The organism is Hoeflea sp. YIM 152468, assembly GCF_029210485.1.
Classification (GTDB): Bacteria; Pseudomonadota; Alphaproteobacteria; order Rhizobiales; family Rhizobiaceae; genus Hoeflea.
The window spans coordinates 1-42,175 of record NZ_JARGET010000032.1 but is presented as its reverse complement, the minus strand read 5'-3'; the positions used below and the strand labels follow the sequence as shown (position 1 = coordinate 42,175).

Here is a 42,175-nt window from a genome sequence, read left to right as displayed (position 1 = left end):
CTTGTGTGGAGAGCCGATTTTCAGATGCGACTGCGCCTTCTTGTGTGGAGAGCCGATTTTCAGATGCGACTGCGCCTTCTTGTGCGGTGACCCGACCTTCAGATGCGACTGCGCCTTCTTGTGCGGAGAGCCGATCTTCAGATGCGATTGCGCCTTCTTGTGCGGAGAGCCGATCTTCAGATGCGACTGCGCCTTCTTGTGCGGCGACCCGATTTTCAGATGCGATTGCACCTTCTTGTGCGGAGAGCCGATTTTCAGATGCGATTGCACCTTCTTGTGCGGCGAGCCGATCTTCAGATGCGACTGCACCTTCTTGTGCGGTGAACCGATCTTCAGATGCGACTGCGCCTTCTTGTGCGGAGAGCCGATCTTCAGATGCGACTGCGCCTTCTTGTGCGGTGAGCCGATCTTCAGGTGCGACTGTGCCTTCTTGTGCGGTGAGCCGATCTTCAGATGCGACTGCACCTTCTTGTGCGGAGAGCCGATTTTCAGATGCGACTGTGCCTTCTTGTGCGGTGAGCCGGCTTTCAGGTGCGAGTTCCACTTCGAATGCACCGGATCGGGGTCTCGTGTTCCCACATCGTGGCAGTCAAAATCGTTGGTTTCATCGAGATCGCCGGCGATACCGACATGGTCGGGATAGAGCAGCGACGCGGTCGCAAGGTCGATTTCGCCAGTGACGTCGAGACCGTTGTCGGACTGGAACTGGGACAGCGCATTCGCGGTTCTGCCACCCATGATGCCGTCAATCGGGCCTGCATCGTAGCCGAGCAGTGCCAGGGCTATCTGGACTGCGCGGATATCGAAGCCACCGGCCTCGTTGTAAAGCCATTGGATGCCGACGCAGTTGGTCAGGATGTCGGAATTGTAGCCCGACGGGATCGCCAGCGACAGGACGAACTGTGTACTCAGGCCGGCCCCGAGCTCGAGGCCCGGATTGACGCAGTGAATGCCGGTATCGAAATCGAAGCAGGACCATCCGTCGCCGTCCGCGCCGACCAGCGGCACCGTCAACGGCTGGACCACATCCCACAGATAAAGCGGGCCGGTGAAGGCGGCAGGACCGTTGTTGGTGAGCTTGATGGTGAAATCGCACTGGGTCCCTGGCAGGCATTCCACAGCACCGCTCTTGTCGATATCGAGGTCATAGCCTGTCGGCTGCGGCACTGCGCCCGGTCCGGCATCGCCGGCCCTGTAGACCTCGACATCGCCAATTTTGGTCGCGTCGTTTTTCAGCGATTCAATAAACAGCGGAGCACCCGACTCGTCGATATTGGCATCGAGATCAATCAGGTAAGACGCCAAAACCGCGTCCGCGGGATAAGGCGTGCCGTCATCGGGATAGGCTGCGGTTGCACCGGCCGGCAGCAAGTCGTCGATTGCCTCAAAGGGTGTCCCCTGCAGACCATGCACCTCATCGGTATCCGTTTGTTGCCCGGTTGCGGGATCGACACAGGGGCCTTGTGACGAACACAGCGAGTCGCCTGAAATCCAGACAGAGCCAAGCGGGCGCGCGGCGTCGATGGCACCTGCCTGATCGTATCCGTAGCCGAAATCGACGCCGCCTGCGGCATTGGCCCGGATGAAGGGCTGGCCGAGCGTCCGGCGATCGTTGAAACCGACATCATAGCGCCCGTCTGGCGTCCACAGGCCGGTATCGCTCTCGAAATAGCGCAGAACCCGCGCCGCATGCGGTGCCGCAAACGGCTCCGGTTGGTCAAGGCCAAGATTGCGCACACTGCCGCGTTCGGCGATCAGCAGCACCCCTTCTGGCGAAATGGCAAGGTCAGGCACGGCCCGCGCGGTCGTGTCGCCGCCGCCCAGAGCAGGCAGGATGATCTCGCGGCGGACGTCGGCGGCGTTGAAGCCGCCATCTGCGCCAAATCCGATCGACCAGACGCTGTTGTTTGCATCGTCGCCCGCCGTTTCCCAGCCGGCGGCACCGAGGCCGTCAGCGCCGGAGACCGAGTAATAGAGCCGGGTGTCAGCCGTGACCGGATCCGTGTGGAGCGCCAGGCCCCAGACCCGGCGGCGGAAATCGGCATAGTTCCAGCAGCTTGGTGTCGAGGTGAAATCTGAACCGGCCCCGGAATTATCCGCACAGTCGTCGAACTGAGCCTGTGACGCGGGATCGAAGGCGATGGCTGCGAGTTCCACGATCGCACCGGTCGCCGCCTCGGTAAAGTTGATGCGGCCGTCGACGCCATGGTCGAAACGGTCAATCTCGGTTCCGTCAAGTGTCAGGCGGTGGATCATACCGGTCTCGAGGTCGGAGACGAACACTTGGCCGGAGCTGCGGTCGAATGCAACATTGCCGAGTCCCGCGCCGGTGTTCTGGCGTCCGTCGAGCGTGATGATGGTCAACAGTTCCGGTGCGTAGCCGTTCTGGGCGTCAAGCCTGTAAAGCCCCCCCGGTCCGCCCTCGCCCCACTGGCCGGGAAGCCAGCCGGAGCCGTCGTCGAAGCGGTGCAGCCCGTAGGCCGAACTGGCCGTGAGGTAGACATTTGGCGCCGTCGCGTCGTCAAGCGCGATGCCGAAAACCTGACCGATCTCGGCGGCCGTCACCGCCAGGTGCTGCGGCTCATTGGACCAGTGACGGCCGTCTGCAGCAAAGCCCGGATTGCGAAGGTCGACCGCACTGGCGACAACGCCATCCTCGTTGATCAGCGGCAAACGCGTGCCGTCGCCGAGCGTAATCTCGATGGTGCCGGAAAAGCGGGTCGAGATCGCCTCTCCCGGGGAAAGCGCTTCCTGCGCCAGCGACGGCGCCACCAGCGCCGATGTTGCAAATATGGCTGCGGACGCCAGACCAAGCCGCTTGCGCTGGCTGCCCCTTGCCGGGATTTTGGCTGTCGGGATCATCGGTATTCCTCCCCTTTTGCGGAGTTGCGCCCCGCCAGGCCACGCCGATGCCAGTGAACGCAGGGCGGCGAGCCAATAAAACATCTTTGGTATTGCCTGAGGCGTAAACACAACAGTACTTCCGCTGTCTTGTCTACATCTACTTAGAATTAACGGGATTTAATCCGCCACGCTCTATTTTGCCCGACCTCACCTCATTGCAAATGACGCTGGGGAAGGTATGAAATTGTACATGAACGGCGCATGAATAGGCGATTCAAGTCCCGTTCCGATGCGCGCCGCGCGCGATCAGCACGAGCCATTCTGGTGGCGTTGTGGTCCGGATCTGAACCGGCGCTCGAGCCTGGCAAAGATGGGCCTGCCTTGTTTTTGCGGCATTGTCGGCGCAGGAGCCGGTACCAGCTCATTTTGCGAGGTTTTCATGCAAACCGCCTTCATCATCATGTCGATCCTCGGCTGCGACGACACCGCCACCCAGTGCCATTTCGTCGAGATGCTGGACGAGCGCTGGGTTTCGATTCAGGCGTGCGATGCAGGGTCGGAAGCGCGGCTGAGACGCTATTCCAATCTCAACTATCCGGTGGTGGTGGCTGTCTGCCAGACCCCCGACGACGCCGGCCTTGCCGACGTGGGCGACGAACCTGCGGAAGACGCCGTTGTGTCCATCCAGCCGGACCAGGCCAAGGCGTCCGAGGAGATGCCGCTGCCGAAGGCCGACATCCCTGTGGCAGCGCCGGACACCGCTGCAGGCGAGACTCTGGCCATGGAGCAGCATCCGGGCATGACCAGCCGCGTGTTCACCCTGGTCAGGGAGGCCTTGCCGGAGGCTGTGAGCCTGAAGGCGCTGGTCAGCAAGCCCGCGCATGTGGTCACTGACAGCTATTCCTGGGTGGCGCAGCGGTTCGAAAAATAGGCCCGTCTGGTTGAAATCGCTTCACCGCCGCGCCCGATGCGGCTCAGCCGAGCAGGAACTGACCGCCAACCAGCAGCCCGACAGCCACCACGATGCCGATCCAGATGCGCTTGCCGCCAGCCAGGAAGGCGGCAAAGCCCGCGGACGCGGCAAACAGGCGCAAGGACAGCGGGACATTGTTCAACTCTCCAGTCGGGTACAGGATGAGCTTGGCGATCACGGCTGCCAGCAGCGCGGTTGCGACAGCGCGCACCCAGGTCAGCGCTGCCGAATCCTGTTTCAGACGATTGCCGACCAGCACTCCGATCCAGCGCCAGATATCGGTGGCGAGCCAGCCGGCGATGGCGATGAAGACGTAAGGCCACCACCAGGTGTCAAATGCCGCATAGCCGATCATGTCCCGGTCCTGCCTTTCCACGCCCGGTCGGCGGCAAAAGCCAGCGTTCCACCGACGATTCCGGCATAGAGAATGTCGAGTTCGGGCGCCAGCTGATGAAACACCGGTCCCAGCGCCAGCCCGAAGATCATGGCGATGTGCCCGGCCCGCTCGCGCGTCGACGCCCAGATGGAAGTGAGGAAATAGACCGGGGTGAGGAAAAACAAGGCGCCAGCCACCATGGCCGGCAGATTGGCGACGGTGGAATAGATCACCGCCACAAGCACGATGTTGGCAGAGGTGACGGTGATGCCGAAGCCTGCGAAGAACGCCACCCGATGCACGCGCGGGACGTCGCGGATGCGCTCCATGGTGAAGACGTAGGCGGTGATGGCAATGAAATGCGACAGCAGCAGCAGCAGCCAGGTCGGCGTCCGGGAGGTGCGGATTTCCGGAATCAGCGCCGCCACCATCGGCATCAGCCGAATCGAGGACAGCGACACCGTGAGGAAGGCGGCAGGCAGCGAGGCGCCAGCCAGGATTGATCCGACCAGCAAGACCTTGCCCGGCAATGCCCAGATCATTCCGGTCATGAACACGGTCTCACCCAGGGGAATGCCTGCCTCGACGGCGAAGCCGCAGAAGCCGACAAAGGCGCTCATCAGGATGATCGCCGGCAGCGAGGCGATGCCGCGCGCTCCCTTGAAAAACCAATAGATGCCAGATGGTTCGGGTTCAGGACTCATACTGCCCTGTTAAAGCCAATCGGGATGAATTGAAAGCGCGCGCAACGGCAAAGCATCCCGCCGCAAAACGCCCCCGGAGGACAAACCCCGGAGGCGCAACGCAAAGCGATCTTTTCGCTTAGCGGTAGACGTGGACGATCTGACGTGTGCCCGCATCAACCAGCACCGGCTGTCCGTTGATGTAGACATACCGGTACTCGTAATCGGGCACCGGGCGCAGCTCGACGGTGTCGGGAATGCCTGCGCCAATGACAACTTCACCGTCGAGATAAACCGGGTCGATGCGGTTTTCCATGACATAGGTCTTGACGGTTGGCGGCGGTGACACAGCCGTGCCGACAGCGGCGCCGGCAACACCGCCGATGGCTGCACCGACAGGACCGCCGATCAAGGCCCCGGCGATAACGCCGCCGGCAATACCGACCGTCGCGTTGGTCGACGTCTGATCGTTTTCGAGCACCGGGATCTGCGCCGTCTGCGGCGCCTTCGAGATAACCGCCTGCTGACCGGAGAAGTCGGTGGAAAGATAATCGGAGTAGGACCAGCCGGTGGTGCCGTTGTAGGTGACCTGGCACCATTTGCTGCCTTCGATACAGCCATTGACGGTGGCGGTGTCTGAGCCGGCGATGGCACCGACCACCTGATGTTGCGGTCCAGGACCGCTGCGGATGTTGAGATCCGTGGTGGCTGTGGCAGTGAAACCGGCAAGGGCTGCGGTGCTCGACAGCAGGGCGGCGCACAGACCAGCGGCGGTGATGTTCGCAATCGCGTGTCGCATGGGAAATCTCCTTTGGGTTCATGAGCTGGGCCGATTGACTGATCTGCCCGGCGTTCATGGTCGTACAATTGCGATGCGACCCGTTTCGTTCCCATCCCAATCGGGGTGATTTCGCGACCATTTGACGGCCAAACCTTGGTTGTCGCCGAGGTCATGGACATCACCACATCACCACATCACCACATCACCACATCACCACGCTGATCGGAATCAGGCCGGCCCGGATCGCCGTGACTGGAGGGTGTGGCGCAGCAGCAAAAATCCCGGCCCTGCTGCTGGCAGGACCGGGATCTGTCATTTTGCAATCGCAGGTGCGTGAAGCTGCTATTTCTTGCGCGGTACCTTGGGAACAGCGCTGGAAGGCTTCTTCGGCGCGGGCTTTTCCGCGACATCGGCCTTTGCCTCAGCCGGAGAAGGAGCTTCCGGCTCAGGCTTCTTCCCGGCATTCGCCGGGCCTTTGCCGGCGGGCGGCTTGCGCGTTGTCGTGGTTGCCGAGGTCTTGGTCTTTGCCTTGGCTGGCGCGCGCTTCTTTGCCGGCAGCTTCTCCTTCTTCGGCTTGACCGGCACTTCCGCCGGTATCGCCTCAAGGATCAATCCGCGGGTGCCATCGGCCTTGTCGCCGACGGTGACCTTGACCGTGCCACCATGCTTGAGCTTGCCGAACAGCAGTTCATTGGCGAGCTCCTTCTTGATGTTTTCCTGGATCACCCGGCCCAGCGGCCGCGCCCCCATGCGCTCGTCATAGCCTTTCTCGGCAAGCCAGGCGATGGCGTCTTCGCCGAGGTCGAAGGTCACGTTGCGCTCAGCCAATTGCGCTTCGAGTTGCATGACGAATTTCTGCACCACCATGTGAATGACGTTCACAGGCAGCGAGCCAAACGGGACGATGGCGTCGAGCCGGTTGCGGAACTCCGGCGTGAACAGCCGGTTGATCGCCTCCATATCGTCGCCTTCGCGCTTGGAGGAGCCAAAGCCGATGGCAGCCTTGGCCGCGTCGGAGGCGCCCGCATTGGTGGTCATGATCAGGATCACGTTGCGGAAATCGATCTTCTTGCCATTGTGATCGGTGAGCGAGCCGTGATCCATCACCTGCAACAGGATGTTGAACAGGTCAGGATGCGCCTTCTCGATCTCGTCAAGCAGCAGCACACAATAGGGATGCTGGTCGACGCCGTCGGTCAGAAGTCCGCCCTGGTCAAAACCGACATAGCCCGGCGGCGCTCCGATCAGACGCGAGACCGTGTGACGCTCCATATATTCGGACATGTCAAAGCGCAGCAGTTCGACGCCCAGCGAGGCTGCAAGCTGCTTGGCCACTTCGGTCTTGCCGACGCCGGTGGGTCCGGAGAACAGGTAAGAGCCGATGGGCTTGTCGGGTTCGCGCAAACCGGCGCGCGCCAGGCGGATTGCCGCGGTCAGCGCATCGATGGCGAGGTCCTGACCGTACACCACCGAGCGGAGTTCCTTGTCGAGATTGGCCAGCACCGCCTGGTCGTCCTTCGACACCGTCTTGGCCGGTATACGCGCCATGGTGGCGATTGTGGTCTCGATCTCGGCTTCGGTCAGTGTTTTCTTGCGGCTTTTTTCCGGCAGCAGCATCTGCGCGGCGCCGGTTTCATCGATGACGTCAATGGCCTTGTCGGGCAGTTTGCGGTCGGTGATGTAGCGTGCCGACAGTTCGACCGCAGCCTTAATCGCTGCTTCGGTGTAGGCCACCCGGTGATAGTCCTCGAAATAGGGCTTGAGGCCCTTGAGAATCTCGATTGCATCGGGAATTGTCGGCTCGGCGACATCGATCTTCTGGAACCGGCGCACCAGCGCCCGGTCCTTTTCAAAGAACTGGCGGTATTCCTTGTAAGTGGTCGACCCGATGCAGCGGATGGCGCCGGACGACAAAGCCGGCTTGAGCAGGTTGGACGCGTCCATGGCCCCGCCGGAGGTGGCGCCAGCGCCGATGACGGTGTGAATCTCGTCGATGAACAGAACCGCGCCGGGCAGATCCTCAAGTTCCTTGACCACCTGCTTGAGCCGTTCCTCGAAGTCGCCGCGATAGCGTGTTCCCGCCAGCAGCGAGCCCATGTCGAGCGAATAGATCACTGCATCCAGCAGCACGTCAGGCACGTCGCCCTCAACGATACGCTTGGCCAGGCCTTCGGCAATGGCGGTCTTGCCGACGCCGGGATCGCCGACATAGAGCGGGTTATTCTTCGACCGGCGGCAGAGGATCTGGATGGTGCGATTGACCTCCTCGATACGGCCGATCAGCGGGTCGATCTTGCCGGTCTTGGCCTTGTCATTGAGATTGACGCAATAGGCCGACAGGGCATCCTGGCCCTTCTTCTTGGCGGAGTCCTCGCCAGACGCATCCGGCTTGATGGAATCGGACTCGGGCTCGTCGGAACCACGCACCGGGCGTGTCTCCTCCGACCCCGGACGCTTGGCAATGCCGTGAGAGATGAAATTGACCGCATCGTAACGGGTCATTTCCTGCTCCTGCAGAAAATAGGCGGCATGGCTCTCGCGCTCAGCAAAGATTGCAACCAGCACATTGGCGCCGGTGACCTCTTCCCGGCCCGACGATTGAACGTGGATGACCGCACGCTGAATGACGCGCTGGAAACCTGATGTCGGCTTGGAATCTTCGTCATAGCCGGTGATCAGGTTGCCGAGCTCCTTGTCGACATAATCGCTGACGGTACGGCGCAACTGGTCGATGTCGACATTGCACGCGCCCATCACCGCCGCAGCGTCGGGATCTTCCATCAACGCCAGCAAGAGATGCTCAAGCGTCGCATATTCGTGATGCCGCTCATTGGCGTAAGTCAGCGCCTGATGGATCGCCTTTTCGAGACTGTTTGAAAAACTTGGCAATTTCAGGTCCTCATTTCTTTTCCATCACGCATTGCAGCGGATGATGATTTTCGCGTGCAAAATCCATAACCTGCGTCACTTTGGTCTCGGCCACCTCGTAGGTGAACACCCCGCATTCGCCGACCCCGTGATTGTGCACATGCAGCATGATCCGAGTGGCCTGCTCACGGTCCTTCTGAAAAAAACGTTCAAGCACATGAATGACAAATTCCATCGGGGTGTAATCGTCATTGAGCAACAGAACCCGGTACATGCTGGGCTTTTTCACCTGCGGCTTTGTACGGGTGATGACCGAAGTGCCCCGATCGGGATTTCCGCCACTGCTTTTCTTGTCCGCTTGCAAGCGTATCCGAGTCATGCTGTCGTTCACGTCGGCCATTTCCTGTCATGTAGAGCCGGTGCACCCAAAACGAAGCACCACGCATTGCCCCTAACTTAATCGTTCCTGCGGCAATTTTAAGCCCCCATGAGCACAGAGGAAAGAGATTTCGCGCACCAGGCGGAATCAAAAAAACCCGGCCGCATGGAGATGCGACCGGGTTTGCTCAATTTCGCTCATCCGCCACACCGGGCAGAAGGCCAGAATTGATCAGGCAGAGACCTTGGCTGCGGCCTTTTCGAAAGGCTTGTAAGCTTCCTTGGCCATGTCGGCGTAAAGTTCGCTCATCTTGGTGGCCTGGGCAACAAAGGTTTCGTAGGCATTCTTGGCATAGTCGGTCTGAATTTCGATGGCCTTGTCGAGGCTCTTGGCCGAAGTCAGCTTTTCGACAACGGCGGTGCTGTCTTCATAGGACTTCCGGGAGTAGTCGGTCGCCTCAGCGGCGATCTGCTGGAAACCCTTGGTCATCGACGAAACCGTGGTCAGCATGCTGTCCATGGCTTCCTTGCTCATTTTCGAAGTGCTGTCAAAGTTGATCATTTCACAAATTCCTGTCGTTGGGGGATGCTGATCGCCGAAATTTATATGCGGCGCACCATTCTGTCAAGAATTTTGTGCATCGCACCATATTCGTTAACCACATCACTTACAAAGCCGGAAATGGCACAGACTCGCCTCGAAAACGCACAGGGCCTGCGAAAGGAATGGTTCATCATAAACGGATTGGTAACGACGCCCGATTAATATCCGTCGCAATGACTGATCAGGAGGGCGTCAGTCAGAAACCCTTCCTTTCCGCCTGTTCATGAGTGAGTTATCGTGTACCAGCGTAAAACCAGACTATGTGCCCAGCTTGCAGTTCTACCCTCTATCGCGCTCCGCTTGCTTGCTTTTATCGGCCTCGCCTTGATGTTGGGAAGTGCGCCCGCTGCTGCCAATTCGAAATATGCAGGCATCGTTGTCGATGCCAAAACCGGCAAGACGCTTTACGCCCATGATGCGGATGAATTGCGCTATCCGGCCTCCCTGACCAAGATGATGACGTTGTATCTGACGTTTGAAGCGCTCGAACGCGGCAAGATCAACCTCAACACCCGGGTCAAATTCTCGGCCAATGCCGCCAAGGAGCCACCGACCAAGCTTGGCATCGGCGCCGGGAAAACGATCACCATCGAACAAGGCATCTACGCGCTGGTGACCAAGTCGGCCAATGATGCGTCCACGGCGATGGCCGAACATCTGGGAGGCTCGGAATCCAAGTTTGCCGCCATGATGACCGCAAAGGCCCGCGCGCTCGGCATGTCGCGCACCACCTTCCGCAATGCCCACGGGCTGCCGAATTCGGCGCAGGTCACCACCGCCCGCGATATGGCGACGCTGGGGATTGCACTGCGCGAACACTTTCCGCGTCAGTACAAGTATTTCTCGACCCGCTCGTTCACCTTCGGCAAAAGCCGCTTCGGCAACCACAACCGCTTGCTCGGCGCCGTGCGCGGCGTCGACGGGATCAAGACCGGCTACACCCGCGCCTCCGGTTTCAACCTCGTCTCATCGGTTGTCGACCGCGACCGCTCGATCGTTGCCGTGGTGATGGGGGGACGCACCGGCGCCAGCCGCAACGAGCAGATGAAAGATCTGATCTCCCGCTATCTGCTCAAGGCCTCGACCCGCGGCCGTGGCAATCTGGTCGCCCGCGGCGCACCTGCCAATGTCGCCGTGGCCGGACTGGAACTGCCCAAAATCGGACCGATCCCGTCAAACCGGCATCAGGGCAGTCAGCGCCTGGCGCTGGCCTATGCCACCCCGACACCCGAGCCGGTGGTCGGGCGCGCGGCACTGGTCAACTCGTTGAACGCCCAGAAAATCGCCATTCCGACCCCTGCCCCGGCCCTGGTTCCGCCGATGCCGGTGGAAACCGCCTCCGTGGATACGGTCGATCCGGTCACCACCGCTTCGACCTCGGCCACCACCGGCTGGATGATCCAGATCGGCGCCATGCCGGACCGGAACGCGGCAATAGAGCTACTGACCCGGGCTCAAGGCGACGGCGGCAGTGCGCTGTCGGGAACGGAGCCGTTCACCATGGCCTACGCCAAGAACAAGGAGCAACTCTACCGGGCCCGCTTCGGCGGATTTGACGGCCAGGCCGCGGCCACCAACGCCTGCAACTCACTCAAGAAGAAGGGCTATGCCTGTTGGGCAACAGCCAACTGAACCGCAGCGTTTGTTTCACGCTGCGGCCGGAGCGTCCCGTTCCGGCAGATCCACGTTTTTTGTACCGCGTATTCGGGGAATTCAGTCATGTCGACTCAAGAGAACAGCTTTGGCTTCGTTGATCCGGCCAGCAAGAAACGCCGAGCCACCCGCATCGGGATGCATCCGCTTCATGAGGCGGCGATGCGCTTCGCGGATCTCGGCTTCACTCGCCCCCGCGCCAAGACCAAGGACCTCGTAGGCCTCCTTCTGTGTCATGGCGCCCGAGCCTGGAGAAGCTCCCAGTCCCGGGTCGTCATCCATGTCAAAGCCGGCACGCCAGTCGGGCGTGCGGCGGTCAAGATACGCCTCGAGTAAGCCGAGGCTTTCAGGATCGCCGGCAAGCTCGGCATGCAAGTGCATCAGATCCGCTTCGTCGAGCTGGTTGAGTTCGCTGCCTTCATGGCTGCCGGCCAGAACCAGGCCGTTCATGGCGCCGGTATCGAGATCGAGCTCCATTTCGAGTGCGGCGGAGCGCACATAGGACTGCCCGCCGGGTTGACGCGTGGCGCGCGCCGCACTGCGGGCGCGCGAAAACAACGCCAGCGCAAAGGCCAGCATGGGAAGGCCAATCGCGCCACGGCCGATGATGACCATCACGCCACCGATGCCAGCCAACGCCACCGGCAGACCATAGCGAAGGGTACTGGCCAGCGCCGCCGGCTTGACGCTGAGCACGCCAGCCAGAGCTGCCAGCAGCAGCAGAAACCCGCCCAAAAAAACCGCTATCGCACTCATGGACGTTTGCTTCCTGCACTGCCGGGCCGTCCCGGCTTCATTTGTTCGAGCAACAGCCGTCCGGCTGGCCCACCTGATTTTTCCAGAGCAAGCCGTCCGCCCGTGGCATAGGCCGCCACGGCGCGAAGCAAGGCCGCCAGCTCGGAAGCGGCATTCTGATCAAACCGGACATAGGCGCCGCCGGTCACCCGGGCAATTTCCCGAAACCCCGTGGCGGCGGCCGGATCATGGCCCTCATGGAACATGAAACAGGGAACCTTGCGCAGCGCCAGTTCGCCGGCGGTCGTGGCCAGCTGGTCAATGTTCTCTTCCATCGCATCGCCAATATAGACCAGAGCGCTCACCGGTTTGTTTTGGGCTTCTTCGGCGACGTGGCGCAATACCCGCCCGATCTGGGTCTGGCCGCCGCGACAATCGATCCGCGTCATCAGATCGGCCAATTGCCGCGCATCCTTGACCCAACGCGACGCCCGGCATTCTCCAAGCCCACGGAAATAGACAAGCTGCACCGCAAGCCCGCCGGTCTTTCCCACAGCATCAAACATCTCTGCCTGAAGTTGGCAGGCGCTGTCCCAGGTTGGTTGCCGGCTCATGGTGGCGTCCAGCGCAAAGACCAGGCGACCGGATCCTGCAGCCCCTGGCACAACGGCCTTGGCCGCAGACAGGAACTCGGCGATCTCGGACCACGAGGACACGGGCATGGCATCAGGCGCCGCGACCTTGCCGCGCTTCGATATTGCCCTGTCAGATCCTGTTTTGTCTTTCGCCATCGCTTCAAATATCAATTCACGGGTTGCTGCTGATTTTACAAATGTGGCGCTTTGTACAGCAAACACAAGTGCGTGCGACGAGACGACCGCGTGTCGCCGGCGTTAAAGCAGCCCAAGGCCTGCCAGCTCCCGCCTGAGATCGGCAGGCAGATCATCGAAGTCGGCGCCCGATGCCGCCAGATCCGGAGGTGCATCCTCGGCGGCAAGATAGCGCCAACCCTGAAACGGACGGCGCGGCGCCCAGGAGGTTTCATGCAGCACCGGCTCGAGCACCAGTTTGCAGCGCGATATTCCGTCCACATCGACAAAGGGGCGGATATCGAGGAACCGCTGCCGTGCCTGAATGTTGCCCTTGATCACCCAGTACAGCGATCCGCCGTCGAGCAGTTCGGCCATCCGCTTGGGCACCATCCGGGTGGTGTGAAACTGCTCGGAGGCCTGACCGGCTGCCGTCATCATGGCCAGGCGGCGCTCCACGGAGAGCCGCTGGTCTTCAACGCTTTCGGCGCCGACGCACAATTTGAGGAGATGTAGAGCCATGCCCCGATACTTCGGGCGCAGCCGGCCCGGGGTCAAGTCGATGGCGCAGGAAAGACCGGCTCGTCCACAGTCTGGGCCCCTATCTGGAGCAGAGTTGGCGGCTCAGCACTCGACCACATTGACTGCCAATCCGCCGGTGGAGGTTTCCTTGTAGCGCTCGTTCATGTCGAGACCTGTCTGCCGCATCGTCTCGATGCAGGCGTCGAGCGGCACGAAATGGGTCCCGTCGCCCTTCATCGCCAGCGATGCAGCAGTGACGGCCTTGACCGCGCCCAGCGCGTTGCGTTCGATACAGGGCACCTGAACCAGCCCACCGACCGGATCGCAGGTCATGCCGAGATGATGCTCCAGCGCGATTTCGGCTGCATTTTCAATTTGTTCCGGTGTTCCGCCCATCACCGCAGCCAGGCCCGCCGCCGACATCGCCGCGGCAGAGCCCACCTCACCCTGGCAGCCGACTTCGGCGCCGGAAATGGAGGCATTGTGCTTGATGATGCCGCCAATCGCGGCGGCGGTCAGCAGGTACTCCCGGACAGCATGCTGGTCAGCACCGTCGTGAAACTGCAGCACATACCGGATGGTGGCCGGAATCACGCCGGCCGCGCCATTTGTCGGCGCGGTGACGACGCGGCCGCCAGAAGCGTTCTCCTCGTTGACCGCCATGGCGTAGACGCTGAGCCAGTCATTGGCGAGCAGCGGATTACGCCGGTTCTGCCGCCATTCATCCTGCAGCTTGTCATGCAGGATGCGGGCCCGGCGCTTGACCTTGAGACCGCCCGGCATGACGCCTTCGCCCGCCAGTCCGCGGTCGATGCAACCGCTCATGGCGGCCCAGATAAGGTCCAGACCGGCATCGAGGTCTTCGCCGGGCATGTGGCTTTCCTCATTGGCCCGTTTCATCTGCGCGATGGACAGCCCGGACTTCGCCGCCATCTCGAGCATCTGCCTGGCGTTGCCAAACGGATAGGGCACGGACTTGTCGACCGTCGCCTTGGTCTGGCTCTTCATGGCTTCAAGTTCCGTGTCGGTGACAACGAACCCGCCGCCGACAGAGTAATAGATCCGCCGCAGCAGCAGTGCCCCGTCGCGGTTGAAGGCGGAAAACATCATGCCGTTTGCATGACCAGGCAAAGGCACTTTCTTATCGAAGACCAGATCTTTGCCGGGATCGAAATTGTAGGTGGGATGGCCGGGCGGGCTGATTTGGCGGCTTTTCTCGACCGCCTCGATAATCGCCTCCATGCGGTCCGGATCCACCTGGTCGGGCCGTTCGCCGGTGAGGCCAAGCACTACCGCCCTGCCCGTTCCGTGGCCGACCCCGGTGAACGCCAGCGAGCCATGCAGGCTGACCTTGATCTGGTCGACCGTTGCTCCGGCCGGCCGCGGCCAGTCCGAACCGGCCATCTCGTCAAGAAAGCGCACGGCGGCCGACATCGGCCCCATGGTATGCGAGCTCGACGGCCCGACGCCGATCTTGAAAACATCAAAAACAGATAGGAACATGGAACGCGGTCTCTCCGGTGGCTGCCGCCACATTACATGCGCGACCGGGCCGGGACCGTCAATGCACCGACGTCCGATGCCGCTGGAACGATAGCCAGGCAGGTGCGGCGGGTGGACACAAAAAAGCAGCGCCGACCGGATTGGTCAGGCGCTGCCTTGTTCAGTTCAATCGTGTCGCTCAGAAGCCGCCGAAAAGGTAGGCCAGTGCGAGAATTCCAGAAAAACCAATCACGGCGCGGGCGGTGATGCCCCAACATGATTTTTGTGCGGTCTCTTCCATGATCACTCCGGTAAAAAACAGTCAATCAGGCTGCGTTTCCCCTTGGGGCTCGCTCAGCACAGGAACGGGGGGTTTAACCAAATGGCAATCTTTTCGCAACTGCAAAAAATGGCAATACAGTGGCGAAGCACTCATGGCTGTCGAGGCGTTTTTGCATAGCTTCTCACATAATCAATGACTTGCCGAAAAGGGGATCGGTTTCAGTCTGGCGACTGCCGCTCAATTCCGCCACACAGATGAAGAATTGGTTGCGTTCGAGTGCGCCACAGAGGCTTTGCTTCCGGCGCCGCTTCATGCCAAAACCCGAACATGACACATCTTGATTATCTGGCGATAGCCTGGTTCGCCCTGTCCTGGTTTAGCTTTTCGCTGGCGTCCAACAATCACCTGCCGATCAAGCGCGCGAGCCTGACCACCGCCATGAACCAGCACCGCATGCGCTGGATGCAGGTGGCAGCCCGGCGCGACTTGCGCATGATTGATACGGCGATTCTTGCGGGGCTGCAGAATGGCACCGCATTCTTTGCCTCGACCACGATCTTTGCCATCGGCGGATGCTTCGCGCTGCTTGGTGCGACCGACAGGGTGCTGGCGATTGCTGACGACCTGCCGATTCCACTGGTTGCCGACCCTGCGGTGTTTGAGCTCAAGGTGTTCGGGCTGATTGCGATCTTCGCTTACGCGTTCTTCAAATTCGGCTGGTCCTACCGGCTGTTTAACTACACAACGATCCTGTTCGGGGCGATCCCGATGAAGGATGACCTGCGGAATGAACAGGAACTCAACGCCGCCGCCAACCGTGCCGCGTCGCTTAACACTCTTGCCGGGCGACATTTCAACGCTGGGCTGAGGGCCATCTTTCTTTCGATCGGCTATCTCGGCTGGTTCGTCGACCCGGTTGTGCTGATGGGCTCGACCACGCTGGTGATCCTGGTGCTGATCCGCCGCCAATTCTTCTCCAAGGCGCGTGCCGCAATCCTCAAGGACACCCCGATCCATTGACCCCGTCTCCTTCACACCAATTCGCATCCGCACCCGGAACAGCTTTGCTGCGCACCGTCATTCTTGAGCTGCTTGCCGCGCGTGCGCCCGGCAAAAGCATCAGCCCCTCGGAAGCGGCCCGGACGCTTGCCGGGTCCGATGAACGGCAATGGAGCCGGCTGATGAAGCCGTTGCGGGCTGTCGCGGTGGAGATGGCCAAGGCCGGCGAACTTGAAATGCGGCGCAAGAACAAGGTGGTTGATGCGTCCAGCTTTCGCGGAGTCTACCGCCTGGCGCTTCCCGCCAGCGCGCCGCCGGTTCCAGTTCCGGCTGACCGCTGAATGCACAGCACACTGCATCCGATCAGGACGCCGACGCCGCTTGACCTGAGCCTGATGGTCCTGACCGCCCTGATCTGGGCGTCGGCCTTCATTGCCATTCGCATTGCAGTGTCTGAAACAGGTCCGGTCTGGCTGGCCGCGAGCCGTGTCGGCATGGGATTTCTGGTGTTGCTGCCTTATGCCCTGTGGCGCGGCATGGTGTGGCCCGACAGCCGCAGGCAATGGTTGCTCATTGTCGGCATGGCCTTGCTGAATGTGGTGGTGCCCTTCGTTCTGATTGCCTGGGCCGGACTGACCATCGGCGCGGGTGAATTGTCGCTGCTGATGGGAGCGGGACCCTTCCTGGCGTTGCTCGGCAGTCATGTCATGACCGATGATGACCGCTTGTCGGCGCGCAAGCTGCTGTCGGTGCTGCTCGGTTTCAGCGGAATTCTGGTGCTGGTCGGACCGAGTATCCTTGCTGGCCTGCTGGCAGGCCCGCTGCCTGCGATGCTGGCAGCACTTGGCGCCTCGGTTTGCTATGTCACGGCAGGCCTTCTGGTCAGGCGGATCACCCTGCCGCCGGTCCGTCTGGCCTGCCTGGCGCTGGCCATTGGCACGGCGGCACTGGTTCCGCTGGCGCTGATTGTCGAAGACATGCCAGAAACCGGACTGTCGCTGCCGGTGCTGGGATCGCTGATCTATCTGGGCGTGTTTCCGACCGGCCTTGCCTATATCTTGCGGTTCTCACTGATCCGCGCCATCGGCTATTCGCGATTTTCCCTGTCGATCAACCTGGTCCCGGTGTTCGGGGTGGCGCTGGGCGTGATTGTTCTGGGCGAAGCCTTGTCGCTCTCCTTGATCCTTGCTCTGGCGCTGGTGCTCAGCGGGCTCCTGGTCTCGGGCGGCGGCAGGAAATCCATCGGTAGGCAATCGGCCTGAGCGTCGGAAATTGCGTCTGCCTGCCGTTGCAGGATGCAAGCTGCCATGGTTTTGCTACGGTCGTGCTTCAGTGGAGCTGTGAGTCGGGGATTGACCGGCATCTGAAAACGGAGAGAGCCGCTTGAGCGACAGCGCCGGGATGGAAGCGACAGCGCAAAAACCAGGACGGCGCATCGAGGTGCTGGACCTGGCACGTGGCCTGGCTCTGTTTGCCATGGCCAGCTACCACCTGTCCTGGGACAGCGAACTGTTCGGCTATCTCGATCGCGGCACCACCACCACAGGCCTGTTCAAGGCCTATGCCCGCTTGATCGCCGGCAGTTTCATTTTCGTCGCAGGCATCAGCCTGGTGCTTGCGAGCAGGAATGGGGTCAATCCGGTCGCCTTCCTCAAGCGCCTTGGACAAGTTGCCGGCGCCGCAGCGCTGATCAGTCTGGTGACCTATCTCGCGATGCCCGACAGCTTCATTTTCTTCGGCATCCTGCATGCGATTGCTGCCTTCAGCCTGATTGGCCTGCTGTTCCTGCGGTTGCCACCGCTGTTCATCCTGCTGGTAGGTGTGACATGTCTGATGCTGCCGGGATTTTATCGCAATGACCTGTTCAACGCTTACCATTTGTCCTGGATCGGCCTGTTCACGATTCCACCGCGGTCAAATGACCTCGTTCCGCTGATGCCGTGGCTCGGGCCCTTCCTGCTTGGCATGGGCGCTGCGCGACTGGCCTTGGCAAGCGGACTGAGCGAGCGGCTGGCGAATGTGGATACCGGGGATAACCCGGTTGCAGCCGCCATTCGATATTGCGGTCGTCACAGTCTGGCCTTTTATCTGGTCCATCAACCGGTGCTGCTGGCGCTGGTCTGGACCGCGTCGCAGATCGCTCCGCCCGCCGCCGTTGATCCGTTGCCCGGATTCATCGCGGAATGCGAGACCGGCTGCGGCAGCGACCACAGCGCGGCGTTCTGTCAACGGTTCTGCGTCTGCGTTACGGATGAACTGCTTTCCCGAGAGCTTTTCCAGGCTTTCGTGGCCGGCGAGATCATTCCGGAAACCGATCCGCGTATCCCGGCCATAGCCGACCAGTGCACACAGGTAGCGAAAGACCCAAAACCCCTTGCGAAACAATAAGCCTTGTCGCCACGTCGCAAAACAGGACACATGTTGATGAACGCCTATCGGGACAGACCCAATTTCATTCCGTGGCCGCCATTGCTGCTGGTGGGATCAACTCTGGTGGCAATTGTTCTCAACCTTTTCATCCCCACGGCGCTGGAGTTTACCGGCGCCCGGACTGTCGGTCTGGCGCTCATCGGGCTGGCACTTGGCATCGACCTGTGGGCGATCCGAACGCTGCATGAATCCCACACCGCAATCCTGCCGCACCGCGGTTCGAGCCATCTGGTGACGCATGGTCCATTCGGCTACAGCCGCAACCCGATCTATGCCGCGAACATGCTGCTGATGCTGGGGATGGGGTGCTTCTCGTCGAATGCCTGGCTGCTGATGCTGGCGCCGGTCGACGGCATCCTGACCCATTTCCTGGCCATCCGGCGCGAAGAAAACCACCTCATCGCCCGATTCGGCTATCATTTCGAAGCCTATTGCCGCAAAGTCCGGCGCTGGATCTGACGCCCGCCACGCGGGTGGCGGTTTACGCGGCGCCAAGCCGGCGTTTTATAAGCCTCCCCCTCACCGGCGCCAGGCACTCAGGTGTTGACGCCGATTTCGGCCAGCCGCGCCAGGCAGGATTCCTCGACATGGTCGAGCTCGACCAGCGTCTCTTCAATGTCCTTGCGCTTTTGACGCAAATCCTCGCGTTTTTCCTCGACCTTGCGCATCAGCAGCCGCAATTGCCCGGCCTCGCCGGGCGGATCCTTATAGACCTGGATGATCTCGCGAATTTCGGCGATGGTAAAACCGATGCGGCGTCCGCGCAGGATCTCGAGGATCAGCCGCCGGTCGGCGGAGCGGAACAGCCGAGTGCGGCCCCTGCGTTCAGGCTGGATCAGCCCTTCGTCCTCATAAAAACGCAAGGTTCGTGTCGAGATCCCGAACTCTCGGGTCAACTCGGTGATGGTGTAGTATTTATCCAATGGGGATCGATCCTGGAAACGCAGTGACAACTTACTTTTACGTATAAGTCAGAATCGACGATTTGACCACTGCGCGGCGGTTCAAATGCATTGCGCGTTCAAATGCGATGATGTGGACGACGACCGTCCTGCATCCCGTTGGGGGCGCGGCGCTCGCGGATCAGGCAAAGGACAACCACCATCCAGCCAGGCCGAGAAAGGCGAAGAATCCCACCACGTCGGTCACCGTTGTGACAAACACCGCGGACGCAATCGCCGGGTCGGCGCCGACCTTGTCGAGCAACAAGGGCAGAAGGATGCCTGCAAGCGCGGCGGCCAGCATGTTGACCACCATTGCCGCGGCGATGATGCCGCCAAGCCCCGGGCTCAAGAACCATGCACCGGCGACCAGGCCGATGATCAGGGCAAACAGGAAGCCGTTGATCAGGCCAACGGCAGCCTCACGCCTGATGATGCGTCCGGCATTGTAGATATCGAGATCGCGGGTGGCGAGCGCACGGACGGTAACGGTCATGGTCTGGGTTCCGGCATTGCCACCCATCGAGGCGACGATCGGCATCAGCACCGCCAGCGCCACCATCTGCGCGATTGTTGCGTCAAACAGGCTGATGACGGCTGACGCCAGAATGGCGGTCCCGAGATTGATCAGAAGCCAGCTGAACCGGGAGCGCACGGTCGACAAAATGCTGTCGGAGAGTTCTTCGTCACCGACACCGCCGAGCCGCTTGATATCTTCTTCGGCCTCTTCGTGGATTACATCGACCACGTCATCAATGGTCAATACGCCGACAAGCCTCTCGTTTTCGTCAATCACCGCGGCTGACAACAGGTCATACTGCTCAAACAATTGTGCAGCTTCCTCCTGGTCCATCTCGGCATTGATGCGATACCGCGTCTCGTCCATCACCTCCTCGATGCGAACCAGCCGCTTGGTGCGCAGGATCGTGTCAAGCGCAACCGCGCCGACCAGCTTGAAGGTCGGGTCAATGACAAAAATCTGGCTGAAACTTTCGGGCAGATCCTCCTCGTCACGCATGTAATCGATTGTTTGTCCCACCGTCCAGAATGGCGGCACAGCGACAAATTCGGTCTGCATCCGCCGACCGGCGGTATCCTCCGGATAATTCAGCGATCGGCGCAACCGTATCCGCTCGGTAAACGGCAGCGCGGCCAGAATTTCTCTCTGGTCGGCCTCGTCCAGATCCTCGAGAATGTAGACCGCGTCATCGGAATCCAGCTCGCCCAGAGCCTGGGCAATCCGGGTGTTGGGCAACGCCTCGACGATTTCAAGGCGTATGGCCTCATCAACCTCGGTCAGCGAGGCGAAATCGAAATCCTCGCCCAACAGAGACACCAGTGCCTGGCGCTGCTGCGAATTGAACGATTCGAGCAGGTCGCCCAGCTCGGATTCATGCAAGCCAACGACGTGCTCGCGCAGAAATTCCACATCGCGACCAGAAATCGCGGCGCCAACAGCGGTCAGGTAATCCTGCCGGATCGAGCCGTCCTCGCCATAAATCTCGTCATGATCCATCGCCTCCGTCGAAGGCGGCGGCGGAGTCAGATTGTCGTCGCGGTCAGCGGGATCGGTCATGACCTTGGCTCATGGATGGATTTGGGTCAGCCAGCAACAGCAAACCGGTTAAAAGGGTGGATGAAGGCCACACCATAGTTGGTTGGGCAGGTGCATGCCACTGCGAATCGCGGGCGCCTGCGGTCGCAGAATGCCTACCTAAATCAAGCCCGCTCCAAAGGACAAATGAATTTAACTGTGGAAACATCCGTGCTCACGCGGTCGATTGAATTGCTCCGGTCGGCACTGCATGCAAGGCTGCCTCTACCATGGTCTTGACAAGTCCGGTCGGCGCGTGCGGCAGCCCGCTGTCGCGCCAAACAGATGATCAGACCACAACTATTAACTGGTTCTTGCCCCGAATCTTGCCTCAAGCTTGCCGGGCGCGGAACCGAAATGGACATTTTATAGCGAATCATGATTTTATATTGCTTCATAAGTCTACAATTTAGTCTTGCAGAAGCGTGATCTGAGTTATTTCCCTACAATTTTGTCAGGAAAGCGATATGACAGCTTCTCATCGCCTCGCAAATCTCAAGAAAATCCATGCAGCCAAAGAGGCGGACATTATTCGCCTCGCATCCCATGAAAAAACGCCGACCCGCCAGAAACAGCTCATCTATGCGTGTCTGAACAATATGTGCCAGATTTCAGCGGTGCTCTACGGCGAACTGTCCAGCGAACCCGCCAATTACGAGTTGCTTGACGAAGCAGCTGAGCTGGACCGGGAACTGGTCAGGTTGCGCAGCTTTGTCGGAAGCCAAATCTCGTTGAGACTGGAAAGCGTTGCATAAGCGGCGATTGCCGGGTTTTGCGGGCACCGCGCATTTCTTTGGCCCGCAGAGATCAGAAAACTGAGCCGCCCCAGCCTCAACCGCGGCGACCACCAGCACCGGCTGGCTTGAAGCCCCCTCCCGCCGCGGCTCGCCTGCCGGCCGGCCTGTGCACCGTTGCGACGGGTCCGGAACCGCCCGGCCCTTGCACCGACCGGACAACCGGCCGTTCACCCCACATCCCTGACGATCCAGCCGCGGTCAGCGGCGCCGAACACCTCGTGGCCGTCTTTGGTCAGGATAACCGTGTCCTCAAGCTTGATATAGCCGCGCGTCGGGTGCTGCATCGTGGTTTCCACAGACAGCACCATGCCTGGCTGGAAGGGCGTGCCGGCATCGATGCCCTCATAGGCGACGGGATGATTGGTCATCAGGAATGGCGCCTCGTGACTGATCAGCCCCATGCCGTGGGCAAAGAAATCATTATGCGCCGAATTCGGGCCGCGTCTCAGCTCGGCTTCGCCGGCTGCGATCATCTCCGCGCCGGTTTTTCCCGGAGCGATTTCTCCGAAGGCAGCCTGCTGCACGGCTTCGACCTCGGCGAGGAGATCGGACAGTTCCGCGTCCGGTTCGCCAAGCACGCCCATGCGGCAGATATCGCCGATATAGCCGTGCAGATTGCCGCCGGAATCAATCGACATCACCTCGCCTCTCTTCCAGGTCTGGCTCGAGCCGGCGCGGTTGTGGCTGTTCCCCAGGGTGAGAAGGCAATACTCGAACGCCAGTTCCCGCCTGGTCTCCTCCTGACGCAACCGTTCGATGATCGCGAATTTTGAGGTGCCCTCGCCGGCGGCCTGAATTGTCGCCTGCATCGATGCGCTGATCCGTGCGGTTGCCTCGCGCAACAGGTCCAGTTCCGGCTTGGTCTTGATCATTCTGAGCCGCGTCAGCACCATGCTGGCGTCCGCGAAACGCGCCTGTGGCAGGGCGTCGGCGATGGCATCAAAACCGTCCTTGGGCATAAATCCCGGTTCAAAGCCGATCCGGCCGCTGGCGACGCCGCATTTCTGCAGATGGTCTGCTGCCGCCTGCATGGTGTCGACCGAGCCCCAGTGATCGGGCCTGAACTGAGGCACCCAGAACGGCATCACCGAGTGTTCATGCCCCTCCATCTTGTTGGCGAGATAGCAGGTCTTGCCGGACTCGCCGCGAATATAGACGAAGGCCGGCAAATACCGGCTTTGGCCGATGGCATCCATGGCGGAGAAGAAAATGAACTGATAGCCGCCAAGCAAATAGCGGACATTGTGCTTGGACGTCGCCACAATCGCATCGAGACCGGCGGCCTCCATGGACGCGTCGAGATCCTCGAAACGGTAAGGCAGGTCCTTGGCCGAGGCCGCGTGCAATGGCGGGTAATCATGCAGCATGGTTGGCTCCCTTGATCAGGCGTGTGGCGGGGGGACAAGACGGAAATCAGGAAGCTGGCGCAGCACCTCCTCCGGTCCCACGGGGCTGTAGACAACAAACAGCTTCATCGGCTGCTCGCCGGTGTTGAGCGTCGCGTGAAAACGGCTTTCGGGCACAAAGATGGTGCAGCCGGCGCGGACCTGTTCGGTGACCGGGTTGCCATCCTTGTCCTCGATCATCTGATCGCCGCTGCCTTCGAGCACATAGATGATCTCTTCGGCGCCGGGATGATTGTGGCGGGCATGACCGCGGCCGGGCGGAACATGAACCACTCCGGCCGAAAACCTGCCGGCTGCATTGACCGAGGGACCGCAGGTCAGGGTCAGGTGGCCCCAATCGAAGGCGAACCGGTCCACCGCTTCGGGATAGACGAAAAATGTCTCGCTCATGCTTGGTTTCCTTTCAGGTTTGGCAAGGTTTTGAAGGCTCGAATCTGGTCCCGGATCGCCGTTTCGGCGGGCAGACGCTCCGCCGAACTTGCCCCGTAGAACCCATGGCAGCCATTGCAGCGCGACAGAATGTAGGCGGCATCGTCGGGCATGGAGACAGGACCACCGTGACACAGCACGATAATGTCGTTGCGGATCGCGCGGGCTGCGGCGGCTATGGCGTCAATCCGGCCGACGCAGTCGTCGAGGCTTCTGGCGGAAGTCGCGCCAATGCTGCCGCCAGTGGTCACGCCCATATGTGCAACGATGATGTCGGCGCCGGCGCGGCACATGGCCTGGGCTTCCTGCGGAGTGAAGACATAAGGCGTGGTCAACAGATCCAGCGCGTGCGCGGCCGCGATCATGTCGACCTCGAGACCATAGCCCATGCCGGTTTCCTCGAAGCTCTGGCGCATGGCGCCGTCAAACAGGCCGATGGTGGGAAAATTCTGCACGCCGGAGAACCCCATGGTTTTGAGCTCGGCCAGGAACTGCGGCATCAGGATGAAAGGATCGGTGCCGTTGACGCCGGCCAGCACCGGCGTGCTGCGCACCACGGGCAGAACTTCCACTGCCATCTCCTTAACGATCTCGTTGGCGTTGCCATAGGCGAGAAGCCCTGCTGCGGAGCCGCGGCCAGCCATGCGGTAGCGACCGGAATTGTAGATGATGATCAGGTCAATTCCACCGGCTTCTTCCGCCTTGGCCGACAGTCCGGTGCCGGCGCCGCCGCCGATGATGGGTACACCTTCATCAACCATGGCGTTGAGACGACTGAGAATTTGCTTGCGTGGGATGGCAGGCATGGGGGCTCCTTCAGATGATGGACAAGAAGGCGTCGGCGGCGGCCTTGGCAAAGCCAGCGTCATTGATGTGCAACGGCAGGCGCTCGATACGCCGCCCGGCGGAAGGCACGAAGGCGGATTCGATGGCGCGAAACAGCGCTTCATCGGCTTCCGGATCGAAAAACGCGCCGCCCTTGATGTCGAGCGCGGAAACGCCCTTTTCGGGAATGAGAAACCGGACAGGGCCCTTGCAGGCGCTCAGCTTGCGGCCTATCCATTCGCCAATCAAGCGGCACTCGTCCGGGGTCGTGCGCATCAGGGTGACGTTGGAATTGTGGTGGTAGAAACGCCGCCCGTCAAAGATTTTCGGCACGGTGTCCGGCGCCCAGAAATTGACCATGTCGAGGGCGCCGACCGAACCGACATAAGGCACGCCGGAGCGCGCTATCGCGCCGAATCTGTCTGCTGACGCGGGCAAGACACCTCCCAGAAGCAGATCGCAGACTTCGGTGGTGGTAAGATCGAGCACGCCGGAAAGCACGCCGTCAGCGACCAGCTTTTCCATTGTCCGCCCGCCGGTGCCGGTGGCATGAAACACCATGCAGTCATAGGTGTCCTTGAGATGCCCGATGGTCGAGCTCACGCCTTGCGTGGTGACGCCGAACATCGTCAGGCCGATGGATCGCTGCTTGCCGGTTTCACGGTAGGGTGTTCCCACCATGCCGGCCATGGCCCGGGCTGCATTGTGCAGGATCATGCGGCTGAGCTGGTTGAGCCCGGCAAAGTCGGTGACGGAGGGCATCATGATGATGTCGGAAATATCGACATAGGGGGCGACATCGCCCGAGGCCAGTGTCGACACCATGATCTTGGGCAATCCATAGGGCAGACGGCGCATGCCGGCGGTGATGATCGAAGTTCCGCCGCCGCCGCCAATGCCGATCACCCCGGCAATATCCGAACGGCTGGCGACAAACCGCGAGAACGCGGCAGCCATGGCGCTGACAGCCGGGCCCCGGTCGTCTCCCGCAAACACCGCGCCGGCGCCGTCGGGATGATGGGCAGCCACCTCAGCAGCGCTGATATCCACCTCGATTTCAGGCGCGCGCGTTCCCACGTCGACCCGACACACCGGCGCCCCGGTGTCGCCGATCAAACGGGCCAGATGGGCGAGTTCGGACCCCTTGGTGTCAGCGGTGCCGACCACATAGACCCGGTCTAGATTGTCCTCCGGCAAATCCATCTCCTCCCTGGCAGTCTTGCAAGTGGCGAACTGCGCCTCCCGCGCAGATCATCACTCCCCGGCCCTCACGGCACGATATCCTCCTGCACGCAAAAAGCAACCAATCTGGTCTGACCAAACGCAATTGTTCACATATCCAGCCTTTCAGCGAAATAGCACAGCCATAAGCAAAGAAGTACCATTTATCCTCGATTGCATAGGTCTTTTTTGCATCCAAGCCAATTCCGGCGCTGAAACAAGGTGGCCAGAAGCGCTTGACCGCAATCGATTTTGGTAATACCAATTTGAAATCAACGTGACAGTGGAGGGTCACCCAAAACGCCACAGATGTGAAGCATACCGGCCATGGCCTGGAATCGCGGCGCAGCCGCCACCGATTCACACTCCGGACCAGCCGGCGACTGACAACCGAATGTGCATCAATGGGAGGAAAACATAATGCGCAACACACTCATCGGAATCGCCGGAGGACTGGCCCTTGCCCTGGCAAGCGGCACTTCGGCCTATGCGCAGGAATTGACGATCTTCTGGGCGGAATGGGATCCGGCCAATTATCTTCAGGAACTTGTCAATGAATACGAGGCCGAAACCGGCGTCACGGTAACGGTGGAAACCACGCCCTGGTCGGATTTCCAGACCAAAGCCTTCACCGAGTTCAATGCTCGCGGGTCCGCCTATGACATGATCGTCGGCGACAGCCAGTGGCTCGGCGCGGCGTCCGAGGGTGGCCACTATGTCGACCTGACCGAGTTTTTCAACAAGCACAATCTCGGCGAAGTGATGGCGCCGGCGACTGTGAAATACTACGCCGAATATCCGGGCAATTCCGGCAAGTTCTGGGCTGTTCCGGCCGAAGGCGATGCGGTGGGCTGGTCCTATCGCAAGGACTGGTTCGAAGACCCCGCCGAAATGGCGGCCTTCAAGGAAAAATATGGCTATGATCTGGCGCCGCCGGCCGACTGGAAGCAACTCACCGACATAGCCGAGTTTTTTCACCGCCCTGACGAAAACCGCTACGGCATCGCCATCTACACCGACAATTCCTATGACGCGATGGTGATGGGCGTGGAGAACGCGATCTTCTCTTATGGGGCGGAACTCGGCAATTTCGAAACCTACGAAGTTGACGGCTACGTCAACAGCGACAAGGCAGTCGCTGCCCTGGAAAACTACAAGAAGCTCTACAGCTACACGCCTCCAGGCTGGGCCAAGACCTTCTTTGTTGAAAACAACCAGGCGATCACCGAGGGCCTGGTGGCCATGTCGATGAACTACTTCGCCTTCTTCCCGGCGCTCTTGAACGAGGCCTCCAACCCGCATGCTGCAAATACCGGCTTCTTCGCCAACCCGGCAGGACCGGATGGCGACCAGTTCGCAGCGCTTGGCGGGCAGGGAATCTCCATCGTCAGCTATTCCGACTACCAGGAAGAATCGATGAAGTTCCTCGAGTGGTTCATCAAGGACGAAACCCAGAAACGCTGGGCTGAACTTGGCGGCTACACCGCCAGTGCCGCCGTGCTGCAATCGGAGGAATTCCGCAAGGCGACGCCATACAATGAGGCGTTCTACCAGACCATGTTCAAGGTCAAGGATTTCTGGGCTGTACCGGAATTTGCCGAATTGCTGACCGCTGCCAACCAGCGGCTGTATCCGTTCATCGTCGGCAATGAAGGCACGGCCAAGGAAACGCTTGATGCGCTGGCATCCGACTGGGAAGCGACCTTCAAGAAATACGGTCGCGGCCAGTAGGTCCGGGCAATCACCAAGACATAACCAGGGGCGCTGCGGCGCCCCTTCCCCAGACTGTCGAAGCGCAAGGAAGTTTTCCCGTGGCGTCCCAAGTCATGACCAATCTTGACCCGAAATCGCGCGCCGCCGCGAAAGGGCTGAGCGACCTGACCATTCGCAACCTGTTCATCATCCCGACAATTGCGTTTCTGATCATCTTCAACATCTTTCCGTTGCTGTATTCGCTGGCCTATTCATTCACCGATTTCAGGGCCTCAACCAGGGCGCCGGCAAATTTTGTCGGCCTGCAGAATTACCGGGATCTGCTCAGCGACCCGTTCATCTGGAGCAATTTTTCGATCACCGCGAAATATGTGCTGATTTCGGTCACCGGCCAGGTGCTTGTCGGTTTCGGGCTGGCGATGCTGCTCAACCGCGCGATTCCGGCCAAGGGGCTGATCACAACCTTGCTGCTGCTGCCGATGATGCTGTCGATGGCGGTTGTCGGGCTGTTCTGGAAATTGCTCTACGATCCGAACTTCGGCATCATCAATTATTTTCTCGGGCTGGAAAAGTTCGAATGGCTGGCCGATCCGGATATGGCGCTCTACGCCATCGCCATCGTCGATATCTGGATGTGGGCGCCGTTTGTGATGCTGCTGTCCCTTGCCGGTCTCTCCGCCGTGCCAAAGCATCTGTACGAAGCCGCCGAGATTGACCGTGCATCGGGCCTTTACACCTTCTTCCGCATCACCCTGCCGCTGGTGGCGCCGATCCTGATGATCGCCATCATCTTCCGCACAATGGAAGCATTCAAGACCTTTGACCTCGCCTATGTGCTGTCGTCACAGCCGACGACCGAACTGATCGCGATCCGGCTTTACAAGATGGCATTTCAGGAATGGCAGACCGGGATGTCTTCGGCGTTCGCCTACATCGTGCTGATCATGGTGGTGGCGATTACCAATATCTACGTCAAATACCTCAACAAAGTGAAGGCGCGCTGAGATGGCCGGTGTTCGCACTCCCCAGGAGAAATGGACGAACCGGGTGGCAATTGTCGCCGTGTTCGTCGCCCTCGCCATCATGTTGACGCCGATCTACTGGATCGCGGCGACATCGTTCAAACCCCGCAATCTGGCGACCACGATCCCGCCCACAGTGGTGTTCCAGCCCACCGTTTCGCCGTTCGTCAAACTGTTTACCAAGCGCTCGCAATTGCGGGACCAGCCGACGGCGGAAGAATATGCCGCCGCACCCTGGTGGGAACGGATGGTGTTTGACGGCGGCGAGAAGGTGGTGCGCAACGGCAAGACCGGCGAGGTCAGAACTTCGGGCTATGGCGACCGGTTCACCAACTCGCTGATCATCTCGATCATCTCGACCATATTGGCGGTGTCGATGGGGACGCTGACGGCCTACGGGTTCAGCCGGTTCAAGGTGGCCGGCGAAGACGACTGGCTGTTTTTCATCCTGTCGACCCGCATGCTGCCGCCGGTCGTCGTGGCGATCCCGATGTTCCTGATGTACCGCGTCGTCGGCCTCAACGACACCCATCTGGGGCTGATCATCCTCTACACCGCCTTCAATCTGAGTTTCGCGGTGTGGATCATGAAAGGCTTCATTGACGAGATCCCGCGTGAATACGAGGAAGCGGCGCTGGTCGACGGCTACACGCGGATGCAGGCTTTCTTCAAGGTGGTGTTGCCCGAGGCGCTGACCGGCATGGCGGCGACGGCGGTGTTTTGTTTCATCACCGCCTGGAACGAATATGCCTTCGCGCTGATCATGACCAACCGCAATGCCCAGACTGCGCCGCCCTATATTCCGTCGCAGGTCGGCAGCGGCCTGCCGGACTGGACCGTGATCGCCGCGGGTACATTGCTCTTCCTGATTCCGGTGGCAATCTTCACCTTCCTTCTGCGCAACCATCTGCTGCGCGGCATGTCCTTCGGAGCGATCCGCAAATGAGTTTTCGCAGCACCAACCAACGCATTCTTGCACCGGCAGCGCAAAGCCTGATGATCTTCGGCATTGTTTCGCTTTGCCAGCCCTGGAGCCTGATCCTGCATCAGTACGGGGTCACGCTGACGCTGATCGGGCTGGTGGCCTTCATGGTCACCTCGAAAATCGCGCCCGATCCAGAGCAGGAAGAGGACTTCGTCGACGAATCCCTCGATGTGCTGGACATCAACACCCCGTCCGACAACAACGGCTCCGGCATCGCGGGGACCAACTGATGGCGCAAATCGACATACAGAATGTGCAGAAATTCTTCGGCCAGCACCAGGTCCTCAAGGACCTCAATCTGACAATCGAGGATGGCGAGTTTGTCGTCATGCTGGGCCAATCCGGCGGCGGCAAGACCACAGCCCTCAGGGCGATTGCCGGGCTCGAGACGGTGACATCGGGGAAAATCCTGATCAATGGCGAGGAGGTGCAGAACCGCAAGGCGGCAGACCGGGACATCGCTTTCGTGTTCCAGTCGTTTTCACTCTACCCGCACATGACGGTCCGTGAAAACATCGCCTTTCCCCTGCGCGCAGTGCGGATGAATGCAGCCGATCGCGACCGGGCGGTCAAGGCGGTTGCCGAGACGCTGCAGATCGCCCAGCACCTGGATCGCAAGCCTTCAGCCCTGTCAGGCGGCGACATGCAGCGCGTGGCGATTGGCAGGGCGCTGGTCCGGCGCCCGCAGGCGCTGCTGATGGATGAGCCGTTGGGCGTTCTCGACGCCAAGCTGCGCGAACAGATGCGCGCCGAAATCAAGCGGCTGCATATCGCCCGCGGCTCGACCTCGGTTTACGTCACCCATGACCAGATCGAGGCTATGAGTCTGGCCGACCGTATCGTCATCCTGCACGATGGCGTGCTGCAGCAGGTCGGCGCACCGGACCAGGTCTATCTGCAGCCGACCAATCTGTTCGTGGCCAAATTCGTCGGTTCGCCGGTGATGAATGTCAGCGATGTGCGTATCGACGGCAACAACGTCAGGCTCAACGGAGCCGAGGCCGGATTTCGCTTTCCCGATGAAACCCTTAGCACTGTGCGACACGCCGAGGCCGGCCTGACATTGGGCGTGCGCCCCGAAGCCGTGCTGCTCGCGCATCATCAAGGCGAAGGCTATGTCCCGGTGGTCACAACCAACATCGAACCGTTGGGCAGTCATGACATTGTCGATGTGCAGCTTGGCGGCACGGTGCTTCGCAGCCGCACCGCCAGCGGGTTCGTTTCCGGCGAGGGCCAACAGGTCTGGGTCAGGCTGGACCCGGCGCAGGCACATTTCTTTGACAAGGCCACGGGCCTCAACATGCGAGGCGCAAACTGATGGCTGACATCGCATTGCAGCGCGTTACCAAGAAATTCGGCGCCAACACGGCATTGCGCGAACTTGATCTCGACATCAAGAACGGCGAGTTCTTCGTGCTGCTGGGTCAGACCGGGGCCGGAAAGACAACCACCTTGCGGGTGATCGCCGGGCTGGAAGTTCCCAATTCGGGCAAGGTGATGATCGACGGGCAGGATGCGACAAACTGGAATGCCGCCGAACGCGACGTGGCGCTGGTTTTGCAACAATACTCGCTCTACCCGCGTATGACGGTGCGCGGCAATCTCGAATTTCCGCTGAAATCGCGGACACACAATCTTACCGCGGCCGAAATCCGGGAGCGCGTCGACCGCGTCGCCGAAACCCTGCAGATCACCCGGCTGCTCGACCGCAAGGTTGAACGGCTGTCGGGCGGGGAGATGCAGCGCGTGTCGATCGGCCGGGCGATTGTCCGCCAGCCGCGGGTGTTCCTGATGGACGAGCCGCTGTCGGCGCTCGATGCCAATCTGCGCGATGTGCTGCGGGTTGAACTGAAGAAACTGCACAGCGAATTGGGCGCGACTTTCGTGTTCGTCACCCATGACCAGGTCGAGGCGATGTCGATGGGCGACAAGATCGGTGTTCTCAACAGGGGCAAGCTGGTCCAGGTCGGCACCCCTTCGGAGATTTACGCCAGGCCGCTCAACACATTCGTGGCCCGATCGGTCGGCACCCCGCCGATGAACCTTCTTGACGGCACCCTTGCGGCCGACACGGCAATACTCGATGCCGGCAGGTTCGCCCTGCCCCTGGCCTGCCGGCATGGCACGGACGGCGCCCGGATCCGCTTCGGCATCAGAGCGGAAGACGTGGTGCTCGATGAAGCCGGCGAAGCGGCCGGTCGTGTGTTCGATATCGAGAACCACGGCGTGATCAAGATCCTGACACTTGACGTCGACGGGACGCAGCTGCACGCCACCGTGTCGGCGCAGACGAAGGTCAAGATCGACGAGACCGTGCGGTTCACCTGGAAGCCGGAAAAGGTCTCCTCATTCGATCCGGCAACGGGGCGCAATCTGGGGCTGGGATAAACACGGCAGCGGGACGGGGCTGCAGCTCCACGCTTCGCCTCACAGCCGACTGCGATCCGCACGAACCCACACGCTGTTTAGTTTTTATCATGCAATAACAATTAGATCTCCATTGCAGCGCATTATTATAATTAAGTAATTTATATACATGCTTGATTTGAATTGTTTTTCCGCGATTTTGATCAATCGATTGAAGGCATTCAAGCACTTCAATTGAATGCGTTACGACGCTGTTTTTGCATCGAATATGCGTTCGCCGCGGCCCTATGGCCGGCTCAGACAAATCTGGCTTGATAGCGCGTCCACGCATCCGGATTGCAGAAGTTGAGCGGCTTGTCTCCAGCCAGAATGCGCCGGGTCTCGCCAACCACCCCCTGCCCCATCCGCAACATGCTTTCCTCGGTGATGCCGGCCATGTGCGGCGTCAGGATGACGTTGCGCATCGACAGATACGGGTGGGAATGAGGCAGCGGTTGTTCATCGAAGACATCGAGCACAGCGCCACCCATCGCGCCCGACCGCAGTGCCTCAACCAGCGCCGCCTCATCGACCACCGGTCCGCGGGCGACGTTGACCAGAATGGAGCCCGGCTGCATCCGGGCAAGCTCGGCAGGACCGATCAGGCCACGGGTCTTCGCGGTGAGCGGACAGGCAAGCACGACGACATCGCTTTGTGACAGCACTTGCTGCAAGGTTGCGGCGCGGGCGCCTTCTGCCAGCGCCTCGGGCCTGCTGGTGACCGCGAGCACCTTCATGCCGAAGCCGAAATGGGCGATCCTGAACAGCGCCTGGCCGACATTGCCCATGCCGATGATGCCGAGGCTGCGGCCGCTGAGCTCGCGGCCATGATCGGAGTGTGACCGGGCCACAGCCCAGCCGGCTGCACGCAGGTCGGTCCTGACGGCGGGATAGCGCCTGAGCAATGCCAGCGCCGACCAGATGCAGTGCTCGGCCACCGTGACCGCGTTGACGCCGGGCACATTGGCCACCAGCACGCCGGCGGCCGAGGCCGCATCCAGCGGGATCATATCGAGCCCTGCCCCATGCCGGACCGCCGCCCGGAGCCGTGGCTGCGTGGCGAAAATTTCCGGCGGAATCGGGGCACGCACCACAATTATCGAGGCATCGGCGCTTTCTGCCACGATCGCTTCAGCCGTCGGCGCGCTGGCGACAACCAGCTTTCCGAGGCTCTGCAATTCAGCGGTTACCTTGGGGTGAAGCGGATGGGTGGAGAAGATCTTGTCAGACATGGGATCGGCTCCAGGCTCTATCGGAAGGTTCAGATATGAACCGGCAGCAGCTCCGCCTCGTCGGGCGCCTGCTCACCGTTGCCATCGAGAATTTCGGTCCAGTAGCTTTGCGCGCGGCCCAGATGCGTGTTCATCAGCGCCTGCGCCAGAATGCTGTCACGGCGATACAGGGCGTCGAATATCTGCTGGTGCTCGGTGTGCGACTTGATGTTGCGCTCGGGCTTGCCGAAATAGATCGGCATTCGCTGCTCGCTGGCGGCATAAAAGCTCGAACAGATCTTGTAAAACATCTCGTTCTGGGTGGCCCGGACGATTTCGAGATGAAATTCACCATCGAGCCGCTGAAGTCCGAGCCCGTCGGCGATCTGCGTCTCCGAGCGGGCGAGAATGTCGCGCAGCCGGTCCAGGTTTTCCGCGGTGGCGCGTTGCGCCGCCAGTTCGGCGGCCTTGATCTCGTGGATCTTGCGCAGCTCGACGGCCTCGAAAATCTGACGGGGTTTGAGCTGCACACCGGCGCGGGCCAGCAGCGCCATCGAGCTCAATCCGGCAGCGTCCATGGTCAGATAGATGCCGGACTTGGCCCGCCGCTCAATCAGGTGCTGGGCTTCCAGGATCGCCAGCGATTCACGCACCTGACCACGGCTGACGGAAAAATGCTCGGCAAGCTCGCGTTCCGATGGCGCCTTGTCGCCGCTCGCCCTTGCCGTTTTGACAATGTAAGCCACCAGATCGGGGAGAAATTCGTTTTCGGATCTGCTCATGGGAATTTTGTGTATTTCTGCAGGATGGCTTCGTTCATGGTGAAGCCGAGGCCGGGCTTGTCCGGGAATTCGATCATCCCGTCCCGTACTTCGACTGTGTCCTCAATGATATCATGTATCATCGGATTCGCACCAAGGGAAAACTCCACCGTGAAACTGGCCGGCGACGCGGCACAGACATGCAGGCCGGCAAAAAAGCACGGCGCGCCCGCCCACAAATGCGGCGCCAATCTCAGATTGAACGCTGCGGCAATGGTGCCGATGCGCATGGCTTCGGAAATTCCGCCGCAGAAGGCCGGGTCCGGCTGGAAGATGTCGGCTGCGCGCAGCACCGCGAGGTCGCGAAAGGCAAACCGCGTGGCCTCGCTTTCGCCGGTGGCAACGGGGATGGAGACTGCGGCGCGCACTTCCGCAATTCCGGCCTTGTCGTCAGCGATGATCGGCTCCTCGAACCAGGCCAGATCACAATCGGCGACAAGCTGGGCGAACCGCCGCGCCGTCGCCACCGTATAGGTGCCGTGTGCATCGACAGCCAGTTCGATGTCCGGCCCCAGCGCCTTGCGGGCAGCCTTAACCCGCAGTGCTGACGCGTGCGGGGTCGGATCCATGGCGCCGACCCGCATCTTCACTGCGTGGAAGCCGCCGGTGTCGATATAGGATTGCAACTGTTCGCCGATCTTGTCGGCACTTGCCCAACCGCCCGAGGCATAGGCCTGCATACGGTCGGATTTGCGCCCGCCCAGAAGCTTCCAGACCGGTTTGCCCTCGGCCTTGCCGAGAATATCCCACAGCGCAATGTCGATGGCACTGATCGCCGCGACAGTCAGCCCGCGCCGCGCCATTTCGGGCATCGCGTGCCCGGCGCCGGCGGCCTTTTGGGCGCGGACGCCGTTGTACAGCTCTTCCCAGATGAAGGTGATATCCGCCGGATCGCGCCCGACGAGGCGCGGCCCGAAATCCTCATTGATCAGCCGCACCAGCGTTGCATAGTTTCCCGCGCTGCCGGCAGCGTTCTTTCCCTCTCCCCAGCCAACCAGGCCGTCATTTGTCTCGATCCGCAGTATGGCGGCGTCGAACGTCCGCAACGTGCCGAAATCGCTAGTGTGTTGCCGCGCTTGTTCGATCGGGATCTGAATCCACCTGGCGTGGACGGATTTGATTTTCATGGCAGGGAGCCTCGCACACCGGCAGCGGATCTCTCCGCCCCGGTGAAACGCCTCTTCGCGTTACTTGATCAGGGGCAGCAGCGTTTCCGCCGTGATCCGCATCTGGTCCGAATAGAACTTTTCGGTCAGCAGGCTTGATCCGTGATCCTGGATGAACTTCAGCTGCTCGGGCGAGATATCAACGGGTTCGCGCTCAACCATGTCGGGATAGATCGCCGCAGGCGTGCGGTCGACAGGCGCAACGAATTCGTTGGTCAACGCGCCGTCATAGCCGATCTCCTTGAGGGTTTCGACTATCTTGGGCCAGTTGAGGTGGCCCAGCCCTGCAGCAAATCGATTGTTGTCGGCAACATGGAAGTCGAACAGCCGTTTGCCGGCCAGCCGGATGGCCTCGTAGATGTCGGATTCCTCCATGTTGAGGTGGTAGGCGTCGAGGCATACGCCGCAATCGGGGTGCACCGCATCGGCCAGCGCCAGCGCCTGGGCGGCACGGTTGAAGATATAGGTCTCGAACCGGTTGAGCGGTTCGATGCCGATCTTGACGCCGACTTTCTGGGAATGGGCAAAGCACTCCTTTGTTGCCTCGACCAGCCAGGCCCATTCCTCTTCCTCGGTGGCGTCAGGCTGCACCTTGCCGACCGTGGCCGGCACCAGCGTGATCACCTCGCCTTCCAGTTCCGAGACCATGGTCAGCACGCTCTTGACGTAATCGACGGTCCGGGCGCGCTGCCCCTCATCCTTGGCGGCAAGATTGCGCTCGCCCAGCGTCAGCGTCACTGCCCCCCAGCAGCGGATGCCGTGCTCCTTGAGAAGCGCACGCGTTTCCTTGGTGTCGTACTGCGTCGGCTCGCCCGAAATCTCTATGCTTTCGTAGCCAAATTGCTTGATCCGGCGAAGCGTGACTTCGAGCGGCTCGGCGCGCATCCAGTTATGGGTCGACAGGTGCATGATCATCCTCCCTTGCAGCGGAACCTCTCAACCCCGCTGCGCGTTGCAATTCATCGTTCTGGTTAGACCAATTAGGCTCAATTTCCCTTCTAATCAAGTCGGAGAATTTCATTTTTCGCAATTTCCCTGCCACAATGGCAGTTGTTTGGGACTTGCGCCGGGTTTATAAACATGGTGTCGTGTCAATGATTGTTATTTTGGTATTACCAGATTGAGCGACTGGAGGGCCCATGAAGATCGGAATGAACATGTTCCTGTGGACCACCCATGTCGGCCGCGACCACGAGGCGTTGCTGCGCGACATCAAGGCAACCGGCTTTGACGGGGTGGAGATCCCGGTTTTCGAGGGCGATGTGGCCCACTACAGGGAGTTGGCGCTTCTGCTTGACGATATCGGGCTGGAACGGACGGCGGTTGCAGCGATGGGTGACGCGTCGATGAACCTGATCGGCGATGCTGCGGCGCGCGCGCGTGGTCTTGACTGCATGCGCGCCACGCTCGACAGGTCGCATGCGCTCGGCGCCACGCTGATCTGCGGTCCGCTGCATTCGACGCTGGGACATTTCAGCGGCCAGGGCCCTACCGCTGAAGAATTTGCCAACTCGGTGGTGGCGCAGCGCCAGATCGGCGACCATGCGGCAAGCTTGGGCATTACCGTGGCGCTGGAGGCGCTCAACCGCTTTGAATGCTATCTGCTCAACACCATGGACGGGCTTGCTTCACATCTGGCGGAGATTGCGCATCCCAACATCCGCGCAATGTATGACACGTTTCACGCCAACATCGAAGAAACCGACCCGATCGGCGCCTTGCGACGCAATGCCGACAGCGTCGCACATATCCATATTTCGGAAAATGATCGGGGCGTTCCCGGTCGTGGAAACATTCCGTGGCAAAAGACCTATGCCACCATCGCTGAAATTGGCTATGACGGATGGCTGACAATCGAAAGTTTTGGCAGAGGATTACCGGACCTGGCGGCGGCGACGAAAGTATGGAGGGATTTCGCCGAAAGTCCGGAGGCGGTTTATCGGGAAGGCTATGCCCATATTTCGCGTTCGCTCGGGGCCGATTGAGGAAACGGAGCTGTTGAACCGGCATCCATGCAGGCGTGCCGGCTATGCCAGGATGGTCCACCCCGTGGCCTGCCCGGAACCTTGCGAAACACCAAACCGCTGGCAGCGGAACCAAACTGTTATTCTGGAGGAAAGCGACAATGAAAACCATCAAGGGCCCGGCCCTGTTCCTGGCACAATTTGCTGGCGACGAGGCACCGTTCAACACGTGGCAATCGATTACCAAATGGGCCGCTGACTGCGGCTACAAGGGCGTTCAGGTGCCAAGCTGGGACGGCCGCCTGATCGATCTTGAGAAAGCGGCGGCGTCAAAGGACTATTGTGACGAGTTCAAGGGGGTTGCGGCCGAGAACGGGATCGAAGTCACCGAACTCTCCACTCACCTGCAAGGCCAGCTTGTGGCTGTGCACCCGGCCTATGACGAGGGCTTTGACGGCTTTGCGGCGCCGAGCGTGCGCGGCAACCCGAAGGCGCGGCAGGAATGGGCGGTCAATCAGGTCAGACTGGCCCTCACCGCCTCGCGCAATATGGGCATTACTGCAATGGCAAGCTTTTCCGGCGCGCTGGCCTGGCCCTATATCTATCCGTGGCCGCAACGGCCGGCCGGGCTGGTCGAGACTGCCTTTGACGAACTGGCCAAGCGCTGGCGGCCGCTTCTCGATCACGCCGACGACTGTGGTGTCGACATCTGCTACGAAATCCATCCGAGCGAAGACCTGCATGACGGGGCCACGTTCGAGATGTTTCTGGACCGCGTCGGCAATCATGCCCGCTGCAACATGCTCTATGACCCGTCGCATTATTTGCTGCAGTGTCTCGACTACATCGACAACATCGACATCTACAAGGACCGGATCAAGATGTTCCACGTCAAGGACGCGGAGTTCAACCCGACCGGACGGCAGGGCGTCTATTCGGGCTACCAGCCCTGGGTGGACCGGGCCGGACGGTTCCGCTCGCTTGGCGACGGACAGGTGGATTTCGGTGCGATATTCTCCAAGATGGCAGCCAATGATTTCGAAGGCTGGGCCGTGGTCGAATGGGAGTGCTGCCTGAAACATCCCGAAGACGGGGCCCGTGAAGGGGCGCAATTTGTCTCCGACCACATCATCCGGGTTACCGAGCGGGCCTTTGACGATTTTGCCGATGGCGGCACCGATGACGCCGCCAACCGGCGCATGCTCGGCATTTCCTGAACGGGAGGACCACCCATGACAATCGAAGGTTCGAAAACCTCATCCTCGCGCCGCATCCGTCTCGGCATGGTTGGCGGCGGGCGTGACGCCTTCATCGGCGGTGTGCACCGCATCGCATCGCGCATCGATGACCGGTATGAACTGGTCGCTGGTGCGTTTTCCTCGACGCCGGAAAAATCCAGCGCCTCTGCCGCCGATCTCGGGGTGGCCGACGACCGCGCCTATGGCGATTATGTCGAAATGGCCAGGCGGGAAGCGCGGCTGAAGAGCGGAATCGAGGCGGTGGCGATCGTCACGCCCAACCACATGCACTATCCGGTGGCGCGCGAATTCCTCAAGCGCGGCATCCATGTCATCTGCGACAAGCCGCTGACCTCGACCCTTGCCGATGCGCGCAAACTGAGGAAAGTTGCCCTTGGCTCCGGCGCGCTATTCGTTCTGACCCACAATTACACCGGCTATCCGATGATACGCCAGGCGCGCGACATGATCGCTCAGGGCGATCTCGGCGCCTTGCGGCTGGTGCAAGTCGAATATGCCCAGGACTGGCTGTCGGAAAGGCTTGAGGAGACCGGTCAGAAACAGGCGGGATGGCGCACTGATCCGGCGCGTTCCGGCCTTGGCGGCTCGACCGGCGATATCGGCACCCATGCTTTCAACCTCGCAAGCTTCGTCTCAGGCCTCGAACTCGATCAGCTCTGCGCCGATCTCGACAGCTTTGTCGAGGGCCGGCAACTGGACGACAACGGCCATGTGCTGATGCGGTTTTCCGGCGGCGCCAAGGGCATGTTGTGGTGCTCCCAGGTGGCGCCGGGCAACGAGAATGCGCTGAAGCTGCGGATTTATGGAGAAAAGGGCGGACTGGAATGGGCCCAGGAAGACCCGAATTATCTCTGGTACACGCCGCTGGGGCAGCCCAAACGGCTGCTGACCCGAAATGGCGCCGGTGCAACCGCTGCCGGCCAACGCCTGAGCCGCATCCCCGGCGGCCATCCGGAAGGCTATCTGGAAGGGTTTGCCAATATCTACTCGGAGGCGGCGGAAGCAATTGTTGCGCACCGTGCCGGCCAGCCCGCGCCCGACGGCGTCCTGTTTCCCGGCATTGACGAAGGGCTGGCAGGCGTTGCCTTTGTGACGGCCTGCGTGGACTCGTCCCGGCGGGGAGGTTCCTGGGTCAAGTTCTCCAGCTACAACAAGGGCTGATCCAGGGGGGCTGATCCAGGGGGCTGACCCAGAAGCCCGGCGCGCCATGGAACGATCACCGGCTTTGCGCGTTCACTCCGCAGAGGCGCATGTGCACCTGCTGCGCTGACAACGTGCGTGTTTCCGGCCTGAAATCTGCCTTGCGGCAACTCGGATGACGGAAGCGCGACCATAAAAGGATCAATCTAATGGGTATCGAAGTTGGAGGCCTTCTTGGGCTTATTCTCCTGGTCGCCATGGTTTGGGCGATATTCAGCATCTTTCAATCTACGGCTTCGACCGGCGCCAAGGTTTTATGGACTGTGCTGATCATCGTTCTGCCGGTGCTGGGCCTGATTATCTGGTTCCTGGCTGGCCCCAAGGGCAACAAGAGACTCGCTTGATCATCAAAAGGAGATGGGCGATGTCATCCCCAACCAGTCGCACGATCACCGACCGACCGCCTGCAGACACTGCCGATACCGGCGAACCGGCGCATCAGCAGCCAGGCAGGCAAGAGCAACTCGAAATGCTTGCGGCGCAAGCGCTTGCCCTTTTGAGGGCGGTCAACCAGGGGATGGGCGACGGCGCTCAATCCCACCGCGCCGAGCGCGACACAGGAACGGCAAGCGCCGAACTCTAGCAGTTGGGCCGCCAGCGGAGCATGTCTGAGCACCGGCCGGCTGAAAGGACGAACAGGAAACGACCGGCGTGCGACGGAATCGCTTCCGCGCATGCCGGCCGTTTCTGGTTAAAAGCCAGGCGTGGCAGGACCGCCCGGCGCTGTCTTTTTTGCATCAATGCGTGTCCGACAGCGTCCAAAGCCATCCGTTTGAACGCCAATCCCACTAGCGACCGGGAAAGGCCTTGTTGACCAGCGGACGCGAGGTCTCGTCGGGGCCGTAATCATTTTCGCCGTCCACGCCAAGCAGGTCCTGCAGCTTGACGCGGGCCCGGTTGACCCGGCTCTTGATCGTACCGACCGCCACACCGGCAATCTCGGCTGCTTCCTCATAGGAAAACCCCGATGCACCGATGAGCACGATCGCCTCGCGCTGGTCGTCCGGCAAACTGTCGAGAGCCGTCTTGAAGTCTCCCATGTCGAGCTTGCCATACTGTTCGGGATGGGTGGCCAGATTGCCGGCAAACACACCGTCGGGATCGGGAAGCTCACGCCCCTTGCGCCGCATCTGGCTGTAGAACTCATTGCGCAGGATTGTAAAAAGCCAGGCCCGCATGCTGGTGCCGGGCTGGAAGCTCTCCTGCTTGCCCCAGGCCTTCATCACCGTCTCCTGCACCAGATCGTCGGCGCGGTCATGGCGCCGGGACAGCGACACGGCAAAAGCACGCAAACTGGGCAGCACAGCCAGCATTTCGCGCTTGAAGGAGAACAGGTCGGCAGGCTGACCAGAGGCTGACTCAGGTGCAGCCATGTCAGTTTTCGCCATTGGAGCCACCGGAGCGTTCGGCTTTGTCAAGCTGTTCGAGCAGGCTGAGCAGATGATCAGGGATCGGCTCTTTCTCGACCGACGTGTAATATCGCTTCAACTGTGAAGCGATCGCGTCAGTGGCGACAGGCTCGCTTTGCCGCCCTGCCTTGTTTGGAGTGCCTTTGTTTCGTTGATCAATCATGCAGTTGCCAGCTCTTTTAGAATGAACTCAGAATGGTTAGAATGCGCTACACGAAAAAAAGTTCCAAGAGCCGGGAACTTTTTTTTGACTCATGCGTTGTGAATTTATTGCTATGTCCAGCGGACCACCAAGGGGTACCTAATGACGACACTGTCCATGCGCATCGCGCCGCACCTTCCCTACCTTCGTCGCTTCTCGCGCTCGGTGACGGGATCTCAAACATCGGGCGACGCCTATGTCGCAGCCACGCTGGAGGCCCTGATTGCCGATCTGAGCATCTTTCCCGATGCGAGCGATGATCGAGTGGCGCTGTACCGGCTGTTTTCTCAACTCTTTGACAGCCTTTCGGTTCCAGTCTCGGTCAATGAAACGCCGTTTGGCTGGGAAAAACGCGCATCCGCCAATCTCGAGGCGGTGACGCCACAGGCCCGCAAGGCCTTTCTGCTGATCGCAGTCGAAGGTTTTAGCACCGCCCAGGCGGCAGAAATTCTCGACGTTGACGAGGCCGGCTTGACCAGGCTGCTGGAGACCGCGTCGGCGGAAATTTCCCGCCAGGTTGCCACCGATATCATGATCATCGAAGACGAACCGCTGATCGCCATGGATATCGAAGACATGGTGGAATCGCTCGGGCACCGGGTTACCGGAATTGCACGGACCCACGCGGACGCGATTGAACTCTACAAGCGGACCAAACCGAAAATGGTTCTGGCCGATATTCAGCTGGCAGACGGCAGCTCCGGGATCGACGCCGTCAACGACATTCTCAAGGATGAAGTCATGCCGGTGATTTTCATCACCGCCTTTCCGGAGCGGTTGCTGACCGGGGAAAAACCGGAACCAGCGTTTCTCGTCACCAAGCCGTTCAATCCCGATATGGTCAAGGCTCTGATCAGCCAGGCGCTGTTTTTCAACACAGCCGCCGAAACCACCCGGATGACCGGAACCAACTAGGTCGGCAGACGTTGATGTTTCATCGGACGACAAAGGAGATTTTCAATGCTGTACTATACCTTGGTGTTTCTCGTCGTGGCCATCGTCGCCGGCGTTCTTGGATTTGGCGGCATCGCCGGTGCTTCCGCTGGAATCGCCCAGATTCTGTTCTTCCTGTTTCTGGCGTTCCTTGTCATTTCGCTGATCATGAATTTCGTGCGAAAAGTCTAGGCTCAGGACCCATTAAATTGCTTGCGGTGAGGATTGCGGACTGATTCACTGGTGGCAGG

At 60.5% G+C, this 42,175-nt stretch carries 44 protein-coding genes and 1 pseudogene; 22 read left to right on the top strand and 23 right to left on the bottom strand.

The features are described 5' to 3' along the window. Positions 1-2,862 (bottom strand): peptidoglycan-binding protein (locus PZ897_RS17495; RefSeq protein WP_275753869.1); only part of this gene is annotated, 2,862 nt, incomplete at its 3' end. 421 nt (positions 2,863-3,283) lie between these two features. Here PZ897_RS17495 and PZ897_RS17490 point away from each other — a divergent pair. Next, on the top strand, positions 3,284-3,775 hold the full coding sequence (locus PZ897_RS17490) for a hypothetical protein (RefSeq protein ID WP_275753866.1): 492 nt from the start codon (positions 3,284-3,286) through the stop codon (positions 3,773-3,775). 43 nt (positions 3,776-3,818) lie between these two features. Here the strand turns inward: PZ897_RS17490 and PZ897_RS17485 are convergent, their stop codons facing one another. From PZ897_RS17485 to PZ897_RS17460, 6 genes are all read right to left on the bottom strand, one after another. Beyond that, the gene (locus PZ897_RS17485; protein WP_275753864.1) at positions 3,819-4,172 is read right to left on the bottom strand and encodes an AzlD domain-containing protein; all 354 of its coding nucleotides are present in this window, start codon (positions 4,170-4,172) and stop codon (positions 3,819-3,821) included. Then, positions 4,169-4,897: an AzlC family ABC transporter permease gene (locus PZ897_RS17480; protein WP_275753862.1), complete on the bottom strand. Its 729-nt coding sequence runs from the start codon at positions 4,895-4,897 to the stop codon at positions 4,169-4,171. Before PZ897_RS17480 ends, PZ897_RS17485 begins: the two co-directional genes overlap by 4 nt. Positions 4,898-5,015: 118 nt before the next feature. After that, positions 5,016-5,675, bottom strand: coding sequence for a DUF1236 domain-containing protein (locus PZ897_RS17475; protein WP_275753860.1), 660 nt, complete (start codon positions 5,673-5,675; stop codon positions 5,016-5,018). Positions 5,676-5,999: 324 nt separating this feature from the next. After that, positions 6,000-8,546: an ATP-dependent Clp protease ATP-binding subunit ClpA gene (gene clpA, locus PZ897_RS17470; protein ID WP_275753858.1), complete on the bottom strand. Its 2,547-nt coding sequence runs from the start codon at positions 8,544-8,546 to the stop codon at positions 6,000-6,002. A 10-nt stretch (positions 8,547-8,556) separates the two neighbouring features. After that, positions 8,557-8,904 carry an ATP-dependent Clp protease adapter ClpS gene (gene clpS / locus PZ897_RS17465; RefSeq protein ID WP_275753881.1) on the bottom strand — a complete coding sequence of 116 codons (348 nt, stop codon included), beginning with the start codon at positions 8,902-8,904 and terminating at the stop codon, positions 8,557-8,559. 231 nt (positions 8,905-9,135) lie between these two features. Beyond that, positions 9,136-9,465: a phasin family protein gene (locus PZ897_RS17460; protein WP_275753856.1), complete on the bottom strand. Its 330-nt coding sequence runs from the start codon at positions 9,463-9,465 to the stop codon at positions 9,136-9,138. A gap of 369 nt (positions 9,466-9,834) precedes the next feature. Here PZ897_RS17460 and PZ897_RS17455 point away from each other — a divergent pair, with 369 nt between their 5' ends. Continuing rightward, complete coding sequence (locus PZ897_RS17455) at positions 9,835-11,139, top strand: D-alanyl-D-alanine carboxypeptidase (protein WP_275753879.1); 1,305 nt, start codon at positions 9,835-9,837, stop codon at positions 11,137-11,139. 81 nt (positions 11,140-11,220) lie between these two features. Here PZ897_RS17455 and PZ897_RS17450 read toward each other — a convergent pair whose 3' ends face one another. Next, positions 11,221-11,337 (bottom strand): hypothetical protein, encoded by a 117-nt coding sequence (locus PZ897_RS17450; RefSeq protein ID WP_244577966.1) that lies wholly within the window; start codon positions 11,335-11,337, stop codon positions 11,221-11,223. Here PZ897_RS17450 and PZ897_RS17445 point away from each other — a divergent pair. After that, positions 11,293-11,496 carry a hypothetical protein gene (locus PZ897_RS17445; RefSeq protein WP_275753876.1) on the top strand — a complete coding sequence of 68 codons (204 nt, stop codon included), beginning with the start codon at positions 11,293-11,295 and terminating at the stop codon, positions 11,494-11,496. The genes PZ897_RS17450 and PZ897_RS17445 overlap by 45 nt on opposite strands. A gap of 416 nt (positions 11,497-11,912) precedes the next feature. On the opposite strand, the gene PZ897_RS17440 is transcribed toward PZ897_RS17445, so the two are convergent. From PZ897_RS17440 to PZ897_RS17430, 3 genes are all read right to left on the bottom strand, one after another. Beyond that, complete coding sequence (locus tag PZ897_RS17440; RefSeq protein ID WP_275753854.1) at positions 11,913-12,686, bottom strand: VWA domain-containing protein; 774 nt, start codon at positions 12,684-12,686, stop codon at positions 11,913-11,915. 102 nt (positions 12,687-12,788) lie between these two features. Further along, entirely contained in the window at positions 12,789-13,226 is a 438-nt protein-coding gene (locus PZ897_RS17435; protein ID WP_275753852.1) for a DUF1489 family protein, read from the bottom strand. 102 nt (positions 13,227-13,328) lie between these two features. Then, a complete protein-coding gene (locus PZ897_RS17430) occupies positions 13,329-14,729 on the bottom strand; it encodes an L-serine ammonia-lyase (RefSeq protein WP_275753850.1) in 1,401 nt (466 codons plus the stop codon). Between the two features lie 589 nt (positions 14,730-15,318). Here PZ897_RS17430 and PZ897_RS17425 point away from each other — a divergent pair. The 5 genes from PZ897_RS17425 (at position 15,319) to PZ897_RS17405 (ending at position 18,879) form a co-directional block, all read left to right on the top strand. Continuing rightward, entirely contained in the window at positions 15,319-16,011 is a 693-nt protein-coding gene (locus tag PZ897_RS17425; RefSeq protein ID WP_275753848.1) for a DUF599 family protein, read from the top strand. 44 nt (positions 16,012-16,055) lie between these two features. Beyond that, positions 16,056-16,331, top strand: a complete 276-nt coding sequence (locus tag PZ897_RS17420) for a DUF3253 domain-containing protein (RefSeq protein ID WP_275753846.1) — start codon at positions 16,056-16,058, stop codon at positions 16,329-16,331. After that, on the top strand, positions 16,332-17,252 hold the full coding sequence (locus tag PZ897_RS17415; protein WP_275753844.1) for a DMT family transporter: 921 nt from the start codon (positions 16,332-16,334) through the stop codon (positions 17,250-17,252). It abuts the gene before it with no gap. Between the two features lie 121 nt (positions 17,253-17,373). Next, positions 17,374-18,378: a heparan-alpha-glucosaminide N-acetyltransferase gene (locus PZ897_RS17410; protein ID WP_275753842.1), complete on the top strand. Its 1,005-nt coding sequence runs from the start codon at positions 17,374-17,376 to the stop codon at positions 18,376-18,378. A gap of 36 nt (positions 18,379-18,414) precedes the next feature. After that, the gene (locus PZ897_RS17405; RefSeq protein WP_275753840.1) at positions 18,415-18,879 is read left to right on the top strand and encodes an isoprenylcysteine carboxylmethyltransferase family protein; all 465 of its coding nucleotides are present in this window, start codon (positions 18,415-18,417) and stop codon (positions 18,877-18,879) included. Positions 18,880-18,956: 77 nt separating this feature from the next. Here PZ897_RS17405 and PZ897_RS17400 read toward each other — a convergent pair whose 3' ends face one another. Continuing rightward, positions 18,957-19,343: a MerR family DNA-binding transcriptional regulator gene (locus PZ897_RS17400; protein WP_275753838.1), complete on the bottom strand. Its 387-nt coding sequence runs from the start codon at positions 19,341-19,343 to the stop codon at positions 18,957-18,959. A gap of 160 nt (positions 19,344-19,503) precedes the next feature. Continuing rightward, positions 19,504-20,877 (bottom strand): magnesium transporter, encoded by a 1,374-nt coding sequence (gene mgtE / locus PZ897_RS17395; protein ID WP_275753874.1) that lies wholly within the window; start codon positions 20,875-20,877, stop codon positions 19,504-19,506. Between the two features lie 545 nt (positions 20,878-21,422). Here mgtE and PZ897_RS17390 point away from each other — a divergent pair. Continuing rightward, positions 21,423-21,710 (top strand): hypothetical protein, encoded by a 288-nt coding sequence (locus tag PZ897_RS17390; protein WP_275753837.1) that lies wholly within the window; start codon positions 21,423-21,425, stop codon positions 21,708-21,710. Positions 21,711-21,919: 209 nt separating this feature from the next. On the opposite strand, the gene PZ897_RS17385 is transcribed toward PZ897_RS17390, so the two are convergent. Genes PZ897_RS17385 through PZ897_RS17370 form a run of 4 tightly spaced genes read right to left on the bottom strand, consistent with a single transcriptional unit; the run spans position 21,920 to position 25,609 of the window. Further along, positions 21,920-23,119, bottom strand: coding sequence for a Xaa-Pro peptidase family protein (locus tag PZ897_RS17385; protein ID WP_275753835.1), 1,200 nt, complete (start codon positions 23,117-23,119; stop codon positions 21,920-21,922). A 15-nt stretch (positions 23,120-23,134) separates the two neighbouring features. Continuing rightward, on the bottom strand, positions 23,135-23,548 hold the full coding sequence (locus PZ897_RS17380; protein ID WP_275753833.1) for a cupin domain-containing protein: 414 nt from the start codon (positions 23,546-23,548) through the stop codon (positions 23,135-23,137). After that, the gene (locus PZ897_RS17375) at positions 23,545-24,393 is read right to left on the bottom strand and encodes a phosphoenolpyruvate hydrolase family protein (protein WP_275753831.1); all 849 of its coding nucleotides are present in this window, start codon (positions 24,391-24,393) and stop codon (positions 23,545-23,547) included. The genes PZ897_RS17380 and PZ897_RS17375 overlap by 4 nt, the downstream gene beginning before the upstream one ends. A 10-nt stretch (positions 24,394-24,403) precedes the next feature. Continuing rightward, positions 24,404-25,609 (bottom strand): Tm-1-like ATP-binding domain-containing protein, encoded by a 1,206-nt coding sequence (locus PZ897_RS17370; RefSeq protein WP_275753830.1) that lies wholly within the window; start codon positions 25,607-25,609, stop codon positions 24,404-24,406. Positions 25,610-26,053: 444 nt separating this feature from the next. Here PZ897_RS17370 and PZ897_RS17365 point away from each other — a divergent pair, with 444 nt between their 5' ends. The 6 genes and pseudogenes from PZ897_RS17365 (at position 26,054) to PZ897_RS17340 (ending at position 31,741) form a co-directional block, all read left to right on the top strand. Further along, on the top strand, positions 26,054-27,364 hold the full coding sequence (locus PZ897_RS17365; RefSeq protein ID WP_275753829.1) for an extracellular solute-binding protein: 1,311 nt from the start codon (positions 26,054-26,056) through the stop codon (positions 27,362-27,364). 80 nt (positions 27,365-27,444) lie between these two features. Continuing rightward, positions 27,445-28,350 (top strand): sugar ABC transporter permease, encoded by a 906-nt coding sequence (locus PZ897_RS17360; protein WP_275753827.1) that lies wholly within the window; start codon positions 27,445-27,447, stop codon positions 28,348-28,350. A gap of 1 nt (position 28,351) precedes the next feature. Next, positions 28,352-29,314, top strand: coding sequence for a carbohydrate ABC transporter permease (locus PZ897_RS17355; RefSeq protein ID WP_275753826.1), 963 nt, complete (start codon positions 28,352-28,354; stop codon positions 29,312-29,314). Further along, positions 29,311-29,499, top strand: a pseudogene (locus tag PZ897_RS17350) (hypothetical protein); the annotation flags it as partial. The gene PZ897_RS17355 and the pseudogene PZ897_RS17350, both read left to right, overlap by 4 nt. An 83-nt stretch (positions 29,500-29,582) precedes the next feature. Then, positions 29,583-30,671 (top strand): ABC transporter ATP-binding protein, encoded by a 1,089-nt coding sequence (locus PZ897_RS17345; protein ID WP_275753824.1) that lies wholly within the window; start codon positions 29,583-29,585, stop codon positions 30,669-30,671. After that, the gene (locus tag PZ897_RS17340; protein WP_275753822.1) at positions 30,671-31,741 is read left to right on the top strand and encodes an ABC transporter ATP-binding protein; all 1,071 of its coding nucleotides are present in this window, start codon (positions 30,671-30,673) and stop codon (positions 31,739-31,741) included. Before PZ897_RS17345 ends, PZ897_RS17340 begins: the two co-directional genes overlap by 1 nt. A gap of 275 nt (positions 31,742-32,016) precedes the next feature. Here the strand turns inward: PZ897_RS17340 and PZ897_RS17335 are convergent, their stop codons facing one another. The 4 genes from PZ897_RS17335 to PZ897_RS17320 are packed head-to-tail and all read right to left on the bottom strand — an operon-like array spanning position 32,017 to position 35,866. Then, positions 32,017-32,991: an NAD(P)-dependent oxidoreductase gene (locus PZ897_RS17335; RefSeq protein WP_275753821.1), complete on the bottom strand. Its 975-nt coding sequence runs from the start codon at positions 32,989-32,991 to the stop codon at positions 32,017-32,019. A 29-nt stretch (positions 32,992-33,020) separates the two neighbouring features. Continuing rightward, entirely contained in the window at positions 33,021-33,752 is a 732-nt protein-coding gene (locus PZ897_RS17330) for a FadR/GntR family transcriptional regulator (RefSeq protein WP_275753820.1), read from the bottom strand. Further along, positions 33,749-34,918 (bottom strand): mandelate racemase/muconate lactonizing enzyme family protein, encoded by a 1,170-nt coding sequence (locus PZ897_RS17325; RefSeq protein ID WP_275753818.1) that lies wholly within the window; start codon positions 34,916-34,918, stop codon positions 33,749-33,751. The genes PZ897_RS17330 and PZ897_RS17325 overlap by 4 nt, the downstream gene beginning before the upstream one ends. 60 nt (positions 34,919-34,978) lie before the next feature. Then, positions 34,979-35,866: a sugar phosphate isomerase/epimerase gene (locus tag PZ897_RS17320; protein ID WP_275753817.1), complete on the bottom strand. Its 888-nt coding sequence runs from the start codon at positions 35,864-35,866 to the stop codon at positions 34,979-34,981. A 230-nt stretch (positions 35,867-36,096) separates the two neighbouring features. Here PZ897_RS17320 and PZ897_RS17315 point away from each other — a divergent pair, with 230 nt between their 5' ends. The 5 genes from PZ897_RS17315 to PZ897_RS17295 all read left to right on the top strand — a co-directional run bounded on the left by PZ897_RS17315 (position 36,097) and on the right by PZ897_RS17295 (position 39,963). Continuing rightward, the gene (locus tag PZ897_RS17315) at positions 36,097-36,942 is read left to right on the top strand and encodes a sugar phosphate isomerase/epimerase (RefSeq protein ID WP_275753815.1); all 846 of its coding nucleotides are present in this window, start codon (positions 36,097-36,099) and stop codon (positions 36,940-36,942) included. Between the two features lie 140 nt (positions 36,943-37,082). After that, positions 37,083-38,138 (top strand): sugar phosphate isomerase/epimerase, encoded by a 1,056-nt coding sequence (locus PZ897_RS17310; RefSeq protein ID WP_275753814.1) that lies wholly within the window; start codon positions 37,083-37,085, stop codon positions 38,136-38,138. A gap of 15 nt (positions 38,139-38,153) precedes the next feature. Continuing rightward, positions 38,154-39,341: a Gfo/Idh/MocA family oxidoreductase gene (locus PZ897_RS17305; RefSeq protein ID WP_275753813.1), complete on the top strand. Its 1,188-nt coding sequence runs from the start codon at positions 38,154-38,156 to the stop codon at positions 39,339-39,341. A gap of 188 nt (positions 39,342-39,529) precedes the next feature. Further along, the gene (locus PZ897_RS17300) at positions 39,530-39,724 is read left to right on the top strand and encodes a PLD nuclease N-terminal domain-containing protein (RefSeq protein WP_275753812.1); all 195 of its coding nucleotides are present in this window, start codon (positions 39,530-39,532) and stop codon (positions 39,722-39,724) included. A 20-nt stretch (positions 39,725-39,744) separates the two neighbouring features. Continuing rightward, positions 39,745-39,963, top strand: a complete 219-nt coding sequence (locus PZ897_RS17295) for a hypothetical protein (protein WP_275753811.1) — start codon at positions 39,745-39,747, stop codon at positions 39,961-39,963. Between the two features lie 205 nt (positions 39,964-40,168). On the opposite strand, the gene PZ897_RS17290 is transcribed toward PZ897_RS17295, so the two are convergent. After that, a complete protein-coding gene (locus PZ897_RS17290) occupies positions 40,169-40,753 on the bottom strand; it encodes a sigma-70 family RNA polymerase sigma factor (protein ID WP_275753871.1) in 585 nt (194 codons plus the stop codon). A gap of 1 nt (position 40,754) precedes the next feature. Then, complete coding sequence (locus PZ897_RS17285; protein ID WP_275753810.1) at positions 40,755-40,952, bottom strand: NepR family anti-sigma factor; 198 nt, start codon at positions 40,950-40,952, stop codon at positions 40,755-40,757. Between the two features lie 141 nt (positions 40,953-41,093). On the opposite strand from PZ897_RS17285, the gene PZ897_RS17280 reads away from it, so the two are divergent. Together PZ897_RS17280 and PZ897_RS17275 are read left to right on the top strand one after the other, a co-directional pair. After that, complete coding sequence (locus PZ897_RS17280) at positions 41,094-41,906, top strand: response regulator (protein WP_275753809.1); 813 nt, start codon at positions 41,094-41,096, stop codon at positions 41,904-41,906. Between the two features lie 45 nt (positions 41,907-41,951). Beyond that, positions 41,952-42,116 (top strand): DUF1328 domain-containing protein, encoded by a 165-nt coding sequence (locus PZ897_RS17275; RefSeq protein WP_275753807.1) that lies wholly within the window; start codon positions 41,952-41,954, stop codon positions 42,114-42,116. Positions 42,117-42,175: the final 59 nt, after the last annotated feature.

What these genes read in the sequence shown, in the direction of transcription:
- PZ897_RS17330 (WP_275753820.1), bottom strand. Translation starts at nt 33,752, where the DNA reads ATGAGCAGATCCGAAAACGAATTTCTCCCCGATCTGGTGGCTTACATT.
- PZ897_RS17385 (WP_275753835.1), bottom strand. Translation starts at nt 23,119, where the DNA reads ATGCTGCATGATTACCCGCCATTGCACGCGGCCTCGGCCAAGGACCTG.
- PZ897_RS17335 (WP_275753821.1), bottom strand. Translation starts at nt 32,991, where the DNA reads ATGTCTGACAAGATCTTCTCCACCCATCCGCTTCACCCCAAGGTAACC.
- PZ897_RS17300 (WP_275753812.1), top strand. Translation starts at nt 39,530, where the DNA reads ATGGGTATCGAAGTTGGAGGCCTTCTTGGGCTTATTCTCCTGGTCGCC.
- PZ897_RS17435 (WP_275753852.1), bottom strand. Translation starts at nt 13,226, where the DNA reads ATGGCTCTACATCTCCTCAAATTGTGCGTCGGCGCCGAAAGCGTTGAA.
- PZ897_RS17355 (WP_275753826.1), top strand. Translation starts at nt 28,352, where the DNA reads ATGGCCGGTGTTCGCACTCCCCAGGAGAAATGGACGAACCGGGTGGCA.
- PZ897_RS17380 (WP_275753833.1), bottom strand. Translation starts at nt 23,548, where the DNA reads ATGAGCGAGACATTTTTCGTCTATCCCGAAGCGGTGGACCGGTTCGCC.
- PZ897_RS17320 (WP_275753817.1), bottom strand. Translation starts at nt 35,866, where the DNA reads ATGCACCTGTCGACCCATAACTGGATGCGCGCCGAGCCGCTCGAAGTC.
- PZ897_RS17485 (WP_275753864.1), bottom strand. Translation starts at nt 4,172, where the DNA reads ATGATCGGCTATGCGGCATTTGACACCTGGTGGTGGCCTTACGTCTTC.
- PZ897_RS17405 (WP_275753840.1), top strand. Translation starts at nt 18,415, where the DNA reads ATGAACGCCTATCGGGACAGACCCAATTTCATTCCGTGGCCGCCATTG.
- clpS (WP_275753881.1), bottom strand. Translation starts at nt 8,904, where the DNA reads ATGACTCGGATACGCTTGCAAGCGGACAAGAAAAGCAGTGGCGGAAAT.
- PZ897_RS17490 (WP_275753866.1), top strand. Translation starts at nt 3,284, where the DNA reads ATGCAAACCGCCTTCATCATCATGTCGATCCTCGGCTGCGACGACACC.
- PZ897_RS17285 (WP_275753810.1), bottom strand. Translation starts at nt 40,952, where the DNA reads ATGATTGATCAACGAAACAAAGGCACTCCAAACAAGGCAGGGCGGCAA.
- PZ897_RS17375 (WP_275753831.1), bottom strand. Translation starts at nt 24,393, where the DNA reads ATGCCTGCCATCCCACGCAAGCAAATTCTCAGTCGTCTCAACGCCATG.
- PZ897_RS17325 (WP_275753818.1), bottom strand. Translation starts at nt 34,918, where the DNA reads ATGAAAATCAAATCCGTCCACGCCAGGTGGATTCAGATCCCGATCGAA.
- PZ897_RS17275 (WP_275753807.1), top strand. Translation starts at nt 41,952, where the DNA reads ATGCTGTACTATACCTTGGTGTTTCTCGTCGTGGCCATCGTCGCCGGC.
- mgtE (WP_275753874.1), bottom strand. Translation starts at nt 20,877, where the DNA reads ATGGATCATGACGAGATTTATGGCGAGGACGGCTCGATCCGGCAGGAT.
- PZ897_RS17480 (WP_275753862.1), bottom strand. Translation starts at nt 4,897, where the DNA reads ATGAGTCCTGAACCCGAACCATCTGGCATCTATTGGTTTTTCAAGGGA.
- PZ897_RS17315 (WP_275753815.1), top strand. Translation starts at nt 36,097, where the DNA reads ATGAAGATCGGAATGAACATGTTCCTGTGGACCACCCATGTCGGCCGC.
- PZ897_RS17340 (WP_275753822.1), top strand. Translation starts at nt 30,671, where the DNA reads ATGGCTGACATCGCATTGCAGCGCGTTACCAAGAAATTCGGCGCCAAC.
- PZ897_RS17425 (WP_275753848.1), top strand. Translation starts at nt 15,319, where the DNA reads ATGACACATCTTGATTATCTGGCGATAGCCTGGTTCGCCCTGTCCTGG.
- PZ897_RS17345 (WP_275753824.1), top strand. Translation starts at nt 29,583, where the DNA reads ATGGCGCAAATCGACATACAGAATGTGCAGAAATTCTTCGGCCAGCAC.
- PZ897_RS17390 (WP_275753837.1), top strand. Translation starts at nt 21,423, where the DNA reads ATGACAGCTTCTCATCGCCTCGCAAATCTCAAGAAAATCCATGCAGCC.
- PZ897_RS17280 (WP_275753809.1), top strand. Translation starts at nt 41,094, where the DNA reads ATGACGACACTGTCCATGCGCATCGCGCCGCACCTTCCCTACCTTCGT.
- PZ897_RS17440 (WP_275753854.1), bottom strand. Translation starts at nt 12,686, where the DNA reads ATGGCGAAAGACAAAACAGGATCTGACAGGGCAATATCGAAGCGCGGC.
- PZ897_RS17460 (WP_275753856.1), bottom strand. Translation starts at nt 9,465, where the DNA reads ATGATCAACTTTGACAGCACTTCGAAAATGAGCAAGGAAGCCATGGAC.
- PZ897_RS17295 (WP_275753811.1), top strand. Translation starts at nt 39,745, where the DNA reads ATGTCATCCCCAACCAGTCGCACGATCACCGACCGACCGCCTGCAGAC.
- PZ897_RS17415 (WP_275753844.1), top strand. Translation starts at nt 16,332, where the DNA reads ATGCACAGCACACTGCATCCGATCAGGACGCCGACGCCGCTTGACCTG.
- PZ897_RS17290 (WP_275753871.1), bottom strand. Translation starts at nt 40,753, where the DNA reads ATGGCTGCACCTGAGTCAGCCTCTGGTCAGCCTGCCGACCTGTTCTCC.
- PZ897_RS17455 (WP_275753879.1), top strand. Translation starts at nt 9,835, where the DNA reads ATGTTGGGAAGTGCGCCCGCTGCTGCCAATTCGAAATATGCAGGCATC.
- PZ897_RS17305 (WP_275753813.1), top strand. Translation starts at nt 38,154, where the DNA reads ATGACAATCGAAGGTTCGAAAACCTCATCCTCGCGCCGCATCCGTCTC.
- PZ897_RS17310 (WP_275753814.1), top strand. Translation starts at nt 37,083, where the DNA reads ATGAAAACCATCAAGGGCCCGGCCCTGTTCCTGGCACAATTTGCTGGC.
- PZ897_RS17365 (WP_275753829.1), top strand. Translation starts at nt 26,054, where the DNA reads ATGCGCAACACACTCATCGGAATCGCCGGAGGACTGGCCCTTGCCCTG.
- PZ897_RS17475 (WP_275753860.1), bottom strand. Translation starts at nt 5,675, where the DNA reads ATGCGACACGCGATTGCGAACATCACCGCCGCTGGTCTGTGCGCCGCC.
- PZ897_RS17430 (WP_275753850.1), bottom strand. Translation starts at nt 14,729, where the DNA reads ATGTTCCTATCTGTTTTTGATGTTTTCAAGATCGGCGTCGGGCCGTCG.